Annotated in this window: 57 protein-coding genes and 1 tRNA gene (1 of these 58 only partly in view); 29 read left to right on the forward strand and 29 right to left on the reverse strand. The window is 67.4% G+C overall.

Annotated elements, in window-relative coordinates; all coding sequences use genetic code 11:
- Positions 1 to 556: 556 nt before the first annotated feature.
- The 10 genes from Amac_RS07340 to rpmH form a co-directional block, all read right to left on the reverse strand.
- The gene (locus Amac_RS07340) at positions 557 to 850 is read right to left on the reverse strand and encodes a pirin-like C-terminal cupin domain-containing protein (protein WP_155353704.1); all 294 of its coding nucleotides are present in this window, start codon (positions 848 to 850) and stop codon (positions 557 to 559) included.
- A 778-nt stretch (positions 851 to 1,628) separates the two neighbouring features.
- Positions 1,629 to 2,153, reverse strand: coding sequence for a hypothetical protein (locus tag Amac_RS07345; RefSeq protein WP_155353554.1), 525 nt, complete (start codon positions 2,151 to 2,153; stop codon positions 1,629 to 1,631).
- Between the two features lie 1,010 nt (positions 2,154 to 3,163).
- Positions 3,164 to 4,222: a ParB/RepB/Spo0J family partition protein gene (locus Amac_RS07350; protein ID WP_155353555.1), complete on the reverse strand. Its 1,059-nt coding sequence runs from the start codon at positions 4,220 to 4,222 to the stop codon at positions 3,164 to 3,166.
- 167 nt (positions 4,223 to 4,389) lie between these two features.
- Complete coding sequence (locus Amac_RS07355) at positions 4,390 to 5,166, reverse strand: ParA family protein (RefSeq protein WP_155353556.1); 777 nt, start codon at positions 5,164 to 5,166, stop codon at positions 4,390 to 4,392.
- Between the two features lie 372 nt (positions 5,167 to 5,538).
- Entirely contained in the window at positions 5,539 to 6,276 is a 738-nt protein-coding gene (gene rsmG / locus Amac_RS07360) for a 16S rRNA (guanine(527)-N(7))-methyltransferase RsmG (RefSeq protein ID WP_155353705.1), read from the reverse strand.
- Positions 6,277 to 6,702: 426 nt separating this feature from the next.
- Positions 6,703 to 7,197: a Jag family protein gene (locus Amac_RS07365; RefSeq protein WP_155349630.1), complete on the reverse strand. Its 495-nt coding sequence runs from the start codon at positions 7,195 to 7,197 to the stop codon at positions 6,703 to 6,705.
- Between the two features lie 30 nt (positions 7,198 to 7,227).
- A complete protein-coding gene (gene yidC, locus Amac_RS07370; protein WP_155353557.1) occupies positions 7,228 to 8,178 on the reverse strand; it encodes a membrane protein insertase YidC in 951 nt (316 codons plus the stop codon).
- 4 nt (positions 8,179 to 8,182) lie between these two features.
- Positions 8,183 to 8,428, reverse strand: coding sequence for a membrane protein insertion efficiency factor YidD (yidD, locus tag Amac_RS07375; RefSeq protein WP_155349658.1), 246 nt, complete (start codon positions 8,426 to 8,428; stop codon positions 8,183 to 8,185).
- A 71-nt stretch (positions 8,429 to 8,499) separates the two neighbouring features.
- Positions 8,500 to 8,841, reverse strand: coding sequence for a ribonuclease P protein component (gene rnpA / locus Amac_RS07380; RefSeq protein ID WP_155353558.1), 342 nt, complete (start codon positions 8,839 to 8,841; stop codon positions 8,500 to 8,502).
- A 94-nt stretch (positions 8,842 to 8,935) separates the two neighbouring features.
- Positions 8,936 to 9,073 carry a 50S ribosomal protein L34 gene (gene rpmH, locus Amac_RS07385; protein ID WP_155353559.1) on the reverse strand — a complete coding sequence of 46 codons (138 nt, stop codon included), beginning with the start codon at positions 9,071 to 9,073 and terminating at the stop codon, positions 8,936 to 8,938.
- Between the two features lie 525 nt (positions 9,074 to 9,598).
- Here rpmH and dnaA point away from each other — a divergent pair.
- From dnaA to Amac_RS07435, 10 genes are all read left to right on the forward strand, one after another.
- Positions 9,599 to 11,296: a chromosomal replication initiator protein DnaA gene (gene dnaA / locus Amac_RS07390; RefSeq protein ID WP_155353560.1), complete on the forward strand. Its 1,698-nt coding sequence runs from the start codon at positions 9,599 to 9,601 to the stop codon at positions 11,294 to 11,296.
- Between the two features lie 665 nt (positions 11,297 to 11,961).
- Positions 11,962 to 13,098 (forward strand): DNA polymerase III subunit beta, encoded by a 1,137-nt coding sequence (gene dnaN / locus Amac_RS07395; protein WP_155349626.1) that lies wholly within the window; start codon positions 11,962 to 11,964, stop codon positions 13,096 to 13,098.
- Positions 13,099 to 13,163: 65 nt separating this feature from the next.
- Complete coding sequence (gnd, locus tag Amac_RS07400; RefSeq protein WP_155353561.1) at positions 13,164 to 14,132, forward strand: phosphogluconate dehydrogenase (NAD(+)-dependent, decarboxylating); 969 nt, start codon at positions 13,164 to 13,166, stop codon at positions 14,130 to 14,132.
- Positions 14,133 to 14,185: 53 nt separating this feature from the next.
- Entirely contained in the window at positions 14,186 to 15,349 is a 1,164-nt protein-coding gene (recF, locus tag Amac_RS07405; protein ID WP_155353562.1) for a DNA replication/repair protein RecF, read from the forward strand.
- The gene (locus Amac_RS07410) at positions 15,342 to 15,863 is read left to right on the forward strand and encodes a DciA family protein (protein ID WP_246268135.1); all 522 of its coding nucleotides are present in this window, start codon (positions 15,342 to 15,344) and stop codon (positions 15,861 to 15,863) included. The genes recF and Amac_RS07410 overlap by 8 nt, the downstream gene beginning before the upstream one ends.
- A gap of 343 nt (positions 15,864 to 16,206) precedes the next feature.
- Positions 16,207 to 18,150 (forward strand): DNA topoisomerase (ATP-hydrolyzing) subunit B, encoded by a 1,944-nt coding sequence (gene gyrB, locus Amac_RS07415; RefSeq protein ID WP_155353563.1) that lies wholly within the window; start codon positions 16,207 to 16,209, stop codon positions 18,148 to 18,150.
- Between the two features lie 33 nt (positions 18,151 to 18,183).
- Positions 18,184 to 20,703 carry a DNA gyrase subunit A gene (gene gyrA / locus Amac_RS07420; protein ID WP_155353564.1) on the forward strand — a complete coding sequence of 840 codons (2,520 nt, stop codon included), beginning with the start codon at positions 18,184 to 18,186 and terminating at the stop codon, positions 20,701 to 20,703.
- A complete protein-coding gene (locus Amac_RS55905; RefSeq protein WP_246268137.1) occupies positions 20,700 to 21,410 on the forward strand; it encodes a DUF3566 domain-containing protein in 711 nt (236 codons plus the stop codon). The genes gyrA and Amac_RS55905 overlap by 4 nt, the downstream gene beginning before the upstream one ends.
- Before the next feature lie 122 nt (positions 21,411 to 21,532).
- Positions 21,533 to 21,606, forward strand: a tRNA-Ile gene (locus Amac_RS07430).
- Positions 21,607 to 22,147: 541 nt separating this feature from the next.
- Positions 22,148 to 22,870 (forward strand): PDZ domain-containing protein, encoded by a 723-nt coding sequence (locus Amac_RS07435; protein ID WP_218040919.1) that lies wholly within the window; start codon positions 22,148 to 22,150, stop codon positions 22,868 to 22,870.
- A gap of 168 nt (positions 22,871 to 23,038) precedes the next feature.
- On the opposite strand, the gene Amac_RS57195 is transcribed toward Amac_RS07435, so the two are convergent.
- A complete protein-coding gene (locus Amac_RS57195; protein ID WP_281356256.1) occupies positions 23,039 to 23,164 on the reverse strand; it encodes a hypothetical protein in 126 nt (41 codons plus the stop codon).
- Positions 23,165 to 23,496: 332 nt separating this feature from the next.
- Between Amac_RS57195 and Amac_RS07440 the strand changes: the two genes are divergently transcribed.
- Together Amac_RS07440 and Amac_RS07445 are read left to right on the forward strand one after the other, a co-directional pair.
- Positions 23,497 to 25,152, forward strand: a complete 1,656-nt coding sequence (locus Amac_RS07440) for a S8 family peptidase (RefSeq protein ID WP_170322369.1) — start codon at positions 23,497 to 23,499, stop codon at positions 25,150 to 25,152.
- Positions 25,153 to 25,633: 481 nt separating this feature from the next.
- Positions 25,634 to 26,008: an SCO4225 family membrane protein gene (locus Amac_RS07445; RefSeq protein WP_155353566.1), complete on the forward strand. Its 375-nt coding sequence runs from the start codon at positions 25,634 to 25,636 to the stop codon at positions 26,006 to 26,008.
- A gap of 54 nt (positions 26,009 to 26,062) precedes the next feature.
- Here the strand turns inward: Amac_RS07445 and Amac_RS07450 are convergent, their stop codons facing one another.
- The 3 genes from Amac_RS07450 to Amac_RS07460 form a co-directional block, all read right to left on the reverse strand.
- Positions 26,063 to 27,268, reverse strand: coding sequence for an alpha/beta hydrolase family protein (locus Amac_RS07450; RefSeq protein WP_218040920.1), 1,206 nt, complete (start codon positions 27,266 to 27,268; stop codon positions 26,063 to 26,065).
- Between the two features lie 119 nt (positions 27,269 to 27,387).
- The gene (locus Amac_RS07455) at positions 27,388 to 28,026 is read right to left on the reverse strand and encodes a response regulator (RefSeq protein WP_155353568.1); all 639 of its coding nucleotides are present in this window, start codon (positions 28,024 to 28,026) and stop codon (positions 27,388 to 27,390) included.
- Positions 28,023 to 29,180 carry a sensor histidine kinase gene (locus Amac_RS07460; RefSeq protein WP_170322370.1) on the reverse strand — a complete coding sequence of 386 codons (1,158 nt, stop codon included), beginning with the start codon at positions 29,178 to 29,180 and terminating at the stop codon, positions 28,023 to 28,025. Before Amac_RS07460 ends, Amac_RS07455 begins: the two co-directional genes overlap by 4 nt.
- Before the next feature lie 360 nt (positions 29,181 to 29,540).
- On the opposite strand from Amac_RS07460, the gene Amac_RS07465 reads away from it, so the two are divergent.
- Genes Amac_RS07465 through hypE form a run of 12 tightly spaced genes read left to right on the forward strand, consistent with a single transcriptional unit; the run spans position 29,541 to position 38,435 of the window.
- Positions 29,541 to 30,968 carry a hypothetical protein gene (locus Amac_RS07465; RefSeq protein ID WP_155353570.1) on the forward strand — a complete coding sequence of 476 codons (1,428 nt, stop codon included), beginning with the start codon at positions 29,541 to 29,543 and terminating at the stop codon, positions 30,966 to 30,968.
- Positions 30,965 to 31,456 (forward strand): hydrogenase maturation protease, encoded by a 492-nt coding sequence (locus Amac_RS07470; RefSeq protein WP_155353571.1) that lies wholly within the window; start codon positions 30,965 to 30,967, stop codon positions 31,454 to 31,456. The genes Amac_RS07465 and Amac_RS07470 overlap by 4 nt, the downstream gene beginning before the upstream one ends.
- The gene (locus Amac_RS07475) at positions 31,449 to 31,820 is read left to right on the forward strand and encodes a hydrogenase maturation nickel metallochaperone HypA (RefSeq protein ID WP_155353572.1); all 372 of its coding nucleotides are present in this window, start codon (positions 31,449 to 31,451) and stop codon (positions 31,818 to 31,820) included. The genes Amac_RS07470 and Amac_RS07475 overlap by 8 nt, the downstream gene beginning before the upstream one ends.
- Complete coding sequence (locus Amac_RS07480) at positions 31,817 to 32,845, forward strand: NADH-quinone oxidoreductase subunit B family protein (protein WP_155353573.1); 1,029 nt, start codon at positions 31,817 to 31,819, stop codon at positions 32,843 to 32,845. The genes Amac_RS07475 and Amac_RS07480 overlap by 4 nt, the downstream gene beginning before the upstream one ends.
- Positions 32,846 to 32,874: 29 nt before the next feature.
- Entirely contained in the window at positions 32,875 to 34,662 is a 1,788-nt protein-coding gene (locus Amac_RS07485) for a nickel-dependent hydrogenase large subunit (RefSeq protein ID WP_155353574.1), read from the forward strand.
- Positions 34,655 to 34,960 carry a NifU-related iron-sulfur-binding protein gene (locus Amac_RS07490; protein WP_155353575.1) on the forward strand — a complete coding sequence of 102 codons (306 nt, stop codon included), beginning with the start codon at positions 34,655 to 34,657 and terminating at the stop codon, positions 34,958 to 34,960. Before Amac_RS07485 ends, Amac_RS07490 begins: the two co-directional genes overlap by 8 nt.
- Positions 34,957 to 35,529 carry a DUF5947 family protein gene (locus Amac_RS07495; RefSeq protein WP_155353576.1) on the forward strand — a complete coding sequence of 191 codons (573 nt, stop codon included), beginning with the start codon at positions 34,957 to 34,959 and terminating at the stop codon, positions 35,527 to 35,529. The genes Amac_RS07490 and Amac_RS07495 overlap by 4 nt, the downstream gene beginning before the upstream one ends.
- A gap of 14 nt (positions 35,530 to 35,543) precedes the next feature.
- Complete coding sequence (locus Amac_RS07500) at positions 35,544 to 35,753, forward strand: hypothetical protein (protein WP_155353577.1); 210 nt, start codon at positions 35,544 to 35,546, stop codon at positions 35,751 to 35,753.
- A gap of 13 nt (positions 35,754 to 35,766) precedes the next feature.
- Positions 35,767 to 35,877: a DUF6893 family small protein gene (locus Amac_RS57855; RefSeq protein ID WP_373869807.1), complete on the forward strand. Its 111-nt coding sequence runs from the start codon at positions 35,767 to 35,769 to the stop codon at positions 35,875 to 35,877.
- Positions 35,878 to 35,883: 6 nt separating this feature from the next.
- Entirely contained in the window at positions 35,884 to 36,156 is a 273-nt protein-coding gene (locus tag Amac_RS07505; protein WP_155353578.1) for a HypC/HybG/HupF family hydrogenase formation chaperone, read from the forward strand.
- Positions 36,157 to 36,168: 12 nt separating this feature from the next.
- A complete protein-coding gene (gene hypD / locus Amac_RS07510; RefSeq protein WP_155353579.1) occupies positions 36,169 to 37,296 on the forward strand; it encodes a hydrogenase formation protein HypD in 1,128 nt (375 codons plus the stop codon).
- Positions 37,293 to 38,435, forward strand: a complete 1,143-nt coding sequence (gene hypE, locus Amac_RS07515; RefSeq protein WP_155353580.1) for a hydrogenase expression/formation protein HypE — start codon at positions 37,293 to 37,295, stop codon at positions 38,433 to 38,435. Before hypD ends, hypE begins: the two co-directional genes overlap by 4 nt.
- On the opposite strand, the gene hypF is transcribed toward hypE, so the two are convergent.
- From hypF to Amac_RS07585, 14 genes are all read right to left on the reverse strand, one after another.
- On the reverse strand, positions 38,365 to 40,698 hold the full coding sequence (gene hypF / locus Amac_RS07520) for a carbamoyltransferase HypF (protein ID WP_174900146.1): 2,334 nt from the start codon (positions 40,696 to 40,698) through the stop codon (positions 38,365 to 38,367). The genes hypE and hypF overlap by 71 nt on opposite strands.
- Entirely contained in the window at positions 40,695 to 41,333 is a 639-nt protein-coding gene (locus Amac_RS07525; protein WP_155353581.1) for a D-sedoheptulose-7-phosphate isomerase, read from the reverse strand. The genes hypF and Amac_RS07525 overlap by 4 nt, the downstream gene beginning before the upstream one ends.
- Positions 41,326 to 41,547 (reverse strand): HypC/HybG/HupF family hydrogenase formation chaperone, encoded by a 222-nt coding sequence (locus Amac_RS07530; RefSeq protein ID WP_155353582.1) that lies wholly within the window; start codon positions 41,545 to 41,547, stop codon positions 41,326 to 41,328. Before Amac_RS07530 ends, Amac_RS07525 begins: the two co-directional genes overlap by 8 nt.
- Entirely contained in the window at positions 41,544 to 42,131 is a 588-nt protein-coding gene (locus Amac_RS07535; protein WP_155353583.1) for a D-sedoheptulose-7-phosphate isomerase, read from the reverse strand. Before Amac_RS07535 ends, Amac_RS07530 begins: the two co-directional genes overlap by 4 nt.
- A gap of 11 nt (positions 42,132 to 42,142) precedes the next feature.
- Positions 42,143 to 42,499 (reverse strand): PadR family transcriptional regulator, encoded by a 357-nt coding sequence (locus Amac_RS07540; protein ID WP_155353584.1) that lies wholly within the window; start codon positions 42,497 to 42,499, stop codon positions 42,143 to 42,145.
- Positions 42,500 to 42,670: 171 nt separating this feature from the next.
- On the reverse strand, positions 42,671 to 43,345 hold the full coding sequence (locus Amac_RS07545) for an alpha/beta hydrolase (protein ID WP_155353585.1): 675 nt from the start codon (positions 43,343 to 43,345) through the stop codon (positions 42,671 to 42,673).
- A 782-nt stretch (positions 43,346 to 44,127) separates the two neighbouring features.
- Positions 44,128 to 44,493, reverse strand: coding sequence for a DsrE family protein (locus Amac_RS07550; protein WP_155353586.1), 366 nt, complete (start codon positions 44,491 to 44,493; stop codon positions 44,128 to 44,130).
- Positions 44,494 to 44,687: 194 nt separating this feature from the next.
- A complete protein-coding gene (locus Amac_RS07555; RefSeq protein ID WP_155353587.1) occupies positions 44,688 to 45,254 on the reverse strand; it encodes a carboxymuconolactone decarboxylase family protein in 567 nt (188 codons plus the stop codon).
- Positions 45,255 to 46,084: 830 nt separating this feature from the next.
- Positions 46,085 to 46,405: a hypothetical protein gene (locus Amac_RS07560; RefSeq protein WP_155353588.1), complete on the reverse strand. Its 321-nt coding sequence runs from the start codon at positions 46,403 to 46,405 to the stop codon at positions 46,085 to 46,087.
- A gap of 368 nt (positions 46,406 to 46,773) precedes the next feature.
- On the reverse strand, positions 46,774 to 47,853 hold the full coding sequence (locus Amac_RS07565) for a DNA alkylation repair protein (RefSeq protein ID WP_155353589.1): 1,080 nt from the start codon (positions 47,851 to 47,853) through the stop codon (positions 46,774 to 46,776).
- Between the two features lie 310 nt (positions 47,854 to 48,163).
- Positions 48,164 to 48,820: a winged helix-turn-helix transcriptional regulator gene (locus Amac_RS07570; RefSeq protein ID WP_155353590.1), complete on the reverse strand. Its 657-nt coding sequence runs from the start codon at positions 48,818 to 48,820 to the stop codon at positions 48,164 to 48,166.
- Between the two features lie 118 nt (positions 48,821 to 48,938).
- A complete protein-coding gene (locus tag Amac_RS07575; RefSeq protein ID WP_155353591.1) occupies positions 48,939 to 50,033 on the reverse strand; it encodes a serine hydrolase domain-containing protein in 1,095 nt (364 codons plus the stop codon).
- A 62-nt stretch (positions 50,034 to 50,095) separates the two neighbouring features.
- Positions 50,096 to 50,638, reverse strand: coding sequence for a dihydrofolate reductase family protein (locus Amac_RS07580; protein WP_155353592.1), 543 nt, complete (start codon positions 50,636 to 50,638; stop codon positions 50,096 to 50,098).
- Between the two features lie 8 nt (positions 50,639 to 50,646).
- The gene (locus tag Amac_RS07585) at positions 50,647 to 51,219 is read right to left on the reverse strand and encodes an NADPH-dependent FMN reductase (protein ID WP_155353593.1); all 573 of its coding nucleotides are present in this window, start codon (positions 51,217 to 51,219) and stop codon (positions 50,647 to 50,649) included.
- A 108-nt stretch (positions 51,220 to 51,327) separates the two neighbouring features.
- Between Amac_RS07585 and Amac_RS07590 the strand changes: the two genes are divergently transcribed.
- From Amac_RS07590 to Amac_RS07605, 5 genes are all read left to right on the forward strand, one after another.
- Positions 51,328 to 54,417 (forward strand): AfsR/SARP family transcriptional regulator, encoded by a 3,090-nt coding sequence (locus Amac_RS07590; RefSeq protein ID WP_155353594.1) that lies wholly within the window; start codon positions 51,328 to 51,330, stop codon positions 54,415 to 54,417.
- Between the two features lie 42 nt (positions 54,418 to 54,459).
- Positions 54,460 to 54,963, forward strand: coding sequence for a DUF305 domain-containing protein (locus Amac_RS07595; protein ID WP_155353595.1), 504 nt, complete (start codon positions 54,460 to 54,462; stop codon positions 54,961 to 54,963).
- A 36-nt stretch (positions 54,964 to 54,999) separates the two neighbouring features.
- Positions 55,000 to 55,419: an ATP-binding protein gene (locus Amac_RS07600; RefSeq protein ID WP_170322371.1), complete on the forward strand. Its 420-nt coding sequence runs from the start codon at positions 55,000 to 55,002 to the stop codon at positions 55,417 to 55,419.
- A 257-nt stretch (positions 55,420 to 55,676) separates the two neighbouring features.
- On the forward strand, positions 55,677 to 55,796 hold the full coding sequence (locus Amac_RS54720; protein WP_218034602.1) for a DLW-39 family protein: 120 nt from the start codon (positions 55,677 to 55,679) through the stop codon (positions 55,794 to 55,796).
- Positions 55,797 to 55,842: 46 nt separating this feature from the next.
- Positions 55,843 to 56,562: an HAD family hydrolase gene (locus Amac_RS07605; RefSeq protein WP_155353597.1), complete on the forward strand. Its 720-nt coding sequence runs from the start codon at positions 55,843 to 55,845 to the stop codon at positions 56,560 to 56,562.
- Positions 56,563 to 56,717: 155 nt separating this feature from the next.
- Here Amac_RS07605 and Amac_RS07610 read toward each other — a convergent pair whose 3' ends face one another.
- Positions 56,718 to 56,757, reverse strand: the 3' portion of a protein-coding gene (locus tag Amac_RS07610; RefSeq protein WP_373869809.1) for a TIGR03668 family PPOX class F420-dependent oxidoreductase. 416 nt of this gene lie beyond the right edge of the window; the window shows 40 of its 456 coding nt (coding positions 417-456); the start codon falls outside the window, past its right edge; it ends in the stop codon at positions 56,718 to 56,720.

Below are 56,757 nucleotides of genomic sequence, written 5' to 3' on the forward strand. Positions count from 1 at the left end.
CCCCTTGTTCTCCTCCGGGCTCCGCCCGGCCCCACGATCGCCGTGGCGCCTCCCACCCGCCAATCAAGGCTGACTGGCCGACGGCTCCCGGGGTGAGGGCAGTCCCGGCGACCGCCCTCACCGTGGCTCCTCCCGCCCTGCCCTCCAAGGCTGACTGCCCGACGCCCGCGGGGGCCAGACCCGCCCTCTCCGTGGCTCCCCCGTCCAGCCCTCCAAGGCTGACGCCCGCGGTTCCCGGTGAGGGGAGTCCCAGCAGCGTGCCCTCGCCAGCCAGGAGCTAGCCGCGCACCGGGTGATCGTCTGGACTAAAGAGGCGCGGGCGCTATCCCCACCCCCGCCCTGATTTCGCGTGGCACCCCCCGCGGCATGTAACCCCGTCGCTTGGCGTGCGAAAGGCTCCGGCATGGGGACGTGTACCAGGAGTCGCTGACCCTGGATCGGGTGGGCAGCGCGCTCGTGAGGAGCGACCCCAGCTAGGCGGAGCGGTACTGGCGCCAGGCAATTGGGGAGTTCAAACGCAGGGCGTGCCGGAGGGCGCGACCATTCGAGAGTGGCGTCAATGGCCAGGCTCTGAAGGGGTTCGGTCATCGCTCTGCTCTCGTCCCCCTGGGAGTCGTCCCCGGGCGATGGCCGACAGCGACGATATCCGCGACCGAAAGACCCTCGCCGAAGCCTCGGCCCGCTTCCCCCGTTCTCGCGGAACTCGGCGATGTTCCTCGTGGCTGTGGCTTACAAAGCTCCACCACTTCACGATCTCCTCCTCGAGCGGCTCGCCACCGAGGAGCAGAAGGCGGGAGGGCCGAAGCGGCGGAGGCCTGATTTGAGATGCCGATTGGCTGCGGGATTGGATTCACGGCGGGCTTCCCCGCTCCCTAGACGACCCGCCGCATCGCCCCCGCCTCCGAGCGGCAAGGGAGTCACCCGAGCTCGCACTGACGCCGAAAAGGTGATGTCTGTGGTCGCGTTTCACGTGAAACACAGCTACGGTCGAGCGTCGCGGGGGAGAGCTGCTCAGTCAGCGCTCGTCGAACACTGCGATGTTTCACGTGAAACAGTCGTCGCCGCCTATGCCCAGCCACGCAAAGAGGCAAGCCTCAAACCCGCAAAGGTCCGGCACTGTTTCACGTGAAACCACACCGGCTCAGTCGAGTCCGGAGCTCGCACCAAGAACCAATCTCCCCCGGGCCAAGCAAGAAGATCTTCGACAAGCGACCACCGAACGGCGAGCCCAAGACACTGGCCGTACTCAACGCGGAGCCAAGACACTGGCCGTGCTCAACGCGGAGCACGGCACCGTCCTAGCTATCGTCGACCGACCCGCCGCCATAGGCGCCCTGCCGCTGGCGGTTACCAAGGGAACGCCAGATGTCGTGTCGCCACCTGCCCGGCCTGACGAGCGTCCTTCCTGGCCGCATTCGCCTCCCCCAGCGACCCGGTTTCCCGGGCCTACTACGAAATGGGGGTGGCCAGAGCAAACGCCACACCCAAGCCCTCCCACCTCTGCCCGGCCAGACGCCAGGGTCGACGTCCTGTTCGTCATGCTCCGGCGACAACGACTTCTACGCATCCCGGCCAGCCGCTCCGGTCAAGGTGCGTGGGGGCGGAATGTCGTCGCGGTGAGTTCAGGTCTAGGCGGTGCTGCCAGCGCCGGAGAGCGAGCACCCCACACCGCGGAGTCGTGGGTCCGCCAGCAACACCATGCGGTCGGCGACGGGATCGAACCCGAGCACCGGGTTCCCGTAGTCGCCTTCGGCGGTCATGGCCACCGGCTTGCCCAGCCGGCGGCCGATCGCGCTCAGGAAGCCGCACAGGACGTCCACCCCGGCCTGGCCCTGCAACTCGCGGAGGTCTACGTCGAAGTCGATCTCGTCGGCAGAGTATGGCCGGAAGATCGCCAGTACATCCGCGACCGGCCAGACCCGCAGTTCGACCGCCTCGGAGTCGACCGGACGCGTCAGCACCTCTGCCGCCGACGGCAGTGGCCCAACAACGCCGCCCTCGGAGAACTCCCACGTCCATCCACGCGACTGGACCAGGTCGAACACGGCCTGCCAGTCATCGACCGAGGTGCCAGCCACGAACACGTCCGGCAGAGTACCCATCAAGTCAGGATCGAAGAAGTTCCTGACGTCGTCCCACAGCAGATCCGGCATCCCGTCATGCTGCCCTGCCGGCCCGCTCGAATGCAGCCCGATTCCCTTGACGAACCCCCACAGACGCAGCCCCAGATCCGGATCCGATCAAGGTGATTTGACCAGCGACAGCTGGCCCTGAGAGCGGTCATCAGGAAACCCAGACTCACGGCCGCGTGGGTCCTGCCAGGCGGACACCAGATTCCGGGCCAGCGGTCAACTCTGATGGCCGCCCGCCTGGAGGGACAAAACCCCGGCGCCGTGGTGATGACGGCCGTGACGATCGACTGCGGTAGTTGAGCACCGGTGATGGCTAGGGCGATCGGCGCCGTGTGCCTCCTTCGTCGGCCCACGCCATCGTCGTCGTGGGCCCTCATCTCACGGCAGAGAGAGGCCACGTACCTGGATGTGAGATGGCCGTCAGCCGTCATGTCACGTGACCATGCACCCAGACCCCGCCGTCCGTGGATCAGGAGAAACTGATGACCGCTAGCAGGCCCCACGTCCAAGCACTCTGGCTCCACTTGTGGATCCTCGGTAGACGCGAAGTTCGCGTGGGTTTTGGCCTCATCTCCAAGTGATCGGCGGGCTTGGAACTGCATCGACGAGGGGCAGCTCGGGCGAGGCCAGAATTCACTGGTCCCTGTTCCCATCTCGCGGAAGGTGACCCGGACGGCCATGCCGATCCCCACGTCCGCTGGTGCGCAGTCCACGACGTTCCCATGATCGGCTGGCTGCGGCCACCCATGTTGGGCGGGTGGGGCCGGGAGGCGTTGATACAACCAATCACGGGCCGTTTCACGTGAACCATTTCCGACACAGCTCGCCACCACCAGCCCGATCGGTCACATCCACGAGATCGACTCGTTCACCGTCGCAGAGAGAGGGCGACCGCCGATCCTCGTCTGGGGCGGCGGCGACAGCGCGAGCAGGCGAGTCCCCGAACCCGGCACAAAACCAAACCCCCGATCCGGATCGGATCGGGGGCTGTTTCACGTGAAACCATGATGGTTTCCTGGTGAGTTCGTGGGCTACTCCTCGAAGGAGCGCATCTGGTTCGCGGTGTCGGGGGCCATCGTGCTGATGATGCGTTCAAGGTCGTCGATCGTGGAGAACTCCACCACGATCCGCCCCTTCCGGCGCCCTAAATCGACTTTGACCCGAGTCTCGAAGTGATCCGACAGGCGATCGGCCAAGTGCCGGAGGGCGGGGGCTGCGGGCTGCTTCGCGCGGGGTTTCCGGGGGGCCGGGCCGGACTTGACGTCTCCGATGGAGACGATCTCCTCAACGGTTCGGACCGTCATGCCCTCGGCCACGATGCGGTCGGCGAGGCGTACCTGCGCGGCCGGGTCGTCGAGGGGAAGGAGCGCTCGTGCGTGCCCGGCGGTGATCGTCCCGGCCGCCAGGCGCTTCTGCACCTCGGGTGCCAGGTTCAGCAGTCGCAGCGTGTTGGTGATGTGCGACCGGGATCGGCCCACCTTCTTCGCCAGCTGCTCGTGCGTCGCCCCGAAGTCGTCCAGCAGTTGCTGGTAGGCCGCCGCCTCCTCCAGGGAGTTGAGCTGCTCCCGCTGGAGGTTCTCGATGAGCGCCTCGCGCAGCATCTCGTCGTCCTGCGTGCTGCGGACGATGGCGGGGATCTGGTCGAGCCCGGCCAGCTGGGAAGCGCGCCAGCGCCGCTCCCCCATGATGAGTTCGAACGTGCCGGCCCCGGACGCCCGGACCACGACCGGCTGCAGCAGCCCGACTTCGTTGATCGACGCGGCCAGCTCGTCCAGCCGATCCTCGTCGAACACCTCACGCGGCTGGCGCGGGTTCGGCACGATCGCCGTGAGCGGGATCTCCTGGAAGTACGCCCCGGCGACCGGCCGCAGCCCGGACAGCTCGTCGAGGTCGGCCGGGGGAGATCCCGCCGATGAACTTCCCCCGTAGCTCCCGGATCCCCCTGAACCGCCCAGGCCACCTGAACCACCAGGACCGCCTGGCCCGCCAGGGCCCCCGGGACTTCCCGCGGCGACACCCGGATCGACGATCGGCCCGGTGGGAATCAGGGCACCCAGGCCCTTCCCGAGTCCCCGACGCTGCTGACTCAACGATGCTCCTTACCGACCGAACCGCACGGCCCTATGGCTTGGCCGCGCCTGTGTCTGGCCTGAGGAACACAGGGAGCGAAGCGACCAGAGAGACGAAGGGAAGACACAGACTCCCCAGCGGCCACGCCCGCCGTGCCGGAGGCGCGGCCATCAACAAGGCTACCGGTTCACGCGTCGGCAACCGCCGCTCCGCGATAGGCCATCTCGCGAGCCGCCTCCATATAGGCCATAGCCCCACTCGAACCGGGGTCGTATGTCATGACCGACTGCCCATAGCTGGGCGCCTCGGACACGCGTACGCTCCGGGGAATGACCGCGTCGAGGACGGTGGCTCCGAAGTGGGAGCGGACTTCCTCGGCCACCTGAGAGGCCAGGCGGGTACGGCCGTCGTACATGGTGAGCAGAATCGTGGACACGGTCAGCGTCTGGTTCAGGTGTGCCCGGACGAGTTCGACGTTCTGCAGGAGCTGGGTCAGGCCTTCCAGCGCGTAGTACTCGCACTGGATCGGGATCAGCACCTCCTGGGCCGCCGCCATCGCGTTGACCGTGAGCAGGCCGAGCGACGGCGGGCAGTCGATCAGGATGTAGTCGAAGTTCATCTTCGACTCGAAGGCCGCGAACGCCCGCTTGAGCCGGGTCTCCCGGCCCACCATCGGAACCAGCTCGATCTCCGCGCCGGCCAGGTCCAGGGTCGCCGGCGCGCAGAAGAGGCCAGGCATGTCCGGGACCTCGGTCACGATCGATTCAAGCGGCAGATCCTCCACCAGGACCTGGTAAATCGACGGCACTCCGGCGCGATGTTCGGTCGCCAGGGCGGTCGACGCGTTACCCTGCGGGTCCAAGTCGACGACCAGCACCCGCAATCCGTGCATGGACAGCGACGCGGCCAGGTTGACGGCACTCGTCGTCTTGCCAACGCCGCCCTTCTGGTTGGCAATCGTCATCACCCGGCATTTGGGCGGGTGCGGCCAGCCTTCCTCACGACGAGCGGAATATCCGACCGGCGTCGCAGCCGCCGCCGTAGGTGCCGCAGTGGGTGCGGTTGTTTCACGTGAAACCACAGAACTCAGTGCCTCTCGAACCAGCGGGGAATCACCTGGGTTAAGCGGGGGCTGGGACACGACGGTCGTCCTTTCATCCGGCGGTGCATCCGGCAATCCATCGGACAGCACCTCCGACAGCATCTCCGGCAACGCGTCCACCGGTACATCCGGCAGACGGAGAAAGTGGCCAGCCGACCCCCGACAGCTGCCCCGATCGCCCGTCCGCGAACTCATTCGGCCACCCCAAGCCCGTTACCGCACCAGGAACGACCGTCACCTCTTTCGTCGGCGCCGTGCACCTCGCTTCGCGACCTCATGCCGACCTCTGAGATCACCGTCTCTCACGCCCTCATGCCGACGTCCCACACTGGGCTTGGGCCCGGCGATAACCCGGACAAGAGTTGCGGGTGGCTCGACTTTACCGTGCCCGACCGTGACTAGCTCGGCCGTTCGCGCCCCAGAGGCACGCAATTGGGACGCGGCACCGTGCAATTCCTCGGCCGCGCGCTCCCCCTTCATCGCCAGCAGCATGCCGCCCGGTGCGAGCAGCGGCATCGCCCAGGTCAGCAGCCGATCGAGCGGCGCCACCGCCCGCGCGGTGGCCACCTCGAACTCGCGCTCACCGGCGACCTCCTCGGCCCTGGCTCGCAGCACTTCGATGTTGTCCAACCCCAGCGCGTCGACGCACTCGTGCAGGAAGACCGTGCGGCGCAGCAGGGGTTCGAGCAAGGTCACCTGGATGTCCGGCCGGACGATCGCCAGCACGATGCCGGGCAAGCCGGCGCCGGAGCCGATGTCGACCAGGCGCACATCCGGCGGTACGGCTTCCGCGATCACCGCGCAGTTGAGCAGATGGCGATCCCAGATGCGGGGGACCTCCCGGGGTCCGAGCAGCCCTCGAACTACCCCGGGGCCCGCCAGCAGATCGGCGAATGCCTCGGCCCGCGCCATCGCCGCACCGTGAAAAACCTCGTAGGCCACATCGGGGGCAGGGGGAAGTTGCTCGCTCATCTCTCCGGTCATCTCTCGTAGGGTATCGGCCGGGCGGCAAACCACCGGCCAGGCATGCGGGGGTGGCTTGCGTCTACAGCACGACCACCGAGGCACGGCCACAACAATGCAATCGGGCGACGCGAATCCGGGGTCCGCCGAGCACCCCAGTGCGGCCGGGAAGTTTGCGGACGCCCCCACACCAATCGGGTATGGCGTCGCGTTCCCGGGGTTCTGCATTGGCCCGGAGGCTTGGGCACGCCCACACCGCGTTTCCGCGGTTGTGGGTTGGCCGGGGAGGTTTGCGCAGCCCACTTCGATTGGATACGGCACCGCATTCCCCCGGTTGTGCGTTGATCCCGGAAGCTTGCGCACTTGGTACGCGCAAGCCGTACACAACAGGAAAGCCGTCGATCCCGATGAGATCGACGGCTTTCGATGGGGGACTCAGACGGGGAGGATGACGACGAAGCGGCGGGGCTCCTCGCCTTCCGACTCGCTGCGCAGGCCGACGGTCGCGACCGCGTCGTGCACGACCTTTCGCTCGAACGGGGTCATCGGCTGGAGCGCCTTCGGCTCGCCGGTGGCCTTGACGTCCTCCGCGGCGGCCGTGCCGATCTTCGTCAGTTCGGCTCGGCGGCGCTCGCGGTAGCCTGCGACGTCGAGCATGAGCCGGGACCGCTCGCCGGTCTGGCGGTGGACCGCCAGGCGGGTCAGCTCCTGGAGCGCCTCCAGCACCTCGCCGGAGGGGCCGACCAGGTCCCCACCCTTGAGGCCGACGACCGACACCATCGCGCGGTCGCCCTCGACGTCCATATCGATGTCGCCGTCCAGGTCGGCGATGTCGAGCAGGCCTTCGACGTAGTCGGCCGCGATCTCACCTTCCTGTTCGAGGGCGGCGACATCGGGAGCCGCCTTGACGGTCTCCTCAGCTTCGGTCACGTCCGAACTCCTTCTCACATTGCTCGGTATTCACGACTTCTTGCTGCCGGTCCGCTTACTCCGCGACTGGCGGGTCGGCTGCTGCCGGACGATCTTAGGCTCGGGCGGGGCCACGGGCTCCTCGGCCGTCTCCTTGGTCTTCCGGAACCGCGAGAGCAGGCTGGCCGGCGGCGTGGGCGGGATCAGGTTGCCCTTGGCGTCAAACTGCGGCATCGGGTTACGGCTGTAGAACCAGTGTTGCTGACCCAGCGTCCACACGTTGGTGGTAACCCAGTAAAGAATCAGCCCAAGCGGGAAGTTGAGGGAAAAGACGGCAAACAGCGGCGAGATGTACATCAGGATCTTCTGCTGCTGCGCCATCGGATTGTCCGGCATCTGCGCCATCGAGCGGGTGACGCTCTGCCGCACCGTCAGGAAGGTCGTCAGCGAGCTGATCGCGACGAAGACCACCAGGACGATCTTGGCGACGACCGGGTCGGCGTTGTACTTCGCGATGTCGGCCGCGCTGGTGAAGAAGGTCGCCGGGAAGGGCGCGCCGAAGATGTGCGCGTCGCGGGCGTTGTTCACCAGTTCCTGCGACATGCCGAACTTGGGCTGCCCGTGCGCCATCGCGTTCAGCACGGTGAACATCGAGATGAAGATCGGGAACTGGGCCAGGATGGGCAGGCAGCCGCCGAGCGGATTGGCGCCGCCCTCCTGGTAGACGCGCATGACCTCTTGGTTCATGCGCTGCTTGTCGTTCTTGTACCGCTTACGCAGGTCCTGGATCTTGGGAGCCAGTTCCTGCATCTTCTTCGACGAGCGCATCTGCTTGAGGAAGAGCGGGAAGATCAGGATACGCATCAGCACGGTGAGCGTGATGACGGTCAGCGCCCAGTTCAGGCCGCTGTCGGGACTAATGACAGTGCTGTAGCCCGTGTGGATCCACGTGATCACTTGAGCGATGGCCGTATACAGCCAATTCAGCCAGGACAGCTCCACCGAGCTAGCTCCCTTGCGTGTTGTGGGGTCGAGGGGGCACGGGATCGAACCCGCCGGGGTGGAAGGGATGGCATCGGCCGATACGCCTGATGGTCAACCACACCCCGCGCAACGCCCCGTGAACGGCGATCGCCTCCACACCGTATGCGCTGCAGGAGGGGAAGAATCGGCAGCGTGGCCCGAAAAGGGGGCTGATGAAAGCCCGGTAAAATCTTATCGGAGCCACCAGAATCCGGGCAGCGGGCGACATCGGGACGGGCGTGGTGCCCGGTGTTCCCGAGGTCGCTGGTGCGGGCTGCTCGGCTGTCATGACCGTCCATCTCAGGGCCGCCGGAGAAGTCGTTCGAGCGCGACATCGAGATCGGCGGCCAGGTGTTCGCTGCGCGCGGACGCGGCCGGAGGATTGGCGCGTACCACCAGCAGGCTACCTCTCGGAAGTAGGTGTATACGTGCCCGCATCAGGTGTCTGAGCCGCCGCTTGACCTGATTGCGCACAACTGCCCCGCCGACGCCCTTGCTGACGACGAATCCGACAAGTGGGGGAGAATCCCCTTCACCGGCGCGGAAATGGGCGACCAGCGATGGACGTCCGGCGCGGCGCCCGCGACGGATCGCCTCGGCGAACTCGTCACCCCGCCGCATGCGGTAAGCGGACGGCAGCACCGGCTACTTCCTTATATAAGGTGACCCGCCGCCACGGGGCGGCGGGCGTTCCTCAGTTCGGCTGCGAAATCAGGTTGTGGATCAGACGGGTGGATCAGACAGTCAGCTCGGCGCGGCCCTTGCGGCGGCGGGCGGCCAGGATGGCGCGGCCGGCCCGGGTGCGCATGCGCAGCCGGAAGCCGTGGGTCTTCGCGCGGCGACGGTTGTTCGGCTGGAAAGTACGCTTGCTCACGAGTGGGCTCCAGGCTTGAGTGACACCCGGGACGGTCCTCGGGCGTAGTCCGATGCACGATTTCCGACTCACCGATCGCAGGGCATGCGAAATAGCCGTCACGGATAAGCCGACCGCAACACGTTACGGGGGATCCGCCCGATGGTCAAACCGGCGGGCATTCCTCATTAGTCTGATCATCAGCGCAGAGCGTGACCATACCAGTGTGCAGCGGAGTTTTCCCCAGGCTCGTGACCTGGTTTTCCACCGGTGGTCCGGCCGTCCACACCCTGTGGTCGCGGCAACCACTAGGCTGTGGACAACGTCTTGAACGCGGGTGGGCACACCGCTACTGTCAGGCGTTCAGACCTTCCTCCCCATCCCGAAGGCTGTGCACGACCTGTGCACAACTTGTGGATCCTCTGTGGATCTCTGTGGATCAAGTAGCGGGGACTGGTGCCGCCGGAACGACCCCGGCCATAAGCGGGTGTGGATAACGGATCGCGGCGTGCGAGCGGGGGCCGCGTAGGGAGGGAGGGCCGAGCCGTGGACGGTGTCGACCTCAACGCGGTATGGGCCCGCGCACTTGCCACCCTCACCGAGGAGGGCGTTTCCGGGCAGCAGCGTGCCTTCCTGCAGATGACCACGCCATCGGGCCTGATCAACGACACGATCCTGCTGGCCGCCCCCAATGATTTCGCGAAGGAAGTCCTGGAAGTACGGCTTCGCCCGCTGATCGCGCACGCGCTCTCGCAGGAGCTGGGCCGCCCGGTCCGGATCGCGGTCATGGTCGACTCGACCAACCAGCAGCAGGGCGGGCAGCAGCAGCGCGAAAGTTATCCCCAGGGTCCTGGGCAGAACTACCCGCGCCCCTCCGGATATCCCCAGCAGGTGGACAACGGTTTTCCCCAGCAGGGAGGGGCACAACCAGCCTTTGGCCAGGACTTTCGGCAGGGCGGTCCGGCGTTGTCCCCCGATTATCCACAGGGTGGTCCACAGGCCAAGCCGGGTTTCTCGTTCGCTCAGGATGGTCCACAGGAGGCCCAGCAGCCGCACGCGCAGCCGTCGGCGGAGCCGTACCCATCGCCGGGAGGGCAAGGCGGGGGTATTCCGACAGAGCCGCCCAAATTCGTAACGGAGCCGCCCACGCCAGAGCCCGTGCAGAACCGGTGGGAGAGTCGCGGCGGGAGCCGTACCAGCGGGGAACCGGCGCGGTTGAACGCCAAGTACACCTTCGACACCTTTGTCATTGGAGCCAGCAACCGGTTCGCGCACGCGGCCGCGGTGGCGGTGGCGGAGGCGCCGGCGAAGGCGTACAACCCGCTGTTCATCTACGGGGACTCGGGGCTGGGGAAGACGCACCTTCTGCACGCGATCGGCCACTACGCGCAGAGCCTGTACGACGGCGCCCGGGTCCGGTATGTGAGCTCGGAGGAGTTCACCAATGACTTCATCAACTCCATCCGCGACCACAAGGCCGACGGGTTCCGGGCCCGCTACCGCGCGGTGGACATCCTGCTCGTGGACGACATCCAGTTCCTGGAGGGCAAGGAGCAGACGCAGGAGGAGTTTTTCCACACCTTCAACACCCTGCACAACTCCTCCAAGCAGATCGTCATCTCCAGTGACCGCGCGCCGAAGCAGCTGGTCACGCTGGAGGATCGGCTGCGCAACCGGTTCGAGTGGGGCCTGATCACCGACGTGCAGCCGCCCGAGCTGGAGACCCGGATCGCGATCCTGCGCAAGAAGGCCATCCAGGAGGGGCTGGCCGCGCCGCCGGACGTGCTCGAATACATCGCCAGCCGGATCGCCACCAACATCCGCGAGCTGGAGGGCGCGCTGATCCGGGTGACCGCGTTCGCCAGCCTGAACCGGCAGTCGGTGGACATCCAGCTGACCGAGGTCGTGCTCAAGGATCTGATCAGCGAGGACGCGGACACCGAGATCACCATCGCGCTGATCATGTCGACGACGGCCGAGTACTTCGGGGTCTCGCTGGAGGATCTGTGCGGCGGCTCGCGGTCGCGGGCGCTCGTGACGGCCCGGCAGATCGCCATGTATCTGGCCAGGGAGCTGACCGACCTGTCGCTGCCGAAGATCGGCCAGCAGTTCGGCGGCCGGGATCACACCACGGTCATGCACGCGGAGCGGAAGATCCGGTCGCTGATGGCCGAACGGCGCTCGATGTACAACCAGGTGAACGAGCTCACCACCCGCATCAAGCAACGCGGTCGCCAAGCTTGATTCACAGGCTGTGGATATCTCTGTGGATCACTGCCGCTACACCTCACAGCCGTGTTAACAACGCTCTGAAGATCTTTTAGCGAGCCACTTTTCCCACACCCTGTGGATAACTCTGGGGACAAGTTGGGGATAACTTGGGGACAACCTGTGCATGGTCTGTGGACGCTCTGTGCACAGTGGAAAAATCACCAACCGGGATGGGCGTGTCTCCCGTGGATAACCTGGGGAAAACCTGTGGGTAACCTCCAGTAACCAGTGGATGACGGACCGTTTTCCTGGGGATGGCCTGTGGACGACCGAAAGTTCCCCACAGGCCACGCTTCGTCATCCACCGTTTACCCACAGGTGCGGTGGACAACGGCAGCCATGCTGAGCTGCGAAAACAGGGGTTCATCCACATATCCACAGCCCCTATGAATGTGACTACGTTCTCTCTCACTAGGGAAATCAAGAGCAACAGAAGGGCTTCGCGGAGCGCCAAGGTGCGGGAGAGTTGACACCTGTGGGCGAGCGACGAGGATGGGCGTTCGCTGCTACGTCCGCCGAGCAGACCGCACATCCGCAACGGGAGTACTGCCCACTCCCCGCGAGGGATAACCGCGTTCGTCGGACATGCGACCGCAGAGACAGCAACAAGCCATGAAATTCACAGGAGGCTGATCCACGTGATGTTCCGGGTCGACCGAGACGTGCTCGCCGAGGCGGTCGCGTGGACGGCACGTAGCCTGCCCGCTCGCCCTTCCGTGCCCGTGCTCGCGGGCATGCGACTGGAAGTGACCGAAGACCACCAACTGAAGCTCTCCGGCTTCGACTACGAGGTCTCCGCCGAGGTAACCCTCGATCTGCAGACCGGCGAACCGGGCGTGGTCCTGGTCTCCGGCAAGCTGCTCGCCGAGATCACCCGCGCGCTGCCCGCGCAACCCGTCGACCTGGTCGTCGAGGGCGCCAAGGCGGTCGTCACCTGTGGAAGCGCGCGCTTCACCCTGCTGACCATGCCGGTGGAGGACTACCCGTCCCTGCCGGCCATGCCTCCCGCGGCCGGGCGGGTCGGCAGCGACGTGTTCGCGGCCGCCGTCGCCCAGGTGGCCACCGCGGCGGGCAAGGACGACACCCTGCCCATGCTCACCGGCGTCCGGATGGAGATCGAGGGCGACACCGTCACGCTGGCCGCGACCGACCGCTACCGGCTGGCCGTGCGCGAGCTGAAGTGGCAGCCCGACCAGCCGGACTTCCAGGCGATCGCCATGATCCCCGGGCGCACCCTGGCCGACACCGCCAAATCGTTGATCACCGGCGCCGAGGTGGAGATCGCGCTCAGCTCGGTCGGCGGCACCGGCGAGGGTATGATCGGCTTCTCCAGCTCCGGCCGCCGCACCACCACCCGCCTGCTCGACCCCGAATTCCCCAAGTACCGCTCGCTGCTGCCCACCGAGTTCTCCGCCCACGCCGACATCGCGACCAGCTCCTTCGTGGAGGCGGTCAAGCGGGTGGCCCTGGTCGCCGAGCGCAACACACCGGTCCGGCTCGCCTTCCGCGGCACCGAAGTGGTCCTGGAGGCCGGCAGCGGCGACGAGGCCCAGGCGGTGGAGGTCCTGCCGGTGGAGTTCGAGGGCGACGACATCAACATCGCCTTCAACCACCAGTTCCTGCTGGAGGGCCTGGGTGCGATCGACTCGGACGTGGCCCGGCTGAACTTCACGACCTCCACGAAGCCCGCCATCCTCACCGGTGGAAAACCTGTGGATGAAAAAGCCATCGCGGACTACCGCTACCTGATCATGCCCATCCGCTTGAGCAGCTGACGCGGCCCTCAGACGTTTACGGAGGGACCGTATGATCTACCCCCGTGCCGGGTAGGGCGCTCACGATGAACCAAGAGGGGGTGGCCTCGATGCAGATCGGCCTGATCGGGCTCGGGAAAATGGGCGGCAACATGGCCGAGCGGCTCCGCCGCGGCGGCCATGACGTGGTCGGCTACGACCGCGATCCGAAGATCAGCGACGTCGGGAGCCTGAAGGAGCTCGTGGAGCGGCTGGCGGCGCCCAGGGCGGTCTGGATCATGGTCCCGGCCGGTGACCCCACCCGGGCGACGATCAACCACCTGAGCGAGCTGCTCGCCCCCGGGGACGTCATCATCGACGGCGGCAACTCCCACTATGTGGACGACCAGAAGCACGGCGCCGAACTGGCCACGCGGAACATCGGCTTCGTGGACGTCGGCGTCAGCGGGGGCGTCTGGGGCCTGGAGAACGGCTACGCGCTGATGGCGGGCGGCACGGCCGAGGACATCCAGCGGTTGCGGCCGATCTTCGAGACGCTCAAGCCGGTGGGCGCGGACGGTTTCGTCCACGCGGGCGGGATCGGCGCGGGCCACTTCGCCAAGATGGTCCACAACGGCATCGAGTACGGCATGATGCAGGCCTTCGCCGAAGGCTGGGAGCTGCTGGAGGCCACCGACATCGTCACCGACGTGCCGGGCGCCTTCGCCAGCTGGCGGCACGGCACGGTGATCCGCTCCTGGCTGCTGGACCTGCTCGTACGGGCGCTCAAGGAAGACCCGGAACTGTCGGAGCTGAAAGGTTATGCACAGGACTCGGGCGAGGGCCGGTGGACGGTGCAGGCGGCTGTGGATCACGCGGTCCCGCTGCCGGTGATCACCGCCGCGCTGTTCGCCAGGTTCGCCTCCCGGCAGGAGGATTCGCCCGCGATGAAGATGATCGCGGCGCTGCGCAACCAGTTCGGCGGGCATGCGGTGAACGCGGTGGACGGCCAGACCGGACTGGGCGCCGACGCCCCCGGCGCGGACACCGTGCCCCCGGTGGAAGCCGAGAACTGAGCGGCAGCGGCAAGCGCGCTCAAGATGTCGGTGGGGACCGCTAGCGTTGCGGCATGCACGTCGCCCATCTCTCGCTCACCGACTTCCGGTCCTATCCCGGGGTGGAGCTCGCGCTCGACCCAGGCGTGACCGCGTTCGTCGGCCCGAACGGGCAGGGCAAGACGAACCTCGTCGAAGCACTCGGCTACGTGGCCAGCCACGCCAGCCACCGGGTGGCCACCGACGCCCCCCTGGTCCGGCACGGCGCCGCCCGGGCGGTGATCCGCTCGATGATCGTCAAAGACGACCGCCGCGCGCTGATCGAGCTGGAGCTCAACCCCGGCAAGGCCAACCGGGCCCGGATCAACCGTTCCCCCCTCTCCCGCGCCCGGGATGCCCTGGGGCTGCTCAGAACGGTCCTGTTCGCCCCCGAGGACCTCGCCCTGGTGAAGGGCGACCCCGCCGAGCGGCGCAGGTTCATGGACGATCTGCTGGTCGCCCGCCATCCCCGGTTCGCCGGGGTCAGGGCCGACTACGACCGCGTGCTCAAGCAGCGCAACGCCCTGCTCCGCACGGGGGTGCTGGCGCGCCCTGGAAGGCGTCGTAGCGCCCGCAGGCAGGACGAGGAGAGCGGATTCGCGGAAGCGGGCGCCGGTGACGTCCAGAGCACGCTGGAGGTCTGGGACAGCCATCTCGTCCGCCACGGCGCGGAGCTGCTGGCGGCCCGCCTCGACCTTGTGGACGAGCTGCGCCCGCTCGCCGCGAAGGCCTACGCCACCCTCGCCCCGGCCTCCGACGCCGCCCAGCTCGAATATTCGTCCACAGCCCTGGGGACAACCCGCGACGACCTGGCGGGCCAGCTGCTCGCCGCCCTCGCCGAGGCCCGCAAGTCCGAGCTCGAGCGCGGCATCACCCTCGTCGGCCCGCACCGCGACGACCTCCAGCTCCGCCTCGGCGAGCTGCCCGCCCGCGGCTACGCCAGCCACGGCGAATCCTGGTCGTTCGCGCTGGCCCTCCGCCTGGCCGCCTACGACCTGCTCCGCGCCGACGGCGGCGACCCCGTGCTGATCCTGGACGACGTGTTCGCCGAACTCGACACCCAGCGGCGCCGCAGGCTGGCCGAGATGGTCGCCCCGGCGGAGCAGGTCCTGATCACCGCCGCCGTCCCCGCCGACGTGCCCGGCGAGCTCATCGGCGTGCGTTTCGACGTGACAGAAGGGAGCGTGACCCGTGTCTGAACCCCTCGGCTCGGGTGGCCAGTCCCCGCAGAACTCGGCGGCCAAGGGCGCCGCCCTGGCCAGGGAGAAACTCGCCCAGGCCAAGGCCGACGCGCAGCGCCGCGGCCAGCTGCCGCGCAGCGAACCACGCCGCCGCAAGAACGGCGCGCGGCGCGACTCCGCCGATCCCCAGCTGTTTGGCGGCGCGATCCGCGACCTGCTGGCCGAGCGCGGCTGGGAGCAGTCGGTCGCCGTCGGCGGGGTGTTCGGCCGCTGGCGGGAGATCGTCGGCCCCGAACTCGCCTCGCACACCAAGCCGGAGACTTTCGAGGACGGCGAACTGCTGGTCGCCGCCGACTCCACCGCCTGGGCGACCCAGGTGCGTCTGCTGGCGGCGTCCCTGGTCAGACGACTGAACGAGGAGTTAGGCGACGGCACGGTCCGCCGGGTCAAAGTGCACGGGCCCAACACCGGCGTCCGTCCCGGTGGCCTGCGCGTTCACGGGAGCAAGGGGCCAGGGGACACCTACGGATAAAGGCTGACGCAGGTCCGTACACGATCGAAAGTGAGCTGTGAAAAAGTCTCGCGGTGGCCCGAAATCGCGCCTGGGGCGAGAGACCCCTGTCTCGCGGGGTTGACATTAAAAACAAGATCATCGCATTAGCGGGCATCACAGCGCCCGTCAATGCCACCTCAGGTCCCGAAGACCGGTAGAATGAAAGTGGACTTAAGGACACGTCCGTTTGCGTGTCACCCCGGCCTGACGAGCCGACTCCCCTGGGTGAGCGCATCGGGGCACTCACGACGGTGACGGGCACGGCAGGGTAGCCATCCTCGGATGTCTCCTGCCGCGTGTCCGCGGCAGGAGGATTTCACACTTGTCCTACGACGCAAGCTCTATCACCGTTCTCGAAGGCCTGGAGGCGGTCCGCAAGCGCCCGGGTATGTACATCGGCTCGACCGGCGAGCGCGGCCTGCACCACCTCGTCTACGAGGTTGTGGACAACTCGGTCGACGAAGCCCTGGCGGGCGTCTGCGACAACATCGAGGTCACGCTGCTCGCCGACGGCGCTGTCCGGGTTGTGGACAACGGCCGGGGCATCCCGGTGGCGATGCACCCGGTGGAGAAGAAGCCGACCCTGGAGATCGTGCTCACCGTGCTGCACGCCGGCGGCAAGTTCGACGGCCAGTCGTATGCGGTGTCGGGCGGCCTGCACGGGGTGGGCGTCTCGGTGGTGAACGCGCTGTCCAGCCGCCTGGAAGCGGAGATCAAGCGAGACGGGTTCCACTGGCGGCAGTCGTACATCGGGTCGAAGCCGACCACGGATGTGATCAAGGGCGAGCCGACCGACGAGACCGGCACCACGATCACGTTCTGGCCTGACGAGGGCATCTTCGAGACGACCACCTGGAACTTCGAGACGCTCAGCCGCCGGTTCCAGGAGATGGCCTTCCTCAACAAGGGCCTCACGATCATCATGAGGGACGAGCGCCCCGATCACTACGTGGAGGAGCCGGTCCAGGTTGAGTACTGCTACCAGGGCGGCCTGTCCGACTTCGTGGCGCACCTGAACTCGAAGAAGGAGACCGTCCACAACTCGATCATCGACTTCGAGGAGCACGGCGACGGCATCTCCGCCGAGATCGCCATGCAGTGGAACGGGTCGTACTCGGAGTCGGTCTACACCTTCGCCAACACGATCAACACCGCTGAGGGCGGGACCCACGAAGAGGGCTTCCGGGCCGCGCTGACCACGATCGTCAATCGGTACGCGCGCGAGCAGAAGTTCCTCAAAGAGGGCAAGGACGACAACCTCACCGGCGACGACGTGCGCGAGGGCCTCACCGCGATCATCTCGGTCAAGCTGGCGGAACCGCAGTTCGAGGGCCAGACCAAGACCAAGCTGGGCAACACCGAGGCCAAGTCGTTCGTCCAGAAGGCCTGCAACGATCACCTGCGGGACTGGTTCGAGCGCAACCCCGGCGAGGCCAAGGAGATCATCAACAAGTCGCTGCAGGCCTCCCGGGCCCGGATCGCGGCCCGCCAGGCGCGCGACCTGACCCGGCGCAAGTCGTTGCTGGAGAGCGGCTCAGGACTGCCCGGCAAGCTGGCCGACTGCCAGTGGAGCGAGCCCGAGCGCTGCGAACTGTTCATCGTCGAGGGCAACTCGGCCGGCGGCTCCGCCAAGGGCGGCCGCGACTCGCGGTTCCAGGCGATCCTGCCGATCCGCGGCAAGATCCTCAACGTGGAGAAGGCGCGGATCGACAAGGTCCTCAAGAACACCGAGGTCCAGTCGCTGATCACCGCGCTCGGCACCGGCGTGCACGACGAGTTCGACCTGTCCAAGCTGCGCTACCACAAGCTGATCCTGATGGCCGACGCCGACGTCGACGGCCAGCACATCACCACGCTGCTGATGACGCTGCTGTTCCGTTTCATGCGCCCGCTGATCGAGGCAGGGCATGTGTACCTGTCCCAGCCCCCGCTGTACAAGATCAAGTGGGACCGTAAGGGGGAGGACGCGTCGTATGCGTACTCCGACCGGGAGCGGGACGCCGTCATTCAGGCCGGGATCGACGCCGGCAAGCCCGACCCGCGGCCGCGCGACAACGTGCAGCGCTTCAAGGGTCTCGGCGAGATGAACGCCAACCAGCTGTGGGAAACCACGATGAACCCGGACACCCGGCTGCTGCTGCAGGTCACCCTGGACGACGCGGCCCAGGCCGACGAGATGTTCAGCGTCCTGATGGGCGAGGAGGTCGCGCCGCGCCGCGAGTTCATCATCAGGAACGCGCGCGACGTGCGATTCCTCGATGTGTAATCGGCCTGCCGTACAGAGCAGAAAAGGATTGACGTGACGGAAGTGAACCTGCCTCCGGGCCCGCCGGCCGATCGTATCGAGCCGGTGGACATCCAGTCCGAGATGCAGCGCAGCTACATGGACTACGCGATGTCGGTCATCGTGTCGCGCGCGCTGCCGGACGTGCGGGACGGGCTCAAGCCCGTGCACCGGCGGGTGCTGTACGCGATGTTCGACGGCGGTTACCGCCCCGACCGCGGCTACTTCAAGTGCTCCCGGGTCGTCGGCGACGTCATGGGCTCCTACCACCCCCACGGCGACACCTCGATCTACGACACTCTGGTACGGCTCGCGCAGCCCTGGTCGCTGCGCTACCCGCTGGTCGACGGCCAGGGCAACTTCGGCTCTCCGGGCAACGACATGCCCGCCGCCATGCGATACACCGAGTGCAAGCTCGCGCCGATCGCCATGGAGATGCTCCGGGACATCGACAAGGAGACCGTCGACTTCCAGCCCAACTACGACGGCCGCTCCCAGGAGCCCGTCGTGCTGCCGTCGCGGTTCCCGAACCTGCTGGTCAACGGCTCGGCCGGGATCGCGGTCGGGATGGCCACCAACATCCCGCCGCACAACCTGCGCGAGGTCGGCGCGGCCGTGCAGTGGGCGCTCCAGCACCCGGACGCCACCGAGGAGGAGCTGCTCGAAGCCCTCATCGCCCGGGTCAAGGGCCCCGACTTCCCCACCGGCGCGTTGATCGTCGGCAAGCGCGGCATCGACGAGGCGTACCGGACCGGGCGCGGGTCGATCACCATGCGGGCCGTGGTGGAGGTCGAGGAGGACAACAAGGCGCGGCAGTGCCTGGTCATCACCGAGCTGCCGTACCAGGTCAACCCCGACAACCTCGCGCTGTCCATCGCCGAGCTCGTCAAAGAGGGCAAGGTCACCGGCATCGCCGACGTCCGGGACGAATCCTCCTCCCGGGTCGGCCAGCGCCTCGTCGTCGTGCTCAAGCGCGACGCGGTCGCCAAGGTCGTGCTCAACAACCTGTACAAGCACACCCAGCTGCAGACCACCTTCGGCGCCAACATGCTGGCCCTGGTCGACGGCGTGCCGCGCACGCTCCGCCTGGACCAGTTCGTCAAGTACTACATCGGCCACCAGATCGAAGTCGTCGTCCGGCGCACCCGCTTCCTGCTGCGCAAGGCCGAGGAGCGCGCGCACATCCTGCGGGCCCTGCTCAAGGCCCTGGACCGGCTCGACGAAGTGATCGCGCTCATCCGCCAGTCGCCCTCGGCCTCGGCCGCCCAGCAGGGCCTGATGAGCATGCTGGAGATCGACGAGATCCAGGCCCAGGCCATCCTGGACATGCAGCTGCGCAAGCTCGCCGCCCTGGAACGCCAGCAGATCCAGGATGAGTACGAGAACCTGATGGCGCAGATCATCGACTACCGGGACATCCTCGCCTCCCCCAGCCGCCAGCGCAGCATCGTGGCCGACGAACTCGGCGAGATCATCACGCGGTATGGCGACGACCGGAAGACCGAGATCATCGCCTACGAGGGCGACATGTCCATCGAGGACCTGATCGCCGAAGAGGACATGGTCGTCACGATCACCCGCGGTGGGTATGCCAAGCGCACCAACACCGACCTCTACCGGGCGCAGAAGCGCGGCGGCAAGGGTGTCCGCGGCGCCCAGCTGCGCCAGGACGACATCGTCGAGCACTTCTTCGTCACCACCACCCACCACTGGCTGCTGGCCTTCACCAACAAGGGCCGGGTGTATCGGGTCAAGGCGTATGAGCTGCCCGATTCCGGCCGCGACGCGCGCGGGCAGCACCTGGCCAACCTGCTCGCCATGCAGCCCGACGAGCACGTCGCGGAGATCCTCGACCTCCGCGACTACGAGGTCGCTCCCTACCTCGTGCTGGCCACCCGCAGCGGCCTGGTCAAGAAGACCAGACTTTCCGAATACGACTCGCCGCGCTCTGGTGGCCTGATCGCGATCAACCTGCGCGAAGATGACGAGGTGATCGCCGCCAGACTCATCTCCGAGGAGGATGATCTGCTGCTCGTCTCCAAGGGCGCGCAGTCGATCCGCTTCACCGCCTCCGACGAGGCGCTGCGCCCCATGGGCCGCGCCACCAGCGGTGTCATCGGCATGCGGTTCATCGACGGGGACGAACTGCTCGCCATGAATGTGATGAGCCACGGCGACGACGTGCTTATCGCGACCGAGGGTGGGTATGCGAAGCGGACCCCGGTCGACCACTATCCGCTTCAAGGTCGGGGCGGCAAGGGCGTGCTGACCGCGAAAATCGTGAGCGCCCGTGGCAAGCTGGTTGGAGCGGTCATGGTGAGACCCGAAGACGAAGTCTTCGCGATCACCTCAGCCGGTGGAGTGATCCGTACCAGCGCCGGCGAGATCAAGCAGTCCGGACGCCAGACCATGGGGGTTCGGCTGATGAATCTTGCCGAAGGCGACAGCGTCGTGGCCCTCGCCCGGAATGCCGAAACCTTGGCGGCAGCCGAAGCTTTGGAGACAGTGGAGAATGGGGCAGGAGACGAGGAATGACGAACTCGGGGAGCGCCAGCGCCAGAACAAAGAAGGGCTCGGCCGCCAAGCCGATGACTTTCTCGATGCGTGACGGGGTGTCCGAGCGGATCGAAGACGAGGGGCCGGAGTCTCGTCCCGCCGAGGAGCCGAAGCCGGACGACTCCACGGTTCGCATCCGCACATCGGGCCCGGACCCGAAGCCGTGGTCGCCCGCCGCGCCCGACCTGAACGAAACCAACCCGCGCCCCCCCGCCGTCCCGTCCGTCGGCACGGCCGCCGACCTGACCACACCGGCCGACCGGCCGATGCTCAAAACCCAACCGGCAGAAGACCGGAAACCGGCCATCCGCGCCCCCCGGAAGGCCCACCTCGTCCTCCGCCGGGTAGAACCCTGGTCCGCGATGAAGTTCAGCTTCGTCGTCTCCCTGGTCTGCTTCGTAGTCCTGTTCGTCGCGGTCGCCGTGCTGTACGGCGTGCTGTCCGCCATGGGCGTCTTCGACGAGATCGTCAAAGCCGTCAACCAGCTGACCGTCGGCGAGGGCGCGACGCCGTCCTTCGACGTGGCCAGCTGGTTCGAGCCGGTGCGCATCCTGGGCTACACGGCCCTGCTTGGCGCGATCAACGTGGTTCTGATCACAGCCCTGGCCACGCTGGGCGCCGTCATCTACAACCTCTCCGCCGACCTGGTCGGCGGCGTCGAAGTCACCTTCAGCGAAGCCGAGTGACCTTCGTTCCTGTACGGCCACCGGCCGAGCGTGGCCGTACGGGAACGACGGTGCGAGGAACCCCTCGGACACGGTAAGCTTTTCCTCGTCCAGCCAAGACCTACGGGTTTTGAGCGTGGCTGGGGGCTATAGCTCAGACGGTTAGAGCGCTTCCCTGATAAGGAAGAGGTCCCAGGTTCAAGTCCTGGTAGCCCCACCGCAGGTCAGAGGCCATATCCCATCTCGGGACTGGCCTCTTTTCATGTCCGTACAGCTTCAAGGTACAGCTGTTGACGACAGCGGACGTGTCCTTTGAGCAACGGGCCGACCCGTCACAAGCCCCTTCCTGTCCAAGGGTGCACTCGAGGGCCGTCGCAACAAACTGATCAGTTGTTGGCAGCAAGTACCATAGCGAGACGCTCGGCTGGGATACCCCAGCCGAGCGTCTGGTGTTCGGGTCCAGCCGAGATACGGGAAGAACCGGCCAGGGCTCGATCTTGATGCTTTGAGCCGAACCATTGTCGGCCAGCCGCCGTTGGAGCGCCGTGGTGAGGGAAGATCATCCGTGGTGCTGCTGCGCAATCTCGGAAGTTGTCCTGCCCGAGTAGCTCTTATGTGAGCTGATCGAAATCTGCTCTGCGGCGGCCCTGCCTACCCGCTGCCATACCCCCATCCATCTACTCTTTGTAATCATGCTTACACAATCAGTTGATGCACCTTGCGGGGTAGGCTCCGGGATAGTCCGCAGGAGCGTGCGGGTGTGCATTTTGCTCGCGGTGGGCGCCGCCCTGCTTACAGCCGGAGGCGTCTCCGCCGCCGAGAGTTCAGCGACCTTGATCGCACAGCAGGCCCGGTCTCTGCCTCCGCAGCAGAACGTCCCCGATCTGGACGTGCCCGGCCCTCCGCAAACCGTCACCTATCCGCCGGACGGCAAGCGCCGCTACCACCAGAGCACAGTGACCGTCCAAGCTCCGCCCTACACCCGCATCACCGCCCTGAACCTGCGCTGCAGCTGGGCCTGCCCGGTCACCATCGCTCCCGACGGCAAGTCAGCCACCGGCACGTTCAATGTCAACACGTGGGACTTCCTCTATCCCTACGATGTAGAGGTGGTCGCTGACGCCAACGCCAACGTGCCACTGGCAGGCGGCCAGTTCAGCGGCACCTTCACCCTCGACGGCGACACCCAGCCGCTCACCGTGAACTTCAAGCCCGGCGTCCAGGCTGTTGTGGCGGCCAACCTCAGGAACACCAGCCCCCCGGGCGGCGGCGTCCGCGTAATCTCCGTCGACCCCGGCAGCAAGGCCGACGTATCGGGGCTGCAACCAGGTGACGTCATTACCGGCATTGCGGGAACTCCAACCCCGACCGTCAACGATCTGGACACGTTTCTGGACCAAAAGCGGGCCGGCACCACCTATCCGGTGACCGTCCAGCGTGGCGGCACCACCGTTACCCTGCAGCTCACCTTGGACAGCTAGAACACCGAAGACTCCCTCCAGAGCTGGTTCCCTTCACTGCGGCCAGCGTCTATGTCCGGTCCTAGCGCCACCGCACCACGGCGTTCCGGCACCCATGGCAGGGTTCCTCACATCCGGGGCACCTTGTCAGGAAGCAAGCTGCAACGGCCCGAGCCTCGCAACAACTGATCAGGCGTTCGCGGCAAGGAGCATAGCGAGACGCTTGGCTGGGGTATCCCAGCCAAGCGTCTTTCGTGGTCTGGAGTTCAACTCGGTGGCGACGGCGGCGAGGCCCTCCCGGATCTCGAAGTCCATCGCATCTCCTGTGGGGTGTTGCGACGACCACTAGAACGGAAGAAGCAAAGCTGAGGGGGCTCTGAGGGGCGGTTCGACATGCGTCGGAGGTGGGCCTCTAACGCTAGACCGCAGGTAGATCACGGAATCCGGCTCTAGGGCACACGATGCGTACCGTCAAGAACAATCTACTGAGCCTGCCGATGCTCGCCGTCGCGTCGGCGGCATCGGTCGGCGCCATGTCCGGCCCCAGCCACGCCGCGACCGGCGACGTCGCCATGAATTATGTTCAATGGATAGCACAATACGGAAAGTCCGTTATGCGGCTAACGAAAAGGAGCGGACTCCGGGCGGTGGCTGCCGGTGTCGTGGCGGTTTCCCCGCTCCTGGGGTTGTTATCCATGCCGTCGGCTGCGCTGGCAGTCGGCGGTGAGGTGCTCAACGCAGGCGCACCGGGCACCATCGAAGGAAGCTACATCGTCGTGCTCAAGGATCTTGAGCGGGGCGGTGCCGGTGTCCGGGCGGTAGGGGAAAGCCTGGCGAGCCAGTACGGCGGGCAGGTCGCGCGCACGTACGGCCATGCTCTCCAGGGTTTCTCCGTCACCATGTCCGAGGCGGACGCCGAGCGCCTCGCCGCCGATCCCGCGGTCTCCTACGTCGAGCAGAACAGAAAGATCAGCATAGCCGCCGGTCCCGAAACCGAGATCGTCCAGCAGAACCCGCCCTGGGGTCTCGACCGGATCGACAAGAGAAGCAAGACCCGCGACTCCAAGTACAACTACGTCAGCGGGTACACCGGATCCGGAGTCCGCTCGTATGTCCTCGACACCGGCATCCGGGTAACTCATGCCGAGTTCGGTGGCCGCGCGACCACCCCGCAGGACTTCGTCGGGGATGGCAGGAACGGCAACGACTGTCACGGGCACGGTACGCACGTCGCCGCAACGATCGCAGGAGCCACCTACGGGGTCGCCAAGAACGCGTCGGTCGTAGGCATCCGCGTGCTGGACTGCGAGGGCGCGGGGACGTATGAAGGTGTCCTCGCCGGCATCGACTGGGTAACCGCGAACGCCATCAGACCCGCCGTCGTGAACATGAGCCTGGGCGGTCCCGCGAGCCAGTCGATGGACGAGGCGGTCCGCGGCGCGGTGGCTTCCGGCCTGCCCTTCGTCGTCGCGGCGGGGAACCTCGGATGTAACGTCAACGGTGGCGGTTTACTGTGCAATGAGAACGGTTACTCGCCCGCGCGCGTGGCCGAAGCCATCACCGTCGCCGCGAGCGACAAAGACGACCTCCGCGCGCACTTCTCGAACTTCGGGAACGGTGTCGACATCAACGCCCCCGGCGTGGACGTGAAGTCGGCCTGGATCGGCAGCAACACCGCCACCAACACCATCAGCGGCACGTCGATGGCCGCGCCGCACGTGTCCGGGGCCGTCGCGCGCCTGCTGGTGACTCACCCGAACGCCACCCCCAGTGCGATCGCGCTCGCTCTCAAGCACAACTCGCACAGGGGCTCCATCGGCGAACCGGATGAGCCCTACGACCCGCAGCCGCCGATCCCGGCGGAAACCGATCCCGTGGTGCAGACGACCGGCGACCTCCTCCACACTTCATGGCAGGCGCAGCCGCTGTCCACCTGCGTCCTGTCCGGCACTAACGCCAACAACATCACGATCCCGGACGTCGGTCCGGGCACCATGTCCCCGATCAACGTGACGGGGTGCGCCGGAGTCGGCTATGTCCAGCCGCTCCACGTGTCGTACACCGTTTTCCACACCCGTCCAGACGACATTCGCATCGACCTGGTCGCCCCGGACGGCACCCGCTACCGGCTGCGGACCGAGGGGCCGCCCGTCTCCACCCCCAACGCCTCGCCTGAGGCGATCTCGGCCACGCTCAACGTCAACGTGAACGAGACCGCCAGGAACGGGAACTGGCGGCTCGACGTCCAGGATCTCTGGCCCGACAACTTCGGGTACCTGGACACCTGGAATCTTAAGTTCTGACAGCTGAGACCGGCCGGCGGTGAGGTGTTCATCCAGGCGATCCCGTTCGGGGATCGACAACGAAAGGCGCCACGCCGTGGAAGCGCTGAACACCGAAATGCTGGCCGGTCTCATCGTCGGTAATTACGTGGGCCGCACCCGCCATTAGCCCGATCAGGCTCCGCGAAAGAATTCCAGGCGGTCGGCGGGGCGGCTCAGCATCAGGTAGTGGCTACCGGGTATCTCGTGGGGGTGAGACCGAGTCGATCGTGGACCACAGTGCTGAACGGTTCGTGCTGGTCGATGAGTACCTGGGTGTCTGGCCGATCGGAACGTCCATCCAGCGCAGTCCGAGCGCCTCGCCACGGCGGAGCCCGTACACGAGCATCAAGGCGACGGCGCACCCACCGACTCCGGCACCGCGCCGCCGCCCTCAGCGTGAGCCTTCATCTGAGTATCGGTACTCAAGACGTCGCACCCTAAGCACACCAGGCTCGGAATCATGCGACCAGTACGGACCATGATTCGCTATATCTCCCGATACGACCGGGGGCGCTTCGCCCTGGCCATCGCCGGACCCTATGCGCTGATCGTTGTCGGCGTGACCATCTACGTCGAGATCAGCACGCGCCAGCCAGGGAGCCAAGGCCTGGAGGCGATATGGCTGTTCGCGGTCACCTCTCCGGCCTCTCAGATCTTGCTCTTGCTCCCGCTCCCCGCCCCAGAGATCTCTCGTTTCCTGTTCCCCGCCGCCGGACTACTCCAAGCGTGGATCCTCTGGCTGATCGTGCGCGGACGTAGAAAGAGCATGACTCCGGCGGGGGCGCTCCCGCTCCGGGATGATCACGAAGGGCAAGACCAGAACCGTATGGGGTGAGAGGGCCACCAGTTCGGTGGTTGTTTGCCCACCATTTGCCACCAAGGTTGGCCGTTAGGGGATGAAGGTGACCTCGGGGAACTTTGGCGATGGTCTGTTCAGCAGGTGGCCTTTGCCGCGTAGGTGTAGATCGAAGAAGGCCAGCGGGTAGGTTCGCTGAACGGCTTCAGCCCGCGTGGGGTCGAGCGTTCCGATCTGCTCGGCGAGCTGAGCGGGTGTCCAGTTCAGTAGTGAGGCTAGTTGTGGGACGATCACTTCCAGGTCGCTGTAGGAGGCGTGCTCGACGCCCGTCGTTTTGATGTTGAGCTTCCAGCCCTTGAGGTTCGACCAGAATCTGGCCAGGTCAGGGTCCCGCTCGCGTACCGCCTTGGTGGCGGTCATCAGCATGTACGGCCGTGTCAGGCCGCTGTTTACGACGGGTCCCGCCACTGGGCCGTCCATGGCCAGCCCCGCCTTAATCTTGGGGTTCTCGAACATGGCGGAGGCGACCGTGGCGCCGCCTGCTGAGTAGCCGAACATGCCGATTCGTTGTAGGTCGAGTAGGCCGCGTAGGCCTGTGGGGAGTTTGCGGTGTTCGGCGTCGGGGTTGGTGCCCCGCTGCAGTAGTGCGAGTTGGTTGAGGACGAAATGGGTGTCGGCGATGCGTTGCTGGTAGATCAGTGTGCCGTGGCTGTCGGGAGTTGGGGTTACCACTTGGCCGTCGGGGAATTCGACTGTGCCGTCGTGGGTGTGGTCGATGGTGACTACCGCGTAGCCGCGGCTGGCCAGTTCCTCGACTACCACGGTGTTGGCCGAGCGGAAGGAGTCGTTGCCCGGTGAGTACAGCACCACCGGTAGTTGGCCCCGTCGGCGGTCGGCGGGGGCGCCTTCGTGGGCGTGAGTGCGGGGCAGTTGTACGGCGTTGGGTGGTAAGCCCTGTTGGCGTAGGTACTGGGCGGCGGCCTTGGGGGTGAGCCAGGGTGCGGTTGGGTATCCGGTGGTTTTGCTGGCGGGGTAGGTCAGGCTGATCATCAGTTCGCGGGCGCGGCCGCCTGACAGTGGGTCCTTGCGTGTGTGATCGACCAGGTGCATGGAGATGGTGCCGAGCGGATGAGGGCCCGTCGGCGCGGGCAGGGTCAGCCGGGGTGCCGAGGTGGGCTGGGCTGCGGCCAGGGTGACCGGTGTGGTCACGGGCGTTGCCTCCTGGGCGGGTGCGCCGGTCGCTGCGGTTGGTGAGGCGAGGGAGAGGATGACGGCGAACGTTGTTCGCGAGAAGATCACAGAGGCTCCTTCGGTGATGGATCGCAACGCCTCCAGAGTGCCGACGGCTGTGGTCGTTGATCGTCTGCCCATGGGCTCATCCGGTGCCGTCTGGCTCAGCCTTTCGGCTGATGTCGGGATCAGCTCAGCGGTACCAGGCCGCTGCGGTAGGCGATGATCACTAGGTGGACGCGGTCGCGGGCGTCGAGTTTGGCCAGCAGGTGTCTGACGTGGGTTTTGGCCGTGCCTGGGCCGATGTGCAGCCGCTCGGCGATCTCGCTGTTGGTCAAGCCCTCGGCGATGAGAGTGAGTACCTGCCGCTCGCGTTCGGTGATGTCGTGCGGAAGTGCGGAGTGGTCGCGCTGGGCGAACTTCGTGATCAATCGTCGGGTGACGCTGGGAGACAGTAGTGCCTGGCCGGCTGCCACGACCCGGATCGCCGTCAGCAGGTCCTGCGCGGGGGTGTCCTTGACCAGGAAACCGCTGGCGCCGCCGCGCAGCGCCACGTAGACGTACTCGTCCAGGTCGAAGGTGGTCAAAATGACCACTTTGGCGTCGCTGGAGGCGGTGATCAGGCGGGTGGCTTCCAGGCCGTCCAAATCGGGCATCCTGATGTCCATGAGCACCACGTGTGGTGCTCGTGTGCGTACGAGACGCACTGCCTCCAGGCCGTTCGCGGCCTCGCCGACGACAGTCAGGTCCGGGGCGGTGCCGATGATGCCGCACAGTCCCGCCCGCAGCAGGGTCTCGTCGTCGGCGACCACTACTCGGACGGTCATCCCAGGTGCTCCGTGGAAGGGATGGGCAGGGTGGCGCTGACGCGGAAACCACCTTCGGGGCGGGGTGCCGCATCGAATGTGCCGTCGTACAGGTGTACGCGCTCCCGCATTCCGGCCAGCCCGTGACCCCGGTGCGGCCTGGCCGCCCGGCCGCCCTGGCCGTCATCGGTGATCTCGATGGCCACCTCGTCGGCTCTGTAGTGCACGTTCACCCTCGCCGAATCGGTGGCCGCGTGTTTGACCACGTTGGTCAGCGCCTCCTGGACGATCCGATAGGCCGCCAGGTCGATCCCTGCGGGCAGCGCATGGCGTCGGCCGGTGACAGAAAGATCTACCCGGACGCCTGCCCCGGCGCTCTGTGCCAGGAGCCGGTCGAGGTCGGCCAGCCCTGGGGCGGGCGCCGTTCCCGGTGGATCGCCCTGGTCTTCCACGCGTAGCACGCCCAGGAGCCTCCGCATCTCGGCCAGGCACTGGCGGCTCGTGGTCTCGATGGCCGTGAGCGCGTCACGTGTCTCCTGCGGCCTGTCGTCGAGTACCAGAGCGGCCAAGCCTGCCTGCACGGTGACCACGCTCATGCCGTGCGCGACCACATCGTGCAGTTCGCGGGCGATGCGCATCCGCTCGGCCATCACTCGCTGCCTGGCTAGAACGGCCTGATGACGCAGCGCCTGCGCAAGATGGCGGCGATGTGCGCCCACGGCGTACCCGACGCTCCACACGGTGGTGAACAGCAGCACTGACATCACCGGAGCCCCGACCAGGCGCGGGAAGGCAGGAATCCCGCTCGCCACCGCGGCGGCCAGTGCCACTCCCAGGGCGACGAAGGCGGTGCGCGTACGGCACATGGCCGCCACCGTGTACAGCACGCATGCCACCGACACGAACCCCAATGCGAGCATCTCGCGCGCGGCCAGCTCAACCGCAGCCAGCCCGGCCACCGCGATCGCGAAGGCGACGACCGGCCGCCAGCGTCGCCATGCGATCGGCAGCACCAGCACGGCCACCCCCGCTATCCGCCGCCCGATTCCGATACCGGGATCGAGTAGCGCGAACGCAACGACCCCGCACCCGAGCGCGGCCAGCCCATCCAGGCGCCTCGGACTCAGCCGCCCGATGATCCGTGAGCGTGGCCCGGCACGCGTGATGAGATGCACGGGCCAAAGGCTAGGCATGCTCAGGCGCCCGGCACATCGACCCAAAGGCTGGTTCATCCGAGGGCACCGCCACTGGTTCCGCCGGCCGAGCGCGAGCCTAAAGGCCAGGGTAAATCTTGATGGGCTGACCTGGACCGAGGGGCCGCTGACGTCGCGTGGTGACCCGGTGAAATTCCTGCGCCCACGCGTGTACGCGTGCCGAGAGGCTGGATCTACCTGACGCGACCGGAACTAAATGCGGCCGTCACCTAGGGACGAATTCCACTTACGCCCGCCGTGACCGCGTCGTTATATCAGGAAGAGCGCCGCGGCTCGCGAGCGTGGTGAGGACCGGTACGCGCGCGGGAGAAAGGGGCGGTCGTGGCTGTCGAACGCATCGACGCGGTCCCTGGATTCCAGGGTGCCCAGGCGGTCGCCGACGCGATTCTGTACGAGGGCTACCTGCTGTATCCGTACCGGCGTTCCTCGGTGAAGAACCGGGTGCGCTGGCAGTTCGGGGTGCTGCTGCCGGAGCCGTGGGCGAAGGCGAACGGGCTGGCCGACGTGCGCGCGGGCGTGGCGGGTTCGGCCGAGTCGTGGTGGCAGCAGACCGAGTGCCTGGTCAGGGCGTCGAAGGATGTCCTGGTTCACTGCCGGCTGCGGTTTCTGCAACTGCGGCACAGGTCGGTGGAGGAAAGTCTTCCCGATGGCACATATCGTGCGGTCGATCAGGCGGGTACGGCACTGAGCTTTGACGAGGCGGTCGCCCGCGAGTTCGACGTCCACGTGCCCATTGGTGAACTGCTGACCGGCGAGAAGCGGTTCGAGGTTCGGATGCCGGGCGGCGTGGACGTGGAACCGCTTGCCGAGGGCGGGCGGTTGCGGTGGGAGGCGTGGCCGCTGCGGGCGTCGCTCACCCTGTCGATGGTCGCCTGCGATACCTCCCTGTTCAGGCTGCGGGTCCATGTCGAGAACACCGGGCAGACGGCCACGCCGGACGCCTCGCGGGATGAGGCGCTGCGCGCGTCGCTGATCGCCTCGCACGTGCTGCTGGCTGTGCCTGGCGGCTGTTTCGTCTCGCTGCTGGAGCCCCCGGTGGGAGCGGAGGCCGCCGCGAGCGCCTGCGCGAACGTGCGGACCTTCCCGGTGCTGGCCGGCGCCGAGAAGGACAGCGAGGTGGTCCTGTCCTCGCCCATCCTGCTCTACGACCACCCGAGGATCGCCCCGGAAAGCCCAGGCGATCTGCACGACTCGGCCGAGATCGACGAGATCCTGTCGCTGCGGACGCTGACACTGACCGAGGCCGAAAAGCGGGAGGCACGGGCCACCGACCCCCGCGCCGCCGCGATCCTCGACCGGGTCGAGGCGATGCCGCCGGACGTGCTGGCACGCCTGCATGGAACCACACGCCTGCCAGTGCCCGCGTCTTCCGCGCGCCAGGCCGTCGATCCGGCTCGCGAACCCGCTGCCGGCGATCCGGTTCGCGGAGCCCAGGTCTCGTGGTGGAGTCCGGAAGCGGACGCCGCCGTCGCTCCGGAGATCAACAGCGTCATGGTCGGCGACACCCTGGTGCGGCGCGGCAGCCGGGTACGCCTTCGCCCCCGCCTCCGCGGAAGCGACCCCCAGGACATGTTCCTCGACGGCAGGGCGGCCAGAGTCGAAGCCGTACTGCTGGACGTGGACGGCGCTCACCACCTCGCCGTAACCCTGGAGGACGACCCCGGCGCCGACCTGCACCAGTGGTACGGCCGTTTCCGCTACTTCGCCCCGGACGAGGCAGAACCCTTGCCCGACGGAGAACCGGCATGAGCGGCCGGGTTCTCGTCGCGGGTATCGGCAACGTCTTCCTGGGCGATGACGGCTTCGGCGTCGAGGTGGTCAACCGGATTGACGCGTCCGCCCTCCCGTCCCGCGTCGACGTCGTCGATTACGGCATCCGCGGCGTGCATCTGGCGTACGAGCTGCTCAACGGCCGGCACGACACCTTGATCATGGTGGATGCCGTGCCCATCGAGGGCCCGCCGGGCACCCTGGCCGTTCTCGAGGTCGATGACGCGGATGCCGTCGTCGCGGGACCGGTGCCGGTGAACGGGCATGGCATGCATCCGCAGGCCGTACTCGAGCTGTTGCGGAACTTGGGCGGCGGGGTGCGGCGGGTGCTGATCGTGGGCTGCCGGCCCGCGGTGATCGACGAAGGTATGGGCCTGTCCGCCCCGGTTGCCGCCGCCGTTGACGACGCGGTCCGGCTGGTGGCAGATCTGGCCCGACAAGCGGACGTGGAGTGTGCTGATGCATGAGACGGGATTGTGCGACGCGATCGTTCAGGTGGTTCTGGACCGGGCCGATGGCCGGCGGGTGAGCGCGGTCCGGGTCCGCGTCGGCGGGCACGTCGGCGGGCACGAGATCAATCCGGACATCATCGATCAGGGTTTCCGGGTGGCGGCTGCCGGGACGCCGGCCCAGGACGCCGATGTCGAGGTGGTGATCGAGCCGCTGTCGGTGCGCTGCCGGGGCTGCGGCGGCCAGGGGCCCGCCGTGGAGGCGTCGGCGCTGGTCGCCTGCGCGCGGTGTGGCGGCGTCGACATCGAGGTGACGGGCGAAGCCGAGGTCGAGCTGGAGGCGATCACGTTCGCGCACAGAGTTGACGGAGGTGTGACATGACCGGATTCAACGAGATGCACATCCTGTGGATCTCGGAGGGCATGAGCTGCGACGGCGACACCGTCTCGGTGACCGCGGCCTCGCAGCCCGCGATCGAGGACGTGGTCAACGGCCTGGTCCCAGGGCTGCCGAAGGTGCACCTGCACAACAAGGTGCTCTCGCCGACCGTGGGCGGCGAGGACTTCCTGGCGCCGTTCCGGGCGGCCGCGCGGGGGGATCTGGCGCCTTTCATCTTCGTCATGGAGGGTTCCGTCCCCAACGAGAAGATCAACGGGGACGGTTACTGGACGTCGTTCGGCAACGACCCGGTCACCGGCGAGCCGATGCCGGTGAACACCTGGATCGACATGCTGGCCCCGCGGGCGTGGGCGGTGGTGGCCATCGGAACCTGCGCGACGTACGGCGGCATCCACGCCATGGCCGGCAACCCGACCGGATGCATGGGCCTCGCCGACTACCTGGGCTGGGATTTCCGGTCGGCCGGTGGACTGCCGATCGTCAACGTGCCCGGATGCCCGGTCCAGCCCGACAACTTCATGGAGACCCTGACCTGGGTGCTCTACCACGCCGCGGGCAGCGCACCGCCGCCGCCGCTGGACGAGATGCTGCGCCCGCAGTGGCTGTTCGGCCGGACGGTGCACGAGGGCTGCGACCGGGGCGCCTACTACGAGCAGGGCGACTTCGCACGGGACTACAACTCGCCCAAATGCCAGGTGAAGGTCGGCTGCTGGGGCCCGGTGGTCAACTGCAACGTGCCCAAGCGCGGCTGGATGGGCGGGGTCGGGGGCTGCCCGAATGTGGGCGGTATCTGCATCGCCTGCACGATGCCGGGCTTCCCCGACAAGTTCATGCCGTTCATGGACATGCCGCCGGGCGGCAGCCTGTCCACCATGCTGATCAAGCCGTATGGCGCGTTCATCCGGCGGATGCGCGGCATCACCAATCACACGGCCAACAGAGAGCCCCGGTGGCGCCACAACCGTGATGCTCTGACCAGCGGATTCAACCCGCACTGGCGTCCTTAGACAGCAACAGGAGAGACAGGAGCACGGGGATGGTCATGGAGCAGGAAGCCACCGAGGAGGTCGGCAAGCTGGTCGAGATGTCGTGGGATCCGATCACCCGCATCATCGGGAACCTCGGCATCTACACGAAGATCGACTTCGCGAACCGGGAGGTCGTGGAGTGCCACAGCACGTCCTCGCTGTTCCGTGGCTACTCGGTGTTCATGAAGGGCAAGGATCCGCGGGACGCGGGATTCATCACCAGCCGGATCTGCGGCATCTGCGGGGACAACCACACCACCTGCTCGGTGTACGCGCAGAACATGGCCTACGGCATCAAGACCCCCAAACTCGCCGAATGGATCATCAATCTCGGCGAGGCGGCCGAGTACATGTTCGACCACACCCTCTTCCAGGACAATCTCGTCTTCGTCGACTTCTGCGAGGCGATGGTCAAGGACACCAACCCGGGCCTGCTGAAACGAGCCAGGACCACCGAGGCGCCGAACGCCGCCATCCACGGCAAACGCACCATCGCGGACATCATGGAGGCGTTCAATCCGTTCGAAGGGGACATCTACAAGGAGGCGCTGCGCGTCAGCCGTACCACCCGGGAGATGTTCTGCCTGATGGAGGGCAGGCATGTGCACCCGTCGGCCGTCTATCCGGGCGGCGTCGGCACGATGCCCACCCCGACGGTGTTCACCGACTACCTGTCCCGGTTGCTCGGCATCGTGGATTTCGTGAAGAAATCGGTCGCCTTGAACGACGACGTCTTCAACTTCTTCTACGAGGCGCTGCCCGGCTACGAGGAGGTGGGCCGGCGCCGGGTTCTGCTGGGCTGCTGGGGGGCGTTCCAGGATCCCGACGTCGTCGACTACCGCTACGAGTCGATGAACGAGTGGGGCAAGGCGATGTACGTCACCCCGGGTGTGATCGTCGACGGCAAGCTGATCACGACCAATCTCATCGACATCAATCTGGGCATCCGCATCCATCTGGGCAGTTCGTTCTACGACGACTGGGTGGCCGAGGATCCGTTCGTCACCCATGATCCGCTCGGCAATCCGGTGGACATGCGGCACCCGTGGAACCAGACGACGTTGCCCGCGCCGCAGAAGCGTGACTTCAAGGGCAACTACAGCTGGGTGATGAGCCCGCGCTGGCTGGATCCGCGCACCGGCGACCACCTGGCGCTGGACACCGGCGGCGGCCCGTTCGCCCGGTTGTACAGCACGGCGCTGGCCGGTCTCGTGGACACCCCGTACGTCAAGTCGACCGGTTCCTCGGTGCGGATCTCGCTGCCGAAGGGCGACGAGCTGCCGGAGACGACGCTGGAGTGGAAGATCCCGCCCTGGTCGAACGCGATCGAGCGGAACAGGGCCCGGGTGTACTTCGTGGCGTACGCCGCCGCCATGGCCGTCTACTTCATCGAGCAGGCCCTCGGGCGGGTGCGCGGCGGCGACACCAAGGTCTTCCAGGACTTCGAGGTGCCGGACGAGGCGATCGGCGTCGGCTTCCACGAGGCGGTACGCGGGATCCTCTCGCACCACCTGGTCATCCGGGACGGCAAGATCGCCAACTACCACCCGTACCCGCCCACGCCGTGGAACGCCAGTCCGCGCGACGAGTTCGGCACGCCGGGGCCGTACGAGGACGCCGTCCAGGGCATGCCGATCTTCGAGGAGAACGGCCCGGACGACTTCAAGGGCGTCGACATCATGCGCGCGGTGCGCAGTTTCGACCCGTGCCTCCCCTGCGGTGTGCACATGTATCTCGGCAAGGGCCGCACGCTGAAGAAGCTCCATTCGCCCATGTTCGGGGCCGGTCATGGGTGAACGCCTGGACGACCGGACCGTCGCCGTCCGGCTGGAGGTGCTGGAGGAACTGCTCGCCGAGCTGGAGGCGACGGCCGCGGAGACGCCGCTCGACGCCGTCGCCCTGCTCGCCGAGGTGTACGGCGAAGCGCTCGCCCGGGTCATGGAGCGGGCGGAGCCCGAGCTTCAGACGGTTCTGGCGGGAGACGTGCTGCTGGCGCATCTGTTCGCGCTGCACGGGATCCGTTCCGGGCCGGCCGACACGAAGACGTTCATCCCGACGGACGCGCTGCTGCGAAAACCGGAGGTGAGGACGTGACCGTGCTCGATCGGGTGATCAACAGGAAGGTCGTCCGGGAACGGCGGGCCGCCGAGCCGTGCGAGCTGTGCGGTGCTCCCCTGGCGGGCGCGCACGCCCACCTGTACGCGGAGCAGCAGGAACACCTGCTGTGCGCGTGCCGAGCCTGCGCGCTGCTGTTCGAACGCGGCGGGACAAGTCTGGGCCGCTTTCAGCTGGTTCCCGACCGCCGGATCCGGCTCACCGGCCCGGCCGACCTCGGCATTCCCGTGGGTTTGGCGTTCTTCGTGCTGCGCCCGGACGGGGTCGTCCTGGCCCACTACCCGAGCCCGGTGGGAGCCACCCGCTGGGAGCTGGACGCCGACGTGTGGGCGCGCATCACCGGCCAGTACGAGCCGCTGCGATCGATGCGGCCGGGGGTGGAGGCGTTCCTGGTGGCCGTCGTACGCGGCATGGACGAACGGTGGCTGGTTCCGATCGACGACTGCCACCGCCTGGTCGCGCTGGTACGCGGCGAGTGGAAGGGCATGTCCGGCGGCCAGGAACTCTGGACACGGCTGGCCCGATTCTTCGCCGAACTACCTGTCTGAAAGGGAGGACCGATATGGCTGGAATCCGCGTGGGCAAACCCGACGTGGCGCCGGACACGACCGCGCACGTCAAGGGCGTACGCCAGGGGAATCAGCGGCGCGCCCGCCGCTACCAGGCAGGACACCACAAGGACGGCACCGCCGACGCGCGCCGGTCCACGGGTGTGCGGCCCAAGAAGGAGAACCCCATCCTGCCGGTCATGCCGAACCTGCCGCCAGGCTGAGAGGAGGTGTGACATGCGACCGAACAAGAAGATGCTGGCCCTGCTCGGCGGGGCGCTGCTGATCGCGCTGTTCTGGCGGGAACTGCCCGCGATGAAGCGCTACATCAAGATCGAGAGAATGTGACGCAAGATGTGCCTGGGCATTCCCGGCGAGATCGTCGAACTCCTTCCCGGACCGACCGAACTGGCCACGGTCGACGTCGTGGGCGTCCGGCGGGCCATCAACATCGGCCTGCTGGGCGAGCAGGGAGTTCGCCCAGGCGACTGGGTGCTGGTCCATGTGGGCTTCGCCATGTCCAAGATCGACGAAGCGGAGGCGGCGGCCACGCTGGCCCTGCTCACCGGTCTCGGGCAGGCCTATACCGATGAGCTCGAAGCGCTCGCGGAATCAGACATCACCTGAAAGGCGACCGACGTGCGGTTCATCGATGAATATCGCGATGCGGGCAGGGCCAGAATGCTGGCGTCGCAGATCCGGGAGCTCTGCGAACCGGGTCGGCAGTACACGTTCATGGAGGTGTGCGGGGGCCACACGCACACCATCTACAAACATGGGCTGGAGGACTACCTGCCGGAGGCCGTGACGCTGGTGCACGGCCCCGGCTGCCCGGTGTGCGTGATCCCGATGGGACGCGTCGACGACGCCATCGACCTCGCCCGCCGGCCGGGGGTGATCATGACCTCGTTCGGGGACATGATGCGCGTGCCCGGCGGCCAGGGATCGTTCCTGGACGCGAAAGCGGCCGGGGCGGACATCCGCATGGTGTATTCGCCGCTGGACGCCCTGAAAATCGCCCGGATGAATCCGGATCGCACGGTCGTCTTCATGGCCATCGGCTTCGAGACGACGGCGCCGTCCACCGCGATGACCGTGCTGCGGGCCGCCGCCGAAGGTCTTTCCAACTTCTTCGTCTTCTGCAACCACGTGACCATCATTCCGGCCATCAAGGCGATCCTGGACTCGCCGGACCAGCGGCTGGACGGCTTCATCGGGCCCGGCCACGTCTCGACCGTGATCGGCTGCCGGCCGTACGAGTTCATCGCCCGCGAGTACGGCAAGCCGCTCGTGTGCGCCGGGTTCGAGCCGCTGGACATCCTGCAGTCGATCCACATGCTGCTCCGGCAGCTCGCGGACGGCCGGGCCGACGTGGAGAACCAGTACACGCGGGTGGTGCCCTGGGATGGCAACCGCACGGCGCTGGACGTGATCTCCCGGGTGATGGAGGTGCGGCCGTTCTTCGAATGGCGGGGGCTGGGGTTCATTTCGCAGTCGGCGTTGCGGATGCGGGAGGCGTACGCCGCGTACGACGCCGAAGTGCTCTTCGACGTGCCGGGCGTGCGGGTGGCCGACCCCAAGGCGTGCCAGTGCGGGGAGGTGCTCAAAGGGGTGCTGAAACCGTGGGAGTGCAAGGTCTTCGGGACGGCCTGCACGCCGGAGACGCCGATCGGCACGTGCATGGTCTCTTCGGAGGGGGCCTGCGCCGCGTACTACAACTTCGGCCGGTTCACCCGCAGCCGGCACAAGGAGACGAGCCGTACATGACCGCCGACCAGACCGCCGCGTGGGCCGAGCAGGCCATCGCCGAGGCCGCCCACGAGCCCGGATCCGCGCACCCGTCCCGGGAGGAGCAGGTGCTGCTGCGGATCGAACGCGCCCGCCGCCGCAGGCCGAAGGTCAGGGAGGAGCGGATCACCCTGGCGCACGGCGCGGGCGGCAAGGCGACCCGGACCCTGATCGACGCCGTCTTCGTGGACGCCTTCCGCAATCCCGCGCTCGAGCCGCTGGGCGATGGGGCGGTCCTCGACGTCAACGGCGGGCGGCTGGTCTTCACCACCGACTCCTACGTGGTGTCGCCCCTGTTCTTCCCCGGCGGGGACATCGGCGACCTCGCGGTGAACGGGACCGTCAACGATCTCGCGGTGTGCGGCGCGCGCCCGCTCTACCTGTCGGCGGGATTCATCCTGGAGGAGGGATTCCCCGTCGCCGACCTGCGCCGGATCACCGCGTCCATGGCGGCGGCGGCCGCGCACGCGGGCGTCACCATCGTGACCGGGGACACCAAGGTGGTGCAGCGCGGCCGGGGAGACGGCTGCTATGTCACCACATCCGGGGTCGGCGTGCTGGAGCGGGAGATCACCCTGGGCGAGCCGATGGTACGGCCCGGCGACGCCGTGATCGTGTCCGGGCCGATCGGCGAGCACGGCATCACGATCATGATCGCCCGGGGCGAGCTGGACATCGAGGCGGACCTCGCCTCCGACACCGCGGCCCTGCATGACATCGTCGCGACGCTCCTCGACGCCGTTCCGGTGCGCATGCTGCGCGACGCCACGCGCGGCGGGGTGGCGACCGTGCTCAACGAGGTCGCCCAGGCCGCGCAGGTGTCCGTCGTGATCGAGGAACCGGCGATACCGGTGCGTCCGGTCGTGACCGGGGCCTGTGAACTGCTCGGCCTGGATCCGCTGTACGTCGCGTGCGAGGGCAGGTTCGTGGCGGTTGTGGACGGCGATCACGCTGATGCCGCGGTGGCGGCGCTGCGCGGGCATCCGCTTGGTGAGGGTGCCGCAGTCGTTGGGGTGGTTGAGGCGGATCCGGCGGGGCTGGTGCTGCTCAAGACGGCTTTCGGGGGTACGAGGATCGTCGATGTGCTGGTCGGGGATCCGCTTCCGCGCATCTGCTGAGGCGGTCGCGGGCCGCGGCGACTACCGCCTGGCCCAGGGAGATGCCGCCGTCCCCCGGCGGCACCCGGGAGTGGACCAGGACCTGGAGGCCGTGTCGCTCCAGTCCGGACACCACCAGTTCCAGCAGGATGACGTTCTGGAAAACGCCGCCGGACAGCGCGACCGTCTCCAGCCCGGTACGGTCCCGCAGTGATCGCACCGCCCGGACCACGGCGGCGGCCAGCCCGTTGTGGAACCGGGCGGCGATGCGTTCCACGGCGACGCCGGATCGCACGTCCTCGGCGGCGCTGCGCACCAGATCGCTGCCCGCCATGACCAGCAGGTCGCCGTCGTCCACTCGCATCGGATAGGCGCCTTGTTCGGCGGGATCCACGCGGGCTTCCAGTTCGGCCGCGGCCTGGCCCTCGTAGGTGATCACATCGCGGATACCGGCGACCGCGGAGACGGCGTCGAACAGCCGCCCGGCGCTGGAGGTGAGTGGAGAATTCGTTCCGGTTCGTGCCAGCGCGACGGCTGCCGCCCATCGGTCGTGGTGCCGCCGTCGCACCGGGAGATCGGGGACGTCGTCGCCGTAGCCGCGGTCGAGGAAGGCGGCCGCCATCCGCCAGGGCTGCCGGATCGCCGCCGCGCCGCCGGGCATCGGCACCGCCTCCAGGTGGCCGGCCCGGTGAAAGGTCGTGAGGTCGGCGATGAGGAGCTCGCCGCCCCACAGGGTGCCGTCCGTGCCGAAGCCGAGGCCGTCGAACGCCACCCCGATCACCTGGCCGGCGTACCCGTTGTCGGCTAGGCAGGAGGCGATGTGGGCGTGATGGTGTTGCACGCCTACCAGGTCAGGTTCGTGCTGTTCCATGGCGTATTTGGTGGAGAGGTACTCCGGGTGCAGGTCGTGGGCGATCACGGCGGGGCGTACCCCGAAAATTCTGCAGAAGTGGTCGATGCCTTCGGTGAAGGACCGCAGGGTCTCGTAGTTCTCCAGGTCGCCGATGTGGTGGGAGACGAACGCCTGGACGCCCTTGGCGACGCAGAAGGTGTTCTTCAGTTCGGCTCCGCAGGCGAGCACCGGGCGGGGGAACGGCCACGGCACGGTGATGGGCGCGGGCACGTAGCCACGGGAACGGCGGATCGGCAGCTCCCGGCCGCGGTAGACGCGGATGAGGGAGTCGTCGGCGCGTACGTGGATGCGCCGGTCGTGCAGCAGGAACCCGTCGGCGACGGAGGACAACCGGCGCAGGGCGTCCTCGTCGTGGCAGGCGATCGGCTCGCCGGAGAGATTTCCGCTGGTCAGCACGAACGGACGGGCGGTCTGCCCGGCCAGTAGGTGGTGCAGCGGCGTGTGCGGCAGCATCACCCCCAGGTCGCGGCTGCCCGGGGCCACCGCCTCGGCGATGGCGGCGTTCTCGCGCCGGGGAGCCAGCACGATGGGGCGGCGGATGCCGGTGAGGAGCCGTTCCGCCTCGGGCCGCAGGTGGACCAGCGCTCCGGCCGCGGCCAGATCGGGCGCCATCACGGCGAAAGGACGGACCTCCCGGCGTTTGCGGGCCCGCAGCACGTCGACGGCTCGCGCCTGGTCGGCGAGGACGGCCAGGTGATAGCCGCCGAGTCCCTTGACCGCCAGGATGCGACCCTGGCGAAGCCACGTCACCGCCGTCGTGATCGGATCTCCCGGCACAGGGAGGCCATCCGCCCCGAGCAGGCGCAGGGCCGGGCCGCAGGACGGGCAGCAGACCGGCTGCGCGTGGAACCGCCGATCCTGGGGATCGCGGTATTCGCGCTCGCACGCGGCGCACATGGCGAAGTCGGCCATCGTGGTGGTGTGCCGGTCGTAGGGGACTCCGGTGACGATGGTGAAACGCGGTCCGCAGTTCGTACAGTTGGTGAACGGGTGGCCGAAGCGGCGGCAGGCCGGGTCGACCAGCTCGGCCAGGCAGTCGGCGCATGGCGCGGTGTCCGGCGCGACCAGGGCTTCGCGAAGCGCGCCGCCTTCGCTGGCGACGATACGAAACCCCGTCTCCCCCGTTGGATCCGTCGCCTCGACGGTCACCTGGTCGACGATCGCCAGCGGCGGGGCCTGCTGGCGCAGCGCGGCGACGAAGCCGTCCAGGTCCGGCCGGTGCCCTTCCGCCTCGATGAACACGCCTCCGGCGTCGTTGCCCACGAAACCAGCCACGCCGTGCTCGCCTGCGAGTACGCACACGAAAGGACGGAACCCGACCCCCTGCACCAGCCCATGGACCCGGACCCGGATGCGCTCCACGCCGGTCATCGGAGTGCGGTCAGCTCCCACAGGACGTGATAAAGCGTGATCTGCGCTTCCTGAATCCGGTGTACCGACGTGGACGGCACGACGAACAGATGGTCGGCCAGGTCGTCCCGCGCCATCGTGCCGCCGTCGTAGCCGACGAGACCGACCGTGAGCATGCCCCGCCTGCGTGCCTCCGCCAGGGCGTTGAGGACGTTGGCCGAGCCGCCGCTGGTGGACAGGCCGACCGCGATGTCACCGCGGCGGCCGAGGGCGGCGAGCTGCCGGGCGAAGACCAGGTCGTAGCCGACATCGTTGGACAATGCCGTGAGCACGGCCACGTCCTGAGCGAGGGAGATGGCCGCGACCGGACGCGTCCCCGCCAGCGGATTGGCGAACGTCTGCGCGATGTCCTGCGCGTCGGTGCTGCTGCCTCCGTTACCGAAGGTGAACAGCCGCGCGCCGCCGTCGATGGCCGCGGCCATCGCCTGGGCGCAGGCGACCAGCCGCTCTCCGTGCAGGTGGGCCAGCGACCGGCGCAGCGTGCCGATCTCGGCGATCTTGTCCTCGGTGGATCGGCGCAGCTGCGTTTCGTCTGGCTCGGCGAGGCCCGCGTACAGGAAGGGGTAAAGGGTCTCCAAGCCGCCGGGCTCACTCATGGGCTTCCCCCTCAAGTTGTACGGCGATGGCCTCCTTGGCGTGAACGAGCACGATGTCACCGGGCCGGGCGTCCACCAGGGCCACGCTGATCTCCTCCGGGCCGGACTCGGTGTCCACCATCGCGAGGCCGTCGGGCAGCAGCCGGTTCACCCGGCGGGGCAGGGCGACGTCGGAGCAGGTGACGCAGATTTCGGGGCGGTCTTCGCCGGTCATCGGGCGGCCGCCGGGTCGGGTTGCTCGATGAAGACGTGCACCAGCTCCCAGAGGAGGTGGTAGATAGTCACGTGAACCTCCTTGACGATGAGCGGATCGGCGGAGCGTGCGACCAGCAGGTGATCCACGGCGGGTGTGTCCCGTTCGCTTTCGCCGGTGAGCGCCACGGTGAGCAGGCCGAGCTCGCGTGCCGTGTCCAGGCCGCGCGACACGTTGGCGCAGACGCCGTCGGCGGAGATGCCGATGGCGATGTCATCGGGGGCGGCCAGCAGCCGGAGTTGGGCGGCGAAGATGTCGTCCAGCCCGTCGGTTCTGGCGATTCCCGTCACGAGCGCGACGTCGTTGGTCAGTGAGACGGCGGGAAGCGCCTGTTTGCCGACGATGACGGGGTGGACGAACTCGACGGCGACGTGCTGGGCGTCGGTCGCGGATCCCCCGTTGCCGAATACGATCAGCTTTCCGCCCTGCTGGAATCGCAGCGCCATGTCCCGGCAGGCGTGCAGGATTCGGTCTGCGTCCTCGGACAGGGCGGTACCTGGACTTACCCGGCGTTCGAAGGCGGCTGTCACGACGCTCTCGTGCATGGCGGACCTTTCTATGTGTACTGCGCAGTCGGGACGGCCGGGGTGATCCGCCGCCAGCGGGTCAGGCAGGACTCCACCACGTTGCTGAGTTGCGTCAGCCGGGCCATCCAGGTCTCCAGCGCGGCCATGCCGGTCGCGGTGAGTTCGTAGCGCCGGCGGGCGGGTCCTGTCGCCGAGGCGACCCAGGTGGAGGCCAGCAGGCCTTCTCGCTCCAGGGCGCGCAGGACCCGGTAGATCTGACCGGGTTCCATGTCATCGGCTCCCAGCAGGGAAAGGCGCTCGATCAGGTCGTATCCGTGGGCGGGGCGTTCGCAGATCAGGAGAAGCAGGAAGGGGTGGAGGAGGCTACGGATCTCACTACCGGGCATGGCGCTCCTCCTCGCGGGACCACTCGTTGGTGACCTGCATCAACTAGGACGGTAGGCGCCGTGATACCGGTGTTCACGGCGCGCGCGCGGCACTTGTGGCAGTCATCGCCCGCTTAAGGGGAGAAATTGGCACCCCGCCCTGAACGCCCCGTCTCGCGTGCGTCCCGCTGTCTACAGCGTCGTCCAGTAGGTGTGGAGGCGGTCGGCGAGTTCGGCTGGGCGGCTCAGCATCGGGTGGTGGCTGCCGGGCATGACGTCGGGGGTGATGCCGAGCCGGTCCTCGGTGACGGTGCGCATGAATTCGAGGGGGAAGAAGCGGTCGTCGGCGCAGATCAGGGCGCGGGTCGGGACCTTGGGCAGGGCGTTTCCCGGCCAGACGGCGTTCGCTGACGTGTCGGCTTGGTCCCGGCTGTCCGCCAGTGCGGCGTCAGCGAGATCGCGGGGGACGTCGTGGAGGAACAGCGCGTACACATCGGGGTCGGGGCCGTGGCGGAGGTTGCTCTCGGCGAGGGCCGTCGCGTGGTCGGTGTTCTGCCACCAGTCAGTCGGGCGCTCACCCGGACGGGGAATCATCCCGGCGACGAAGACAAGCAGGTCGACCGCGATCCGGTCGCAGACGAGCGGCGCGGTGAATCCGCCGAACGAATGCGCCACCACGACCAGGTCGCGCTGATCGCCGACGGCCTCGACCACGGCGTCGGCATACTCCGCCAGACCCGCCGTCTTCTCCTCATACGGCAGTTCGACCGCGACGGCGCTGTGACCGCGCTCGCGCAATTCCGCCGCCAGCAACGACCAGTAACCCGGTCCGGAACCCCCACCGGGGATCAACACGAAGGTAGCCATAGACCACTACTACCGGTTCCCACCGACAATCCTGGGACGGGCACGTGGCGGTTGCCGGCGATCGCGAGCACGGGCTGGTGTAATTCGCGGAGTCGGCGCATCGGGAGCGCCCATTGGATGGCCTGGTCACACGAATTATCAAACGACGGTGTGGCTTGCTAGCCCTGCATTCCGCACGCGACCACCATTGACCTGGGGCGATCACCTAAGGTGCTGGATCTTGTATAGCAATTGAGCTGCAACGATGCAGCATGTGCGGAAACGGGGCTAGCGGAGGTGGCTCAGCGTGTCATCTGTCCGGATTCGCGGTGGGCGACCCATTGCGACCACGGTGTTCATGGAGAGATGACATGCAGTTCTGGCCGTTCCACCGTCATCGCTGGCGGGAGATCGAGCGAATCGGGACGGTTGCTACTAGTTGGTGTCCCTGCGGCAAGACCAAGACGCGAGTTGGCAAGGTCGTTCCGGAACGATCCAGGAAAGTCCTGCCCGCGAGCCCGGGCAGCCACGACCACGATCCGGCGCGGAGCATCGTCTGGGATTTGATCGTCCGGGATGTGGAGGACGTTCGGGGTCGGGAGCCGGAAAGTCCGGTGATCTGAAACGCGAAAGGTCACGCACGTGGTGCGTAGCCCGGGGTCGGGAGCCGGAAAGTCCGGTGATCTGAAACGCGAAAGGCTACACACGTGGTGCGTAGCCCGGGGTCGGGCCGCTCGGAGGCGACGGCGGCCCGGGGGTGTTTTGCCTTTGACCTGCGCGATGGGCGTCGCGCGAAAGTCGGATCAGTAGCTGAAAGTGGTCGCGCCCTCGTCACCGATCCACTGCCACATGGGGACGGTGCCGCCGAGTTCGGCGTTCTTGATGAGCGTGTTCTTGTCGAGCTTGCGGGCGTCGAAACAGATCGGGCAGACCAGATACTTGCCACCGGCGGCCTCGTACCGGGCGACCAGGTCGGCCAGCGGCGGGCAGCCCTCGCAGGCGACGGCGTTGGCCACACCCTCGGTGGCCAGGCGGGAGGCTTCCTTGGTGAGGAACATGAGCGTGGGGCGGCCCTGCTCGGCCGCGCCGAGGGCGACGAGGAAGGCCACGGTGACGCGCTCAGGGTCCTCAAGTCCCGTGATCAAGCTGATGACGGCCTTTCCGGCCATAAGGAACTCCTAGAGTGGATCGGGTTGGTTTGTCACCCCAAACCATGCTCGATCCACGTGTGATGGACCGTGTGAAAAGACCGACTTGAGCGCAAAAGCCGGTGAGCGCCATCACGCGGAGCGCGGCTGACCGCAAAAGCCGGTGAGCGCCATCACGCGGAGCGCGGCTGACCGCAAAAGCCGGTGAGCAGCCATCAGGCGGAGCGCGGCTGACCGAAGGCGTCGATCGCGGTGCGGATCTCGGGGGCCAGCTTCTCGTATTCCTGGTCCGGTACGGTTCCCACCGCACTGACCACCCCGCTGAAGAAGCGGCGCAGGCAGACCGCGAGCACGACCTGAAAGACGTCGACGTCGCTGAGGCCATACTGCCGGAGGGTTTCGGCGTCGGTTTCGGTGATTCTGGTGGGGTCCAGGGCGACCTTCTCGGCGAAGTCCATGATGGCGACATCCACCGGCGCGAGTCCCGCGTCGCGGTGGTCGCGGAGGATCGCGCTCAGGGCTTCGTCGTCGTAGAACTCCTCGAGTTTGGTGGCATGGGCGAGACCGCAGTATTTCGAGTCGATCGCCCGGGCGGTGGCGATGGTGACCAGTTCGTACCGCCGCAGGTCCATGCCCGCGCGGATCGCGCCGCCGAGCTGGAGCCAGCCTTCGTAGACCTCGGGCCGGAGCGCGAACACACGGGTGTAGTTGGGCACAAAACCGTAAATGGCCGCGTCGGCCGCGTACAGCGGTGATTCGTCGGGCGTGCTGAGGTACGTCATCGTCTCGCTTTCGGTAAGACCGTCGAAGGGTTACGGTATTTCGCTGGCCGGGCCGGGCGCTTCAGTACTTCTACTTAGGTTTTCGGCTCCGTGGCGAGATTCAGCCGGTACGCGACGGCGGCGGCCTGACCACGTTCGCCCAGGATTGCAGAGATCAGCTTTGCCCATGGCCGCAGAGATGACCGAGAATGCGGTGGTCCACGGTGTCGGCGGATAGGGCAGGCGGCGGGCGATCGCGGCGTTGGGCAGGCATTCCTCGGCGAGTCCGGCCACGAGCACCCAACACAATGAGCAGGTCGCTCAGTTGCTCGCCGTAATCCGGCGCCGTTAACGCTGGCGGTGGTCCTCGCCGCACCGGCGCTAGGAGTGGTAGCGGCATTCCGGGCTCTAAATGGGCCCGAAAACGCCATGACCACGGCCGTGGTGACACCCGGCCCAACGCATGCCAGTGGTACCCCGTTCGGCGTAGGCCAGCGTCACCCGGTTCGGCGTAGGCCAGTGTCACCCGGTTCGGCGCGGGCCAGTGCAACTGGCTCGGGGCCAGACCATTGGCACCTGGCTCGGGGCGGGCCAGGCGGAGGCTCTTGCCCGAGATCGGCGTCATTGTGGGCGAGGTCCAGGTTTGAGCTTCCGGCCGCCGCACGGACAGCGGCCGGAAGTGCTCGGTGTGCCGACCTCCGGATTAGTCGATGCCGGTGGCCACGATGCCGGCCTGGGCTACTGCCGGGGCCCAGAGCAGGACCAGGCTGATCACCATCGCGACAGCTGCGGTCAGCCATCGACGTGCACGTCGGCTCATCGCCGCCTCCTTCTATTGGTTCGGTGACGAATCACCGCGTATTCGACACCGCTCGCGTCGTGGATTGGCGGGTGTTGAGGCGGGCTGGCTGAATCGTCAGATAGTAGCGTTCGGGCAGGCTGGTGGTCCGGCTTGCGGCCGGCCGGTAGCAGCTGATGGCCGTGTCGCGATCTCTGGCTCGTTCCAGCAGGTGACCGCGCACGGCGTCCAGACGGTAGTGCCCCGCCAGGCGGTCGTCGAGCGTGTCTAGCACCACCAGACCCGCGGCCGGGACGTGGATCACCGCCGTCGCGACCGCGCGGTTGAGGGGTGGCCATCGGGTTGCCGTCATCTGATCGAGCAGGCTGTACAAGCCCGACGATCTGGTGCCAGTTCGCACGGCGGCCTCCAACCGAGGGATTATGCATAAGAAACGCCTATCCCGGTCGCCACACGCCTATCGACGTTGGTGTCTTTGACCTGGGCTGCCTTCGTGGACAGCGGCGATGGCGGCCTGGAGCTGATATTCGCCCACAGCCTCCTGGTGATCGAGTTGACGGTGAGTGCGATGCTCTCGGCGATCAGATCGCGGATCCGGCGGCTTCCGGGCCTGCTCGCTCCGCAACAGATCAGTCATCTGCCGCACGCTGGGCTGGATCAGCCACCCACGCGGATTGTCCGACACTCCATCCTTCAGCCAAGGCACCGCCGTCGCCAGAAGCGCCTCCTGAAGCCCCGGTGTTATGCCGGGGTCGTTGACTTCAGTAGGAAGGGGGCGGTGGCGCGGACGGCGCCGTTGATGATGATCTCTAAGGTTCGGGGGCCGGGGGGCTCGTTTCTCGTGGTGACGGGGCGGAAGGAGTGGGACTTGGTCACGGTGATCGGCTGGCCGGGTTTTGCGGTGGGGCGTTCGGCTAGGTGGTAGACGCGGTGGGAGGCGTCTCGGCGGATCGCGTACTTCAGGACGAGTGGGCCGGGGTGGTCGGCGGTGAGGGTCACGGTGAAGCGGAGGTGGTCTCCGATCGCGACCTGGTCCTCGGCGAGGGTCAGATCGTTGACGGTGCCGCTGCCGGGGAGGGCGCCCATCAGGGTGAGGGCGCGGGGGTGGCCTGCTTTGATCAGTCCGCGGGAGGCATGGCGGAGGACCCTCTCGACGTGGGAGCCGCCCTGGTCTCGCCATCGGCCGAGGAGATCGATCGCGGTCTCCGGGTGATCCTTGGCGATGTCGTTGACGTGATTGGCCACCGAGCGGCGCACGTATTCGCTGGGGTCGTCGCGTAGGGCGTCGAGGATGGGGATGGCCGGGCCCGGTTCCATCAGCCAGCGCACTCGGGATCCCCAGGGCAAGCGCGGGCGGGTTCCTTCCGAGGCGAGCCGTCTCAGGTGCTCGTTCGGAGAGTCGGCCCAGCGATACATGATCTTCAGTGCGTCCATCTGATGGCGCTCGAGCAGCGGCCGCACGGCGAATTCGCCGGTCGAGTGGGGTGTCAGCACGGCTAGGGTCGCCATGGATTCGTCCAGATGCTCAACCCCGTGGGTGCCGACATGTTCTGTGGCCGGCCAGCCACTCCACAAATCCAGCCGAACCTGCCCAGCACTCTCCCTGAGCACCTTCGCGGCATCCGGAAACGGCAACGGCAGCGCCTCGTGTAGCGCCCGCGCGACATGCCGCACGCGATCCTTCAACTCCAGCCCGGCAAGCCCAGCCAAGGCGGACCGGACGAACGCCGCCCGCGCGAAGGGCGCCCACACGGCCGCGATCCCGTCCGCGAGAACCCCCACAGACCCGGCATTGATCAATTCCTTCAGCGGTTGAGCCACAGCGACACGTTGCCACACGCCACCGACAATTCCGGGTCGCGCTACAAGTCGAAGGCTGGCACGAAGCGCCTAGGAGTCTCGCGCCCGGCCGGCCTCCCAAGTGGCGGATGATTTCGCGGGCCACCGCGTCGGCGTCGACCCGCGGCGGATGATTTCGGCGTAGGCCCGCGGCGGATGGGCGGATGGGCGGATGATTTCGTCTAGCGTGCGTCTTCGCGTACTCCCCGTCATCCGGTCCGGCTGACCGAACGAGATACCCTCCTGGTTTTGCCGTGGCGTACTCCCCGTTGAGCACGTCTGTCACTCGGATTCAGCAGGCGGATTGCGAAAGATCCTCGGAGGGAACGTTCCTTCCGAATGGGGTCAGACCAGACCACGTGGTCAGAGCTCGGTCGAGCCAGGGCGGGCCGTCGAGGACGGCACCCGTGGGCGGGGTCGAACCGGATTGCCAGCGGATCAACCAGTCGGTGTCCGTGGTGAGGACGCCGTCCTCGGTGAAACCCGGATCCTCCAGGCAGACCTCGTTGCCGGACACGCTCAGGACCAGCCAGTAGCGCTCGGACCTGTCGGTCAGATTGAAGCGGAGCACGACGCGCGGGCAGGGCAGAAGGGCCGGTTCGATCAAGCGGGACATGGTCCACAGCGCCAGGTAAGGATCATGATGTGACGGCTGGGGCTCCCGCCACCGGGAAGCCCACATCCCGAGGGCCATGCAGACATCGGTGAGTTCACGGCCGCATTCGGTCAGGTGATACTCATGATCCCGGCGTTCGACCACACCATCCTCTTCCAGCCGGCGCAGCCGCTGGGAGAGAACGCTGCGCGGCAGGCCAGGGGCCCCTTCCAGGATCGTGTTGAAACGATGGCAGCCCACCATGAGGTTGCGGAGAATGATGGGCGTCCAGCGTTCAGCGAAGACTTCGGCGCCCAAGGCGATCGGGCAGTGCTGTCCGTAACCCTTCTTCACAGGGCAACCATGCCAGGTGACAAGTCCCCTGTTAGGCCGAATTTTCAATTGTTTACCTGGCGTATTTATTACGCGGAAAGGGCCAGACCCACCGGGCCTGGCCCTAACCACCGCACCCTCACCCGATCAGCTCGCTGATCTTCGCGGGAACCGCGAAATCGCCGGTCAGACTGTTCTTGGTCACCGCCACCGCGATCCCGGTAGCCGTGTCCGCGTACGCCGCACTACCCCCCGCCCCCGGCATCCCGAAAACCGACGCCGTGGCTTCGGCGTCCGCACCGGGACGGCCGATCCCGAATCCAAGCCCCCACGTGGCCGGATTCCCGAACACCTGATCCACCCCAACGAACGACACCGCCGAAATCTCCCGCAGCCGCTCCGGCGAAACCAGCCGCACGCCGTCCACCTCGCCCAGCAGTGCCGCGTACATCCGGGCGATCGCCCGTGCCGACGTCTTCCCACCTGCCGGGATATCGGCCGCCAGCACATCCGTACGGTTCCCCAGCGTCGCCGACGGGAACAACGACATCGGCCCAGCCTTGAACATCGGCAGATCGGTCGGCATCTCCCCGGTCCACGCCGCGGCCACCGGCTCATCCTCCAGCACCGCCAGCCGCCCATGCTCGGCCACCGGCATCCCGAAGTAGATCTCATCGGCCACCCCCAGCGGCCCGGCCACCTCCTCCCGCAGCACCTGCGAGATCGGCTTCCCGGTCGCCCGCCGGACGATCTCCCCCACGATGTAGCCGAAGCTGTACGCGTGATAGCCCGTCTGCGTCCCCGGCTCCCACCACGGCTCCTGATCCGCGATGGCCGCGCACATCTTGTCCCAGTCGCAGATGTCGGCAAAGGTGCTTTCCACCGGAATGCCGGGCACCCCCGCCGTGTGGTTGAGCGCCTGCCGTACCGTGACCTGGCCCTTGCCATGAGCGGCGAACTCCGGCCAGAGCTCCGCGATCGGGGTGTCGTATCCGAAAAGGCCGCGTTCGACGAGCACGTGCAGCACGGTGGAGGCCGCGCCCTTGCCGATCGAGAAGTTGTAGAACACCGTGCCGGAGGTGACCTCGCGCCCGGTCTCCGGGTCGGCGATGCCGGCCACCGCGTCCACGACCAACTCGCCGCCGGAGTAGACGGCCACCTGCACACCTCGCTCGGCCCCGGATTCGACCAGCTCGTCGATGGCCGCCTGCACGTTCTTCTGAAGATCACTCATGTCGTTTCCGTTTCTGTGCGTCTATCCGTACGTCGAAACAAAGGAGGACGTTCTCGACAAGGTCAGGCGGGCTGGTAGGTGAGGATCGTCATGCCCGACGCGAACGTCTCAGTGTTTGCCAGCGTGAACGCGGCCTTCGTGCCCTCGCGGAAGAGCCGCTGCCCCGCGCCGACCGCGACCGGGTGCACCCACAACCGGTACTCGTCGAGCAGGCCGCTCTCCCGCAGCGCGTCGGTCAACTGCCCACAACCGTAGATGAGGATGTCCCCGCCGGGCTGTTCCTTCAGCCGGGTGACCTCGGCGATCAGGTCGTCGCCCGGGATGATCGTCGTGTTGTTCCAGTCGGCCTTGTCCAGAGTGGAGGTGACCACGTACTTGTCCATCGCGTTGATCCGGTCGGCGAAGTCGTCCGCGCCGGCCCGGCCCGGCCAGGCCGCCGCGAAGCCCTCGTAGGTGACCCGGCCCATCAGCAGGATGTCGCTGGCGAACAGCAGGGCGTGGGCGTACTGGGCGGCTTCGTCGCTCCAGTAGTCGAACGACCACAGGTGCGGGTTGTCGATGAAGCCGTCGAGCGTGACGTACGTGGAAGTGATGATCTTGCGCATGATTTCTCCTATGGGAGGTAAGGGCGCTTGGCGCGGGCATCCCGCAGCGCGTGGGCCCACCAGGACAATTGATCCAAAGTGGTCTTCAGCTCTGAGTTGCAGGCCGCCGTCGGCTTGGGCCAGCTGCCGTCGGCCGCGAACAGCTGCCAGTAGGAGGGCAGCGACACCCCGTCCCTGATGGGCACCGCGTGCAGTTCGGTGAAGACCTGCCGCAGTTGCTCGGTGGCGTGCCGTCCGCCGGACTCCCGGCCGTACGAGATGAAGGCGACCGGTTTGGCGTGCCACTCCGTGTAGAACCAGTCGATCGCCGTTTTGAGCGGAGCCGGGAAGCTTCGGTTATATTCCGGGGTCACCACCACGAAGGCGTCGGCGGCGGCCAGGCGTGGGGCGAGCTGCCGTACCGGGAGGGGAAGCGGGTCGTCCTGGTCGCACAGCGTGGCCGGCAGGCCGGTCTCGGCCAGGTCGATCACGTCCAGCTCCAGCTCGGCCCGGCGCCGGGCCCGGGACACCAGCCAATCGGCCACGGTGGGCCCGAAACGCCCGGTTCGGGTGCTGCCGATGATGACCGCGAATCTCAGCATGTCCGCCTCCTTTCTGACACCTCCAAAGCTGCCAGGAGCGGCTTACGGTCTCCTTCCCGTCCTCTTACGACCAGGCGTGCGGCGGCGTAAGCGGCTAGCGTGGCGTTTATGCGCTTTGGGGTGCTGGGGCCACTCACGGTGTGGACGGCGGACGGGCGCGCGGTCACCATCCCCGGTCTGAAGGTCCGCGCTCTCCTCGCCGACCTGCTCATTCACGAAGGCCGGACGGTGTCGGTGGACCGGCTGGTCGATGACCTCTGGGGGGAGGACGCCCCGGCGAACCCGTCCGGCGCGCTTCAGGTCAAGGTCTCCCAGCTCCGCCGCGCCCTGGACGAAGCCGAACCGGGCGCCCGCGATCTGGTCGTATCCCTCCCGCCCGGCTATGCCCTCCGTACCAGCCCGGAAGCGGTCGACTCCGCACACTTCACGCACCTGACCACACAAGCCCAGGACAGCGCCGACCCGCGCACGGTCGCCGCCCTGCTCGGCGACGCGCTGGCCCTCTGGCGTGGTACGGCATTCGCCGACTTTTCCGACGACGACTTCACCCAGCCCACGATCGCCCGCCTCGACGAGCAGCGCCTGGCCGCGCTCGAGCATTGGGCCGAAGCCCGCCTGGAGCTGGGCGAACACAGCCTGCTGGCGGGCGAACTGGCCGATCTGACCGCCCGGCACCCGCTCAGGGAACGCCTGCGCGCCGCCCACATCCGGGCCCTCTACCTGGCCGGACGCCAGAGCGAGGCGCTCGCCGCCTACGCCGACCTGCGCGAGCGGCTGGCCGAGGACCTCGGCCTGGACCCCAGCCCCGACCTGGTCGCACTGCACCAGGCGGTCTTGAACCAGGCGCTGAGCACGACCGCGGTTATCCGCACGAACCTGCCCGAACCCCTGGGCGACCTGATCGGCCGGGAGGACGCGGTCACCGAGGTCCGTACCCTGCTGGAAAAGAACAGGCTGGTCACCCTTACCGGATCCGGAGGAGTCGGGAAAACCCGGTTGGCCCTGGAGACCGCCCGCGGGTTGATCTTCCCTGACGGCGTTTGGCTGGTCGAATTGGCCGCGATCGACGGGTCCGGCCTGGCCGAGGCGATCATGGCCGCGCTTGAGGTCCAGGACCTCGGCGACAACCGGCTGATTGACGCGATGCGCTCCCGGAACCTGCTGCTCGTGCTCGACAACTGCGAACACGTCATCGACGACGTCGCCAAACTGGCCGATGCCCTGCTCCGGGCCGCGCCGAACCTGCGCATCCTGGCCACCAGCCAGGAAGCCCTCGCACTCCCGGGCGAAACCGTGTGGAGCGTGCCCCCTCTGGACGTTCCCTCCCCAACCGCCGACCTCGCGACGCTCGACCAGTCCAGCGCGGTACGGCTGTTCGTGACCCGGGCCACGGCCGCCGCCCGAGATTTCACCCTTGACACCGACACCGCCCCCGCGGTCGCGACACTGTGCCGCCGGCTGGACGGCATCCCGCTGGCCCTGGAACTGGCCGCCACCCGGGTCCGTGCGCTCGGCGTGCACGGCCTGGTCGCCCGCCTCGACGACCGGTTCCGCCTGCTGGCCACCGGCCATCGCGGCGCCCCGCCCCGCCAGCAGACCCTCACCGCGATGATCGACTGGAGCTGGGAGCTCCTGACCGACCCCGAGCGGATCGTCCTGCGGCGGCTCGCCATCCACGCCGACGGCTGCACCCTCGAAGCCGCCGAAGCCGTCTGCGGCACACCGGACGTCCTCGACCTGCTGGCCCGCCTGGTCGACCGCTCCCTGGTCACCGTCAGCCATGGCCCCGAAGGCCCGCGCTACCGCCTGCTCGAATCCGTCGCCGCGTACTGCGTGGACAGAATGCGCGAAGCCGACGAATACCACGAACTCCAGGACCGCCACCGCGCCTACTACACCGACCTCGCAGAACAGGCCCAGCCCCACCTTTACGGCCCCGCCCAGCGCACCTGGCTCCGCCGCCTCGACGCCGAAGCCGCCAACTTCCGCACCGCCGTCAACCTCCGCCTGGTCAACGCCCTGACCTGGTACTGGTTCCTCCGCGGCCGCCTCACCGAAGCCCGCCGCGCCCTCGAAACCGCCCTCTCCCAGCCCGGTAAGGCACCCGCCGCCGACCGCGCCACCGCCCTCGCCTGGCAGGCCGGAATCGCCCTCCTCCATGGCGACACCGCCGACAAAACCGCCCGCCGTGAGGCCGCCCTCGCGCTCTTCACCGACGACCCGGCCAGAAAGGCCAGGGCGCAGTGGTTCCTCGCCTACACCGCCTCCGACACCGGCGTGGCCGCCTGTGCCACGTTGCTCGACGAGGCATTGGCGACGTTCCGGCAACTCGGCGACCGCTGGGGGGAAGCGGCCGCGTTGAGCACCCAGGCCAAACTCGCCCACGTACGAGGCGATCTGAGCGCACTCGGCACCGCGGCCGAGCGGAGCAACGTGATCTTCACCGAGCTGGGGGAGCGCTGGGGCCAGTTGGAGGCCACCGGCTGGCTCGGTGCCCGGGCCGAGCTGACCGGCGACTACGACGAGGCCGAACGCTGGCAGCGGGATGGCTTGGCGATCGCCGAGGAGTTCGGCCTGTGGACGGAGGTATCCACGCGGCTGTCCTGGCTGGGCTGGATCGCCCTACAACGCGGCGATTATGCGCAATCGCGGCTCTTCTCCGAACACGGGCTCCGGCTGGCCGTCGAGCAGGCCCACCTGCCCGCGCTGGTCTTCGCCGAGATGACCCTCGGTTTCGCCGCCCGCAAGGACGGCCTCACCGAGCTCGCCGAAACCCACCTGCGCAACGTGCTGGAGCGTACGCACCCGATCGACGAGGCCAGCCCGCCGCCGCACCTGCCGATGGTCCTGGCCGAGCTCGGCTTCGCCGCCGAGCAGCGCGGCGCCGTGACCGAGGCGGTCGAGCTGCACCGCCGGGCGTTCACCACGGCGCTGGCCTTCAACTCGCCTCGGGGACACGCCTTCGTCGCCGAGGGCCTGGCGGGCGCGCTCGCGCTGGCCGGTGATCACTGCCAGGCGGCGCGGCTGCTTGGCGCGGCAGCGCGGGTCCGTACCACGAAGGAACTGCCGCTGGCCCCCGCCGAGGCGCGCGATGTCGACCGGATCACCGCCGCCACCCGCGCCGCGCTGGGCGAGGCGGCCTTCGAGGCCGAATTCAGCCGGGGCGCCGACCAGCCCCTGGATCGGCAATTCGATTGAACCCGCCCGCCGGGCGTCGCGTACCTCCCCGCGAGGAGGCTGATGATGCGTTGGATTCTGGCGTTTGCCACGTTCCTGATCCTCGGGTGTTCGGCCACGGCTGACGCCCAGGACCCGGACGTGCGCTTCTCGCTGGAGATGATCACCCATAACCGGCAGACCCTCAGACTCGCCGATATGGTCAAAGGCCGCAGCACCGATTCCTTTGTCACCGGCCTGGCCGCGAAGCTCAAAGTCGACGAGCGTACCGAGATCGACGTCATGTCCACCTGGCTCCAGATGTGGAACATGCCACCACCCAAAGGCACGACCTACCAGATGCCGGGCAGCGTGACCACCGCCGACTACACCGCGCTCCAGAGCCGATCAGGCCCGGAGTTCGACAAAATGTGGCTCACCACGCTCAGCAGACACCTCACCACCGGCGTCATGATCGCCCAGGTCGCGGTCGCCACCGGCGATCACCCGCCCACCGGCGACCTGGCCCGGCGCATCGTTCGGGAGCAACGCGAGAACATCGCGGAGATCGGCCAGCACATCAGTTGATGCTCCACACGTGTGCCCGCCCCCGATTCGGGGGTAGTGGCAGTAGAGCGTGGAAAGGCGGCGAGCAAGGTGGCGGGCATCCTGCTGAGTCTGGAGTTCGAGCATGGCGCGATCACCCAGATCCGCCATCTCGTCCAGCGCTCCGCCGCCACGGCCGGCCTCACCGGCGCCGCCCTCGACGATTACGTGCTGGCCGTGCACGAGGCCGTCACCAACGCCGTCAAGTACGGCAACAGGCCACGCAGCATCTCCATCTGGGAAGAATCCGGCGCATTCTTCAGCGAAGTCCGCGACAGCGGGCCCGGCATTCCGTACCAGACCCTGACATCTAACGACCTGGCCGAACGCTCCCCGTTCGGCGGCCGGGGCCTCTGGCTGATGCGCCACCTCACCCGCACCACCATCCAGACCGGCCCCGACGGCACCACGATCCGACTCGCCGCCTCCCTGCCCTGAGGTTCGCTCAAAGCTGAGCCGGTGCGGTACGGCATACGCCCGAAACCTGTCCGAGATAGGACCTGTTCGATAGATTCCTACCGAAAAGAACAAGGCTAGCGAGCCCCATCCAAGGTTCACTATCACCAGATTCGGTACAACCAGTTATCGGGCAACCCCAGGGCCACACCGATCCCTTGCTAGGCTGGCGGGAACCTAGTTGGAACCGGGCGTTGTCTCACCCGGCTGGTGAGACCGTTGGGAAGTGGGGTCACACCATGAAGAAGCTGCTCGTTCTGGCGCTTGTCGCTATTGGGGGGCTGCTGGTCTGGCGTAAGGTGCAGTCCGACCGCGCCGAGCTGGACCTGTGGACTGAGGCGACCGGCAGCGAGAACTGACGACCACCCGGAGATGGGTTTGCTTGATCGTGGCGAAGGTGCGGGTATGACCCCCGTCAGGCTGGCCTGCCTGGACCTGGCGGGCACCACGATCGGCGACGTCGCCATGGTCGACCGAGCTTTCGCCGAGGCGATCGCCACCCAGGCGATCGCCACCCAGGGGATCGTTCCCGGGACCAGTGCGTACGCGCGGGCCATGGTCCACGTTCACCGGTCCCGGGGGTGCCCCAAGATCGACGTCTTTCGTGGCATATTTCCGGACAACGAAGCGCGGGCTCAGGCGGCTAATCTGACGTTTGAGCGCTCGTATGAGGGTGCCATCGAACGTACCGGTCTTATCCCGCTTCCTGGCACTGTCGAAGCCCTGGAGAAGCTCCGGGCCGCCGATATCCAGGTGGCCCTCATCACCGGCTTCAGCCGGGGCACCCTGGGGCGCGTTCTGGGCGCCCTCGGTTGGCACGACAAGCTCAACCTGGCCATATGTCCCGAAGATGCGGGACGTGGTCGGCCGTACCCGGATATGGTGCTCACCGCCGTACTCAAACTCGGCATCGACGACGTCCGCCAGGTGGCCGTCGCCGGCGACTCGGAGAATGACATGATCAGCGGCCGCCGCGCCGGCGCCGGCCTGGTCGCGGGCGTCCTCACCGGCGTCCACAGCCGCGAACGCCTCCTAGGCGGCGGCGCCACCCACATCATCGACTCCATCGCCGACTTCCCCGCCCTACTCCTCGGCCACCATCAGGCGATCCCCGCAATCCGCTAGCCGCGGGGTCGTTCTCGGCCAGCAGGCCAAGACCCGGTTGTGCGATTCGCCCTCGACCAGCAGGTCATTCGCGTGATCGGCTAAGGCCTGGCGCGCGGCTAGCCCTCGACCTGCCAATACTCGGCTACGCAGATCCGGTGTCACTCCCCGAGGGACTACTGGCTATACGACCACCCTCGCCAGCGCTCCACAACG

The sequence above is a fragment of the Acrocarpospora macrocephala genome (assembly GCF_009687865.1).
Classification (GTDB): Bacteria; Actinomycetota; Actinomycetes; order Streptosporangiales; family Streptosporangiaceae; genus Acrocarpospora; species Acrocarpospora macrocephala.

Excerpts from the sequence above, each read along its gene's own strand:
- Amac_RS07345 (WP_155353554.1), bottom strand. The coding sequence starts at position 2,153 with ATGCCGGATCTGCTGTGGGACGACGTCAGGAACTTCTTCGATCCTGAC.
- Amac_RS07355 (WP_155353556.1), bottom strand. The coding sequence starts at position 5,166 with ATGACGATTGCCAACCAGAAGGGCGGCGTTGGCAAGACGACGAGTGCC.
- rsmG (WP_155353705.1), bottom strand. The coding sequence starts at position 6,276 with ATGAGCGAGCAACTTCCCCCTGCCCCCGATGTGGCCTACGAGGTTTTT.
- yidD (WP_155349658.1), bottom strand. The coding sequence starts at position 8,428 with ATGTCGCCCGCTGCCCGGATTCTGGTGGCTCCGATAAGATTTTACCGG.
- gnd (WP_155353561.1), top strand. The coding sequence starts at position 13,164 with ATGAACCAAGAGGGGGTGGCCTCGATGCAGATCGGCCTGATCGGGCTC.
- recF (WP_155353562.1), top strand. The coding sequence starts at position 14,186 with ATGCACGTCGCCCATCTCTCGCTCACCGACTTCCGGTCCTATCCCGGG.
- Amac_RS55905 (WP_246268137.1), top strand. The coding sequence starts at position 20,700 with ATGACGAACTCGGGGAGCGCCAGCGCCAGAACAAAGAAGGGCTCGGCC.
- Amac_RS57195 (WP_281356256.1), bottom strand. The coding sequence starts at position 23,164 with ATGGACTTCGAGATCCGGGAGGGCCTCGCCGCCGTCGCCACCGAGTTG.
- Amac_RS07445 (WP_155353566.1), top strand. The coding sequence starts at position 25,634 with ATGCGACCAGTACGGACCATGATTCGCTATATCTCCCGATACGACCGG.
- Amac_RS07455 (WP_155353568.1), bottom strand. The coding sequence starts at position 28,026 with ATGACCGTCCGAGTAGTGGTCGCCGACGACGAGACCCTGCTGCGGGCG.
- Amac_RS07470 (WP_155353571.1), top strand. The coding sequence starts at position 30,965 with ATGAGCGGCCGGGTTCTCGTCGCGGGTATCGGCAACGTCTTCCTGGGC.
- Amac_RS07475 (WP_155353572.1), top strand. The coding sequence starts at position 31,449 with ATGCATGAGACGGGATTGTGCGACGCGATCGTTCAGGTGGTTCTGGAC.
- Amac_RS07480 (WP_155353573.1), top strand. The coding sequence starts at position 31,817 with ATGACCGGATTCAACGAGATGCACATCCTGTGGATCTCGGAGGGCATG.
- Amac_RS07485 (WP_155353574.1), top strand. The coding sequence starts at position 32,875 with ATGGTCATGGAGCAGGAAGCCACCGAGGAGGTCGGCAAGCTGGTCGAG.
- Amac_RS07490 (WP_155353575.1), top strand. The coding sequence starts at position 34,655 with ATGGGTGAACGCCTGGACGACCGGACCGTCGCCGTCCGGCTGGAGGTG.
- Amac_RS07500 (WP_155353577.1), top strand. The coding sequence starts at position 35,544 with ATGGCTGGAATCCGCGTGGGCAAACCCGACGTGGCGCCGGACACGACC.
- Amac_RS57855 (WP_373869807.1), top strand. The coding sequence starts at position 35,767 with ATGCGACCGAACAAGAAGATGCTGGCCCTGCTCGGCGGGGCGCTGCTG.
- Amac_RS07505 (WP_155353578.1), top strand. The coding sequence starts at position 35,884 with ATGTGCCTGGGCATTCCCGGCGAGATCGTCGAACTCCTTCCCGGACCG.
- hypE (WP_155353580.1), top strand. The coding sequence starts at position 37,293 with ATGACCGCCGACCAGACCGCCGCGTGGGCCGAGCAGGCCATCGCCGAG.
- hypF (WP_174900146.1), bottom strand. The coding sequence starts at position 40,698 with ATGACCGGCGTGGAGCGCATCCGGGTCCGGGTCCATGGGCTGGTGCAG.
- Amac_RS07525 (WP_155353581.1), bottom strand. The coding sequence starts at position 41,333 with ATGAGTGAGCCCGGCGGCTTGGAGACCCTTTACCCCTTCCTGTACGCG.
- Amac_RS07530 (WP_155353582.1), bottom strand. The coding sequence starts at position 41,547 with ATGACCGGCGAAGACCGCCCCGAAATCTGCGTCACCTGCTCCGACGTC.
- Amac_RS07535 (WP_155353583.1), bottom strand. The coding sequence starts at position 42,131 with ATGCACGAGAGCGTCGTGACAGCCGCCTTCGAACGCCGGGTAAGTCCA.
- Amac_RS07540 (WP_155353584.1), bottom strand. The coding sequence starts at position 42,499 with ATGCCCGGTAGTGAGATCCGTAGCCTCCTCCACCCCTTCCTGCTTCTC.
- Amac_RS07545 (WP_155353585.1), bottom strand. The coding sequence starts at position 43,345 with ATGGCTACCTTCGTGTTGATCCCCGGTGGGGGTTCCGGACCGGGTTAC.
- Amac_RS07550 (WP_155353586.1), bottom strand. The coding sequence starts at position 44,493 with ATGGCCGGAAAGGCCGTCATCAGCTTGATCACGGGACTTGAGGACCCT.
- Amac_RS07555 (WP_155353587.1), bottom strand. The coding sequence starts at position 45,254 with ATGACGTACCTCAGCACGCCCGACGAATCACCGCTGTACGCGGCCGAC.
- Amac_RS07575 (WP_155353591.1), bottom strand. The coding sequence starts at position 50,033 with ATGAGTGATCTTCAGAAGAACGTGCAGGCGGCCATCGACGAGCTGGTC.
- Amac_RS07580 (WP_155353592.1), bottom strand. The coding sequence starts at position 50,638 with ATGCGCAAGATCATCACTTCCACGTACGTCACGCTCGACGGCTTCATC.
- Amac_RS07585 (WP_155353593.1), bottom strand. The coding sequence starts at position 51,219 with ATGCTGAGATTCGCGGTCATCATCGGCAGCACCCGAACCGGGCGTTTC.
- Amac_RS07590 (WP_155353594.1), top strand. The coding sequence starts at position 51,328 with ATGCGCTTTGGGGTGCTGGGGCCACTCACGGTGTGGACGGCGGACGGG.
- Amac_RS07595 (WP_155353595.1), top strand. The coding sequence starts at position 54,460 with ATGATGCGTTGGATTCTGGCGTTTGCCACGTTCCTGATCCTCGGGTGT.
- Amac_RS54720 (WP_218034602.1), top strand. The coding sequence starts at position 55,677 with ATGAAGAAGCTGCTCGTTCTGGCGCTTGTCGCTATTGGGGGGCTGCTG.
- Amac_RS07605 (WP_155353597.1), top strand. The coding sequence starts at position 55,843 with ATGACCCCCGTCAGGCTGGCCTGCCTGGACCTGGCGGGCACCACGATC.